The sequence below is a fragment of the Paenibacillus qinlingensis genome, assembly GCF_031455095.1.
GTDB lineage: Bacteria > Bacillota > Bacilli > Paenibacillales > NBRC-103111 > Paenibacillus_E > Paenibacillus_E qinlingensis_A.
The window spans coordinates 345,484-403,154 of the sequence record NZ_JAVDSB010000001.1 but is presented as its reverse complement, the minus strand read 5'-3'; the positions used below and the strand labels follow the sequence as shown (position 1 = coordinate 403,154).

At 44.5% G+C, this 57,671-nt stretch carries 42 protein-coding genes (2 of these 42 only partly in view); 8 read left to right on the top strand and 34 right to left on the bottom strand.

Annotation, left to right across the window (positions count from 1 at the left end):
* Positions 1-55, bottom strand: partial view of a hypothetical protein gene (locus J2736_RS01690; protein WP_310222905.1) — the beginning only. Its footprint begins 194 nt before the window's first position; only the first 55 of its 249 coding nucleotides appear in the window; it begins with the start codon at positions 53-55; the stop codon falls past the left edge of the window.
* 155 nt (positions 56-210) lie between these two features.
* Between J2736_RS01690 and J2736_RS01685 the strand changes: the two genes are divergently transcribed.
* Both J2736_RS01685 and J2736_RS01680 read left to right on the top strand, forming a co-directional pair.
* A complete protein-coding gene (locus J2736_RS01685) occupies positions 211-1,065 on the top strand; it encodes a helix-turn-helix domain-containing protein (RefSeq protein ID WP_310222903.1) in 855 nt (284 codons plus the stop codon).
* 95 nt (positions 1,066-1,160) lie between these two features.
* Complete coding sequence (locus tag J2736_RS01680) at positions 1,161-2,069, top strand: haloalkane dehalogenase (protein WP_310222902.1); 909 nt, start codon at positions 1,161-1,163, stop codon at positions 2,067-2,069.
* Between the two features lie 80 nt (positions 2,070-2,149).
* Here the strand turns inward: J2736_RS01680 and J2736_RS01675 are convergent, their stop codons facing one another.
* From J2736_RS01675 to J2736_RS01665, 3 genes are all read right to left on the bottom strand, one after another.
* Positions 2,150-2,812, bottom strand: a complete 663-nt coding sequence (locus tag J2736_RS01675) for a serine/threonine-protein kinase (protein WP_310222900.1) — start codon at positions 2,810-2,812, stop codon at positions 2,150-2,152.
* A gap of 104 nt (positions 2,813-2,916) precedes the next feature.
* Positions 2,917-4,038 carry an alpha/beta hydrolase gene (locus J2736_RS01670; protein ID WP_310222898.1) on the bottom strand — a complete coding sequence of 374 codons (1,122 nt, stop codon included), beginning with the start codon at positions 4,036-4,038 and terminating at the stop codon, positions 2,917-2,919.
* Positions 4,039-4,213: 175 nt separating this feature from the next.
* The gene (locus J2736_RS01665; protein ID WP_310222896.1) at positions 4,214-4,945 is read right to left on the bottom strand and encodes a hypothetical protein; all 732 of its coding nucleotides are present in this window, start codon (positions 4,943-4,945) and stop codon (positions 4,214-4,216) included.
* Positions 4,946-5,075: 130 nt separating this feature from the next.
* On the opposite strand from J2736_RS01665, the gene J2736_RS01660 reads away from it, so the two are divergent.
* Positions 5,076-6,242 carry an FAD-dependent monooxygenase gene (locus tag J2736_RS01660; protein WP_310222894.1) on the top strand — a complete coding sequence of 389 codons (1,167 nt, stop codon included), beginning with the start codon at positions 5,076-5,078 and terminating at the stop codon, positions 6,240-6,242.
* 10 nt (positions 6,243-6,252) lie between these two features.
* Here J2736_RS01660 and J2736_RS01655 read toward each other — a convergent pair whose 3' ends face one another.
* From J2736_RS01655 to J2736_RS01640, 4 genes are all read right to left on the bottom strand, one after another.
* Positions 6,253-6,582, bottom strand: coding sequence for a hypothetical protein (locus J2736_RS01655; protein WP_310222893.1), 330 nt, complete (start codon positions 6,580-6,582; stop codon positions 6,253-6,255).
* 137 nt (positions 6,583-6,719) lie between these two features.
* Complete coding sequence (locus tag J2736_RS01650) at positions 6,720-8,864, bottom strand: pectate lyase family protein (RefSeq protein ID WP_310222891.1); 2,145 nt, start codon at positions 8,862-8,864, stop codon at positions 6,720-6,722.
* 329 nt (positions 8,865-9,193) lie between these two features.
* Positions 9,194-9,712: a hypothetical protein gene (locus J2736_RS01645; protein ID WP_310222889.1), complete on the bottom strand. Its 519-nt coding sequence runs from the start codon at positions 9,710-9,712 to the stop codon at positions 9,194-9,196.
* 450 nt (positions 9,713-10,162) lie between these two features.
* Entirely contained in the window at positions 10,163-11,788 is a 1,626-nt protein-coding gene (locus tag J2736_RS01640) for a WD40/YVTN/BNR-like repeat-containing protein (RefSeq protein ID WP_310222887.1), read from the bottom strand.
* A gap of 217 nt (positions 11,789-12,005) precedes the next feature.
* Here J2736_RS01640 and J2736_RS01635 point away from each other — a divergent pair, with 217 nt between their 5' ends.
* Positions 12,006-12,455, top strand: a complete 450-nt coding sequence (locus J2736_RS01635; protein WP_310222886.1) for a VOC family protein — start codon at positions 12,006-12,008, stop codon at positions 12,453-12,455.
* Positions 12,456-12,522: 67 nt separating this feature from the next.
* Here the strand turns inward: J2736_RS01635 and J2736_RS01630 are convergent, their stop codons facing one another.
* The 8 genes from J2736_RS01630 to J2736_RS01595 form a co-directional block, all read right to left on the bottom strand.
* A complete protein-coding gene (locus J2736_RS01630) occupies positions 12,523-12,954 on the bottom strand; it encodes a GNAT family N-acetyltransferase (protein ID WP_397340152.1) in 432 nt (143 codons plus the stop codon).
* 34 nt (positions 12,955-12,988) lie between these two features.
* A complete protein-coding gene (locus tag J2736_RS01625; protein ID WP_310222883.1) occupies positions 12,989-13,729 on the bottom strand; it encodes a WecB/TagA/CpsF family glycosyltransferase in 741 nt (246 codons plus the stop codon).
* A 39-nt stretch (positions 13,730-13,768) separates the two neighbouring features.
* On the bottom strand, positions 13,769-14,116 hold the full coding sequence (locus tag J2736_RS01620) for a VOC family protein (protein ID WP_310222881.1): 348 nt from the start codon (positions 14,114-14,116) through the stop codon (positions 13,769-13,771).
* A 159-nt stretch (positions 14,117-14,275) separates the two neighbouring features.
* Positions 14,276-16,534 (bottom strand): helix-turn-helix domain-containing protein, encoded by a 2,259-nt coding sequence (locus J2736_RS01615; RefSeq protein WP_310222879.1) that lies wholly within the window; start codon positions 16,532-16,534, stop codon positions 14,276-14,278.
* A gap of 148 nt (positions 16,535-16,682) precedes the next feature.
* Entirely contained in the window at positions 16,683-18,236 is a 1,554-nt protein-coding gene (locus J2736_RS01610) for an extracellular solute-binding protein (protein ID WP_310222877.1), read from the bottom strand.
* Positions 18,237-18,300: 64 nt separating this feature from the next.
* Entirely contained in the window at positions 18,301-19,173 is an 873-nt protein-coding gene (locus J2736_RS01605; protein ID WP_310222875.1) for a carbohydrate ABC transporter permease, read from the bottom strand.
* 1 nt (position 19,174) lies between these two features.
* Positions 19,175-20,032, bottom strand: a complete 858-nt coding sequence (locus tag J2736_RS01600; protein WP_397340207.1) for an ABC transporter permease — start codon at positions 20,030-20,032, stop codon at positions 19,175-19,177.
* 246 nt (positions 20,033-20,278) lie between these two features.
* A complete protein-coding gene (locus J2736_RS01595) occupies positions 20,279-22,306 on the bottom strand; it encodes an MGH1-like glycoside hydrolase domain-containing protein (RefSeq protein ID WP_310222871.1) in 2,028 nt (675 codons plus the stop codon).
* A gap of 340 nt (positions 22,307-22,646) precedes the next feature.
* Between J2736_RS01595 and J2736_RS01590 the strand changes: the two genes are divergently transcribed.
* Together J2736_RS01590 and J2736_RS01585 are read left to right on the top strand one after the other, a co-directional pair.
* The gene (locus tag J2736_RS01590; RefSeq protein ID WP_310222869.1) at positions 22,647-22,976 is read left to right on the top strand and encodes a hypothetical protein; all 330 of its coding nucleotides are present in this window, start codon (positions 22,647-22,649) and stop codon (positions 22,974-22,976) included.
* On the top strand, positions 22,919-25,084 hold the full coding sequence (locus J2736_RS01585) for a WG repeat-containing protein (protein WP_310222867.1): 2,166 nt from the start codon (positions 22,919-22,921) through the stop codon (positions 25,082-25,084). The genes J2736_RS01590 and J2736_RS01585 overlap by 58 nt, the downstream gene beginning before the upstream one ends.
* 64 nt (positions 25,085-25,148) lie before the next feature.
* Here the strand turns inward: J2736_RS01585 and J2736_RS01580 are convergent, their stop codons facing one another.
* Together J2736_RS01580 and J2736_RS01575 are read right to left on the bottom strand one after the other, a co-directional pair.
* Positions 25,149-26,045, bottom strand: coding sequence for a DMT family transporter (locus J2736_RS01580; RefSeq protein WP_310222865.1), 897 nt, complete (start codon positions 26,043-26,045; stop codon positions 25,149-25,151).
* 29 nt (positions 26,046-26,074) lie between these two features.
* A complete protein-coding gene (locus tag J2736_RS01575; protein WP_310222864.1) occupies positions 26,075-28,315 on the bottom strand; it encodes a hypothetical protein in 2,241 nt (746 codons plus the stop codon).
* 115 nt (positions 28,316-28,430) lie between these two features.
* Between J2736_RS01575 and J2736_RS01570 the strand changes: the two genes are divergently transcribed.
* Positions 28,431-29,810 (top strand): extracellular solute-binding protein, encoded by a 1,380-nt coding sequence (locus tag J2736_RS01570; protein ID WP_310222862.1) that lies wholly within the window; start codon positions 28,431-28,433, stop codon positions 29,808-29,810.
* 80 nt (positions 29,811-29,890) lie between these two features.
* Positions 29,891-30,700, top strand: coding sequence for an HAD family hydrolase (locus J2736_RS01565; protein ID WP_310222860.1), 810 nt, complete (start codon positions 29,891-29,893; stop codon positions 30,698-30,700).
* A gap of 68 nt (positions 30,701-30,768) precedes the next feature.
* Here J2736_RS01565 and J2736_RS01560 read toward each other — a convergent pair whose 3' ends face one another.
* From J2736_RS01560 to J2736_RS01485, 16 genes are all read right to left on the bottom strand, one after another.
* Positions 30,769-31,635 carry a protein phosphatase 2C domain-containing protein gene (locus J2736_RS01560; protein WP_310222858.1) on the bottom strand — a complete coding sequence of 289 codons (867 nt, stop codon included), beginning with the start codon at positions 31,633-31,635 and terminating at the stop codon, positions 30,769-30,771.
* Positions 31,636-31,648: 13 nt separating this feature from the next.
* Positions 31,649-32,710 (bottom strand): glycoside hydrolase family 130 protein, encoded by a 1,062-nt coding sequence (locus J2736_RS01555; protein ID WP_310222856.1) that lies wholly within the window; start codon positions 32,708-32,710, stop codon positions 31,649-31,651.
* A gap of 70 nt (positions 32,711-32,780) precedes the next feature.
* Positions 32,781-34,328, bottom strand: a complete 1,548-nt coding sequence (locus J2736_RS01550) for an extracellular solute-binding protein (protein ID WP_310222855.1) — start codon at positions 34,326-34,328, stop codon at positions 32,781-32,783.
* A gap of 52 nt (positions 34,329-34,380) precedes the next feature.
* Positions 34,381-35,259, bottom strand: coding sequence for a carbohydrate ABC transporter permease (locus J2736_RS01545; RefSeq protein WP_310222854.1), 879 nt, complete (start codon positions 35,257-35,259; stop codon positions 34,381-34,383).
* Position 35,260: 1 nt separating this feature from the next.
* The gene (locus J2736_RS01540) at positions 35,261-36,226 is read right to left on the bottom strand and encodes an ABC transporter permease (RefSeq protein WP_310222853.1); all 966 of its coding nucleotides are present in this window, start codon (positions 36,224-36,226) and stop codon (positions 35,261-35,263) included.
* A 170-nt stretch (positions 36,227-36,396) separates the two neighbouring features.
* Positions 36,397-38,691 carry a helix-turn-helix domain-containing protein gene (locus J2736_RS01535; protein ID WP_310222851.1) on the bottom strand — a complete coding sequence of 765 codons (2,295 nt, stop codon included), beginning with the start codon at positions 38,689-38,691 and terminating at the stop codon, positions 36,397-36,399.
* Positions 38,692-38,811: 120 nt separating this feature from the next.
* A complete protein-coding gene (locus J2736_RS01530) occupies positions 38,812-39,756 on the bottom strand; it encodes a DUF1861 family protein (protein ID WP_310222849.1) in 945 nt (314 codons plus the stop codon).
* Between the two features lie 109 nt (positions 39,757-39,865).
* A complete protein-coding gene (locus J2736_RS01525) occupies positions 39,866-40,681 on the bottom strand; it encodes a helix-turn-helix transcriptional regulator (RefSeq protein ID WP_310222847.1) in 816 nt (271 codons plus the stop codon).
* 183 nt (positions 40,682-40,864) lie between these two features.
* Positions 40,865-43,927 carry an S-layer homology domain-containing protein gene (locus J2736_RS01520; RefSeq protein ID WP_310222845.1) on the bottom strand — a complete coding sequence of 1,021 codons (3,063 nt, stop codon included), beginning with the start codon at positions 43,925-43,927 and terminating at the stop codon, positions 40,865-40,867.
* 679 nt (positions 43,928-44,606) lie between these two features.
* On the bottom strand, positions 44,607-50,009 hold the full coding sequence (locus tag J2736_RS01515; protein WP_310222842.1) for an Ig-like domain-containing protein: 5,403 nt from the start codon (positions 50,007-50,009) through the stop codon (positions 44,607-44,609).
* A 139-nt stretch (positions 50,010-50,148) separates the two neighbouring features.
* Positions 50,149-52,731: a glycoside hydrolase family 2 protein gene (locus J2736_RS01510; protein WP_310222840.1), complete on the bottom strand. Its 2,583-nt coding sequence runs from the start codon at positions 52,729-52,731 to the stop codon at positions 50,149-50,151.
* A 211-nt stretch (positions 52,732-52,942) separates the two neighbouring features.
* A complete protein-coding gene (locus J2736_RS01505; protein ID WP_310222838.1) occupies positions 52,943-53,977 on the bottom strand; it encodes a LacI family DNA-binding transcriptional regulator in 1,035 nt (344 codons plus the stop codon).
* Between the two features lie 89 nt (positions 53,978-54,066).
* Positions 54,067-55,431, bottom strand: coding sequence for an ABC transporter substrate-binding protein (locus J2736_RS01500; RefSeq protein ID WP_310222836.1), 1,365 nt, complete (start codon positions 55,429-55,431; stop codon positions 54,067-54,069).
* Positions 55,432-55,571: 140 nt separating this feature from the next.
* The gene (locus tag J2736_RS01495; RefSeq protein WP_310222834.1) at positions 55,572-56,549 is read right to left on the bottom strand and encodes a carbohydrate ABC transporter permease; all 978 of its coding nucleotides are present in this window, start codon (positions 56,547-56,549) and stop codon (positions 55,572-55,574) included.
* Positions 56,546-57,478, bottom strand: coding sequence for a carbohydrate ABC transporter permease (locus J2736_RS01490; protein ID WP_310225151.1), 933 nt, complete (start codon positions 57,476-57,478; stop codon positions 56,546-56,548). Before J2736_RS01490 ends, J2736_RS01495 begins: the two co-directional genes overlap by 4 nt.
* A gap of 5 nt (positions 57,479-57,483) precedes the next feature.
* On the bottom strand, positions 57,484-57,671 hold the end of the coding sequence (locus tag J2736_RS01485) for a DUF5696 domain-containing protein (protein ID WP_310222832.1). 2,008 nt of this gene lie beyond the right edge of the window; 188 of the gene's 2,196 nt are visible here — the last part of the coding sequence; its start codon lies off the right edge, out of view; the stop codon is at positions 57,484-57,486.

The following is a 57,671-nucleotide window of genomic DNA, read 5'->3' as shown; positions in this document are numbered from 1 at the left end:
TAGCTATAGTGAGTAAACTGAATATAATTCCTACTATTTTTATAAATTTATTCATTACAAATCACCTTCCATTCCGCCGCCACTTCCCCTTGACAATTTTACCATATATATACACTTCATGGTTTGATTCGTTTGGTTTTCATTTCATAAAATGAAGATCATACGTATAATATAGATGAACTACCAAAGCTAGAAAGGATTACATTGCTTATGTTGTTTGAACAATTCCGCCCACTTCCACAGCTTAGTGAATATGTTGACAGCATTTTGGTACAGGAGGACTTTAACCCCATCAATTTCGCTAATCGGAATCCCGTTAAGGTTCTGCCTTCGACACTTGCTGTTATTGGGATACAATATGGCAATCGAATGAAAGTCATTGTGGACCGTAAAGCGGATTTGTTAGGTACTAGCGGGTTAACCGGTCTGCAGACCACGTTTAGAGAATACCTAAGCACGGGGAGCGTCGGAACGATCATTATTCGCTTCAAACCAGGTGGTTTGAAAGCATTTACCCCCTATCCGATTCACGAATTTCAGGATGCCAACATAGATCTACATCTCATCTTCAAGCTGCATCTGGTTTCCGAGATGGAACAGCGACTTAGTGAAGCAACGACTATTGCCGATCGGGTAGCTATTGTACAAGCATTCTTACTTTTGACTTTGGAGCATCAGTCCGAGGAGCAGTTGATTGTACAAGCTGCAAGGCAGATCCAACAGCAAAAAGGGGCCGTCTCCATTAAACAATTAGCCGATGACTTTTGGGTTGGCAAACGAACGTTGGAACGAAAGTTTAAAGCAATTATTGGTATCACACCCAAAAAGTTTGCTAATATCGTCAGGTTTCAGCATACCCTTCAACTTAAAAAATCCGGTCACGATTACCTGGATATCGTACATGCTTGTCATTTTAATGATCACGCCCATTTCGCGCATGACTTTAAAGCGTTCACTGGGTGTACACCCGAACAATTTTTCCGAAATGAAGTGCAACCGGAACTCACCAAACATTTTAGCGAAAGCCGCGATCAATCACTCACGACAGATATCATGTATCAATAGTTATTTCAAACATTGACGCTTTTTTACAATGGGATGGGTTCAACAAAGGATATAATAGAAACGTTGAAACAAACATGTGAAGGAGTTGCAACTGTATGTCTAACCTGGAGTCTCTCCCCATCGGAAAAGAGTATCCATTTGAGTCCCATTTTCTTGAAATAGATGGTCAGCAATTGCATTATATCGAAAAAGGAGCAGGGGATCCCATCCTATACTTGCACGGAAACCCTACTTGGTCTTATATGTGGAGAAATATTATCCCTTATCTGGAGGGTTCTGCTCGCTGCATCGCTGTGGATTTAATGGGCATGGGCCGCTCCGATAAATCGGAAGTCGGTTACACCTTTTTGGAGCATGTCGACTACATTAGCCAGTTTATTGAGAAACTGGGTCTTACCAATATCACTATCGTCGGACATGATTGGGGAATGGCTATTGGCTTACAGTATGCGATGAAACACCCTGATCAAGTGAAGGCCGTTGCGATGATTGAACCACAGGCGTTGTATCCTTGTCCAACTTGGTCTGAATTTACGCCTGCTGAATCGAAGGAGCTCTTCCAGACACTTCGCGATCCCGAGTTGGGATGGGCATTCATGCGAGATAACAACGTATTTGTCGAAGGCATGCCGCATATCATTATCAATCGAGCTTTTACAGCGGATGAGCATGAACATTATCGTGAACCCTTCAGGGACAAAGAGAAGCGAAAACCCATGTGGGTGTTTCCAAACCAGATTCCGGTCGAAGGTAAACCAACCGAAGTCGTACAAGCCGTGGAGGAAAGGAACACATGGTTCACTGCATCCACAATGCCAAAGATTCTGTTTTACGCTGCACCTGGATGTACGATTCGTGAACCGCAACTTAGCTGGTGCCATGCCCATCTACAGAACTTGGAGATGAAGGATATTGGCAAGGGCTTTCATCATTTAGTCGAGGAAAACCCACATTTCATTGGGCAAGAGTTGCAAAAGTGGTACCATCAGATCACACGGGGATAGTCAACTAACGAAAAAGGCTGCCGATTCAAGTTTGATTTCGGCAGCCTTCTTTTTAATTTTATAGAAAGATAAATAATTGCCTACGTCCCCTTCTTGGATAGACCACTCGAAGTTCGTGTCCAACTGCGGTATTTCCGATAACCTCGGCGCACAAGCAGCAGCAGAAGTTCCGGGAATGGCAGTCTGCGTACCCATGGAAAATAAAAGCGATCATAGGCGCGCTTCAAATCATCCCACATCGAGCAATGATCCTCTTTCAAAAAATCCGATACGTCGACGACCAAGCCTCGACCATTGTTTTGCATCACATTTTTGCCATGCACATCATGTGGTTTCAATCCCCGGCTTACCGCATACTTGAGCGCCTCATCGATATCATGCAGGACTTGACGCGGAATTGGAATGCCGCGCAACACGGATTGATATAAGGTAACACCCGTTAAACGACGCAGCACCAGATACGTATCCCCCGCATACAAACATTCGGAATACCCTGGGTGCTTGCCCAACCGTCGATATATTTCTTTTTCATCCTCTAAGCCTGGCCGCCCTGGCGCATACACCTTCACTACCAAATCCGGAAAGCTTGGATGCATCAGCACAGCCGCATAATTACCCGCTCCGACAAGCTGCCATGGTTCAGGGACACGATAAACGACGATTGGGTCATAAGCTCGCTCACTGGCAATCTGCAAATTCGGAAGCAATTGCGTTTCAATTACTTCGATCCAGCGCTTCTGCACGCGCCTGTCACCCCCATCTATTGTTGGAGGTATTATACAAAAATATGAAGTAATATGCTAGAAGAAAATTAGTATGCACGTTCGTGCTATATTTCACAATGTAATTACAAGGAAATTGTCTTTAAAAAGCTCTTTATTTCCTTCCAAGCCTCCCCGCTCGAAAATAACAAAGAATGATCCCCGCGATATATCGTCTTCATTATCTTCTCGCCTCCCCATTTATCTACTAGTTTTTTACTATAAGCAATTGGAATATTTCGATCTAAATCACCTGCTAGACATAGTAAAGGAGTATGAATCGAAGGCGCTTTTTTTATGGAGTTAAAGGTTTCTTCTATAAAAAGGGAAAGCGGAAACATATGATGCAGCTGTAATGTATTTGAGAGATTTGTACCCAATAACTTAGCATAATTATCATAGGGAGACACCAGAATTGTACCACTTGTAGGGCGTTCCTTTGATAAATTCACGGCGACCCCAGTTCCACGACTATATCCCATAGATACTATTTTCGTCTTATCTATATCGCTTCTTTTTGAGAAATAATCATAAATGGCATTCGCATCAAGGTATAAGTTTTGCTCACTTGGCTCTCCCTCGCTCCGTCCAAACGATCTATAATTAATTAGCGCAATCGACCAACCATCCAGTATCTCAGCGATTGACAGCATATCTGATACTTCTTCTGAAGAACCACCGAAGTATATAATAAGCGGAGTTTGTTTATCATTGTCCGTATTCCTCAAAAGCCAGCCCTGTAATTGGATATTGTCGGTTGTATTTATTTTGATTTCCTCCGCATGACTGTAAAGTAAGCTTATCTGATCTGAACTAGCTTGATCCAATTTTTTGGGTTGGTAAACAAGGTGATTTATATGTATCATTCCATTTAGATTGTGATAAATAAAGAGGCAAAGGCATAAATACGTGCCAACTAGGATTGAAAAAGTTAAAGTCACCACTATTTTTAATTTTCTTCCCTGTTTTTGATTCATTTTTATAAATATGATCGTTGAAAGTATAAGTAAAATGATGGAACTTATCGCGAAAATTTGTATCTCAAATGCATATTTTTTTAAAAATTCTAGATCGCCTAACTTCCATTGATCTAATTTCTTCGACCACATAATTACTTTGTATGAAATAAGATAACTTGCTACTCCTACAACACTCAAACATGCAAAAAACACGGTAATCATCAGAAAACCTTTTTTACGAAATTCCAATCAAGATCCTCCGTTCTTATTAACATTGGTGTGTATTCAACTAAAATTGTAGCTGTTATATATTGGAATTTATATATACATATTTTACCTTTCTATTAAAAATATTGATCTTTCAAAAACAATAAAAAAACCTTCAGGTAAGTTTCATCCTGACGGTCATTTTTAGGTCAACAACTTACGCCTCCCCACTTACTAAATCATTTGGCTTCACTTGCTCAGTCTTATTCAAAATCATGGCATGTTTATTCCTATCATAATTAAAATGATACACAGGAATGAAATCCTGACCAGCTCCATAGCCGCCAGTTAGGATGAGTTCACCATTTGATACCTGAAAAGGATGCTGTGGAAGCTGACTTATCTCCGCTAAAATCTGATCCGGTTTCATTACAAATGGGATTGGAAATGCCTTCCCTTCCTCGATCCCAAACAAATACGTTTCGAGGCCGTGACAATCCGTATAACGTGGAACGTATGCGAATATGGTTGTTTTTTCTAAGGTAAACTGCTGCAATAGGATGGGTGTCTCGCTTGGTTGCACGATATCGAAATCTACCGGAAAAGAGAATACCTTGCTCGAAGCCCCACCCGATGCTGGTTCCCATACGACTTCATAATCTCCTGACCATCTGAAGAACGTTTCTAATCCGAGACAACTAGGAGCTCCTAAGGGTGCTTTGTTAGCTTGACTATCAGGTTTTACGAGTAAGTGTCCGTCTTGAACTGTTCCAACTGCTCTAATCGAGTTATCTACTGTACTTGCATCTCCAGCAATTGAAGTTACATTTGGTGTAGCAGTCGTTGTATCATTATTCACGTGCATGGAATCAGTTTCTTTATTCATGGCTGTCGTACAGGCGGTGAGCAAGGCGAATAGGGTAAGCATCAGAGCCATCTTGTACCTCATATCATACTCCTTTCATTATTCATTATTTTCTTGAAAATACGCCATATTTTGGGGTGGTCATCCACGACCTCATTGATTATGATGAGACTAACTAGTCAAGCACGGTTTAACGAGGAGGGAGGATTTACTTATGGCTACAGCAATACAACGTAAGGCGATCGTGATTGGAGCAGGAATTGGTGGATTATGTACAGCATTGTCACTTCATTTGAAAGGATGGCACGTATCCGTTTTCGAAAGGGCAGCATCCTTAAGAGAATCTGGCGCTGGAATTGTGTTGGCTGCCAATGCGATGAAAGCCCTTGATCTGCTTGGCGTTGGCGATACTGTCCGGAAAGTGGGAGCTTCGGTCACGCATGGTGACATTCGAACTTGGGACGGCCAAATCATTACGAGCCTCCCCGTTGCGAAACAAGCTGCTCTATACGGCACCCAAAGCTATGTCATTCTTAGAGCTGATCTTCAATCCATTCTGGTAAAAGCAGTCACTGCAACGACAAACATTCATACTAACAAATCATGGATGGATTCAAAACAGAGTGATCAAGGAATAATCGCTGTTTTCGAAGATGGAACCGAGGAGAATGGAGATGTCATTATTGGCGCTGATGGCATTCACTCTGCCGTACGTGAACGACTTTTTGGTCATAGCATGGAACGTTACTCGGGATATATCGCGCTAAGAGGCGTTTGTCAGTACGAAGCGTCACAAGCTGCTGATGATGGAGTAGGCTTCGAGGCACTAGGTCCTGGCAAACGTTTTGGTCTCTCGAGTCTCGGTAATGGGCGAGCATTCTGGTTTGCCGCCATCAATGCACGTCAAGGAAATTTACCTCAAGTAGGAGAAAGAAAATCGGAACTACTGCGTCAATTTCACGGCTGGCATAGTCCGATCCTGACTGCTATTGAAGCAACAGAGGCCTCTACCATTTTAGCCCATAACATTGTAGACCGACCGCCAATTCCAACATGGAGTTCCGGTAGAATAACACTTCTCGGCGATGCGGCACACCCCATGCTGCCCAATTTAGGACAGGGAGGTGCGCAAGCCATTGAAGATGCCATCGTCCTAGCCAGATGCCTGCAGCATTCGGATATTCCGGCTGCACTTACAGCCTATGAGAAGGAACGTATGCCACGTGTAAACCGTATCACTAAAATGTCTCGATCGATGGGACGAATCGTACAACTTGAGAACCCGCTACTTATCTATAGCCGCAATAAGCTTCTAGCTTCTTTGTCAGATGCCCTATATATTAGACGCTTTGATCCTATCATTGGCTATGAAGTACAATAAACAGCTTGATCTAAGATTGTGATTTTAACAATTTAGATCGGAGCCATGGATAGGTCATTAACAATGAGGCAAGCAAAATAACCATTGGAATTATTGCAAGAAGTCCCATACTTCCCATGTTCGGTTTCCAAAAAGAAACAAGAGGCAAGCTCAAAAGCAAACTCACATTTAGGAATAAGGCCTTTCGCGTAATGGATGCGATGATTAACACTAAGCTGAGCGGGATCATTATGGCTGGAAGACCTCCTAAGTCTGAGCCATTCTCAATCTTAATCTTGATAAAAAGAAATATCGTAACTGCAAAAGCGAGAAATCCTATATAGGAAGCGATATTCTTCATTTTGCCTTCACTCATCATTTTCACTCCATCAAATGGAATTAATATCCATTACACTATACCATATTGTGTTACTGAAGTAGTTGATAAAAAATTGCCAACCATATGCGACGTTCGCAATACAGTTGGCAACAGTACTTTTATTCTACTTTCATGTAATAAAGATTTGCAACATCATCCTTGGTAATGGTATGTGCCCCAGCTACAATGGGTACACTGACAACACCATTTGTTGCCGCATAGCTTGTTCCATCAACCTTTATTTTGGTTCCAGTTGCTGTATTTAACACTAAGGTTAATGTTTTCGCAGCGGTTGTGGTAAAGGCAATATTGGTTGCACTTTCGATTTTCAAACATTGGGTTAACGTTAAACCATTATATACGACTGTTCCCTTGGTTGTTGAGAGGGAGCCCGTAATTGTAAAGAAACTGCTTGTTTTTCCATCAGTCGTAAAGTTGTGAACAAGGGTCGATGCAGGCGGAGGTGTTGGTGTTGCCGTCGGTGCTGGTGTTGTCGTTGGGGCAGGCGTAGTCGTCGGTGCTGGTGTTGTCGTTGGGGCAGGCGTAGTCGTCGGTGCTGGTGTAGAGCTTGGTGGGGTTGAATTACCGCCAACAGCTACAAGTTGCGTTGTATAATTTAGTATTTTAGTCATCAACGGTGTATTAAGGCTAGAGGATAGGTCATCAACGGAATCTACGAAATCCCATGTGAAGTCTCCCTTACTTAGACGCCCTGCTTCTGCCGTAACGACTTGCTCAACATTGCTCACGCTATCGATATCAGCAGCATTTACACCCGTATCGATACTTGTATCAAAGTTATTATACGAAGTTCCACCAACTAATGTTTTGTATGAACTAGGTACTGTTTCATTTCTTGATGAGGCTAAGTAGGCATCAAATGAGGTTGCACTAGCAGGCGCAGTTCCTATGTTGGAATTGGCATAAATCATGCTTTCAGCATCAACAATCGTGTTATTATAGGCTTTAATCATACCGCCATCTTCACCTGAGAAAGTACCTTCTGCTTCTAAAGCATCCGTACCTTGCAAGGAAATCATCATTGGTTTCTTCGTGTGTCTAAAATAATTGGATTCTACAAATGCATTACTTCCCGTTGTAGCACCAATCGCATATTTGGATATGCCATCAAAGAAGTTATTATAAATATGAATAGATCCTGTCCGAATACGTGGATGACGAGAGTCCGAATGATCGAACCAGTTATGGTGGAACGTTACAAAGAACTCTGCTGAATCATCAAAACCGACTAGCGCAGCTTTTCCGGAATCCCAATAGTGGTTGTATGAAATTGTAATATAGGTTGAACCTTTTTTGAGGTCAGTTGAGCCATCGCCTTTGGCTTGGTCCGCATCTCCTCCTGCTTTTCCATAGACAATATCATTATTATGCAGCCAAATATTCGCATTACCTGTATCAAGTGAAATCCCATCGTCAGGGAATAACGCTATCCCTAAATTCCTTACTTCTACATTACCAACAGCTCTAAGAAGTATCCCCCATCCATAGGCATAGGCGTCTTTCCCGATACCCTCTAATGTTATATTCATTTCCGCATAATTAGCTTTACCTTTTACTTGCAAAAACCCACTGCTGTTAAGCTGCCCACTCATGTTGGCATCTGTTACTTTTCCAATAAATCGGATAGCAAGTGGTGTTGTATCGTATCCTTTTTGTCTAAGTGCCAGAATTGCACCCAGTCCAACACCTGTCTGTTTGCCACCGGAGCTATTGACTTTCACATCAAGCGTTACCGTCTGTGCAGTGGCAGATGTAATATAGATCACTTGAGCGCCACTCTTGAGTGTGCCATCCTCATTATAAGCACCTGAACCTGTGCCAAAAGGTGACTGATCTGCAAAGGCAAATCCAGATCTGTCATGTGCCGCAACAGATAGCGTATTAGAAACCGTGCTTTCTTTCGTACCATCAGCCAATACCACTTCAACCTTCATGACATAACTTCCAGCTGTAAGCCCTACAGCATCAGCTCTCCAGTAGGAAGCGTATTTTCGAATTAATTGGGTATCGATTTGTTTATATTGTGAATCTGCTGCACTTGCAGGTTTAACATAGACATTATATCCTTGCGCATTACTGACAGGTGACCATTCTACATAGGCCGTCTCATTCCATCCTCCACTACTCGTGATCGAAACACCTAAAGCATGTACGACCGTATTCCCCACTCCGCTTACGATGATTGAAAACACTAGAGCAAACAATAAAACGTAACTCGTAACTTTCGCTGCACGATTGTTCAATTTAATTCCTCCCGCGATCAATTGGTCTAGCATACATGGAATCGCTTACAAGTTTGTCTTATCCGCTCCCTTCTCTCAACCAAACTCTTCTTAATCTCAAATATTTCCAACAACCACAGCTTATCAGTTTAAAAAGAGGTTCCGAAACAATCATTTGATCATATCTCCGTATTTTCTGAGATAATGATTATCAGCCGTGTGAATGATACTCTTCCTGCCGAATCTCAAAAAACGGACAATGATATTACAGTTAAAAGGCTGCCGATTATTTCTTATCGGTAGCCTTCAGGTTGTATCTTATGTATGGCGTGTTAATCACATGCTTCTTATCATTTTAATGGCTGCGTACTTGGCCTTGCAGTTCCAACTTTTCCTTTCCGAACATCTTCCTGAACTTGATAAATGACTGCTTGACTTGGATGATGAAGCAATTGATCCTCTGTGGAAGAACTCACTTCTCGGATAACTTTCCAAACGCCGGTTGTCTTAAGTAATTCATTTACACTTCTCTGTTCACCTTGATTTAAAAAATGAAGGGTAACAGAGGCGCTAGCATGTGTGTCATCGTCATTAAAAAACTTATCGATCTTGTACGATAATAATTGATCCGACTTCATGGCAAGTTCGAATTCTTGCCTCATATCTATTTCATTTTTTCCAGTGAAGGTCACATAGGTGAAAGCTTTATTCGTATCTTCGGCTATAAGGCTATCCAAATATGCCTCTAGCACTCGTTGAGGATCAGAAGCTACAGCTGATGTTCTTCCGAATGTTAAAAATAAACCACTTATTCCAATAACAAGCGCCAATCCAAATAAAGACCATCGAACTACCTTGTTCTTAAACATGTTCATCACCATAAACCCTTATAAAATTATATCCTTGAGAATTAGTTCAATGACTAAACCAATATCTGGGATATTATAACATATAAAGGAAAATATAAGGTATGCTTTATTTTAGAAGCTATGAGCTGTGTTCCCCGAATTCAACTGTCTCACCAATTGGTCGATAGTAAAAACCAGTACCTTTTTTGGAAATACGACTTCTTCACTTATTTTTACGCAAGAGGGAACGTAGATGCCTTATTTGACTGAAATCAGCCGAAATTGATTGCTAGGGGGAACGTAGATGCACTAATTGGCCGATTTTCATTTTTCATCACGATTTTCCGCAACTTAGCGCATTGTCGTTCCCATTCGATGATGAATTCTCCATTGTATGCGCAAATAGGACATCCTCGTTCCCTCGAGAGAGGCTCACCGTTACTTTAATGAACAGCGACTGCCTATTTTAAACTAATGTTGTTCCTTCCATGTTGCTCCGCCATCTTTGGTATACAGGTTGATAAACCGGGAATATGCCCTGCCTTCAGTCGGACTTGAAAAAATAAGACTAGTGACATTCTGAAACGATGGAGATGAACCAACATTCTGCCAACTCTCACCGCCATCTTGCGAACGATACAATTCGCCTAAATTATTTTCAAGGATCCATAGATTATTGATATCATAGGCGTATACCGAAAAACTCCCGTTATTTCGCCCCGCTGATGTAGGCTTGGCTGTTATACTTTCATAAGTCGAAACCCGACTTGTCCAGCTCATTCCTCCATCCGTGGTTTTGTACCAAATAACCCCATTCAGATTATTGTCTTTGTAAAATGAAAAGGGCATGAGCCCACTTGTATCATGAGGTCCCCAGAACATCGGCTTAGTTAACGGATACGTGGTTGTGTCTACTGCCTGCATGGGTACTTCCATTTTCACTTGTTCCCAAGAATGACCATTCGTAGTGGACTTGAAAATGATAGGATTTCCTTTTCCCGTATTGTTGTAAGTAATCCACGGTTCATTATGATTCCGAATCACCAATCCGTTAGGACTAGCATACCCGAGATCTCTTTGGTTTGTAATATCTTCACTGAGTACAGTCCAATGTCGCCCACCATCTATGGTTTTCAAAAACAAATTTCGACGTTCCTTTGCCATTCCAGGCTCAGCATAAGCATAATAGTATCCAACATGTTCATCTACAAATTGTGCCTCGCCCATTGTAACCATAGGATGAATACCCCAGTGTCCCTTTAGTGGATGCTCCAATTGCTCCCAGTTATCCCCACCATCCGTAGTGCGATACACAGGTTCTTCACTCAAAGACAAATCTGTATTCCTTGTCATCTCTTCAGTAAACTCTTTCGGACGAAAGAAGGCCATTAACGTGTTTGGATCTGCGAATCTAAGTAATTCGTAGGATCCGTCTTCCTTAGGAGGTGTACGATCGACCCATGTTATCCCTCCATCGCTTGTTTTCCACACTTTTCTGCCAGCTGCCCAACCATTGTTGAAGTCATTCATATCGCTATAACCAAAGATATCCGCATGGAATACGGCAGGTGGTTCTTTTGGAGCCATTTCCCATGTTATCCCTTGAAATTCCCCTGTTACTTCCTCAAATTTGCTTTCGTTATCAGCCCCTCGGTAGGCCAACCAGAAACTTTCTGACTTACCGTCTATCCATCGGATCAAGAACTGAGCGTATACGCTCCCTTTTTTTATCCCTGTTTCATCGGCCCAGTCGTGAAATTCTCGTGTTTCTGTGGGATTAAATCCTTCTTTAACTCCGATATCGTATCTCCATAAAGTCTCGGTGTTATTTCCAGAATGAATTTGAAATTCTTTATACTTATTCCCAAATAGTCTTACTAGATCTTCCTGAATCATGCTAGGTCTCATTACGGAACGGATATATTTCACAGCAATTGGGGGTGTCATCGTTTCAAACTCTGTTTGTACAATGGATGAATTCGATGTTAACAAGGATACTTCTATCGTCTTTGTTTCATCAGACGCACAACCTGTCATACCAAGGATCACTAGGCAGCTTAGCAGGATGGAGGCTCTTTTTATTAGCAATGGTATCAAAGCGATGACCCCCCTTTCATTTCATGAGTAGATAAAAGAAATTTCCTTTCAAATTATACCATTTATTCAAATGAGATACTTTAATCTCTTTTTCAATGACTAGGTTAAAAGCTATCCGTGATAAGAAGTTAATCTTTTGGAAGGAATCCGTCATTCTTGGAAGAATAACTAGGAGGATATTCCGATAATCCATATGTACTCATAAGGAGATAAAACAATGGAGAATAACAAATTACTAAGAATGGACAATGTTGGCATCGTGGTTGAATCCCTTGATCATGCCATCGCGTTCTTCGAGGAGATTGGCTTGAAGCTCGAAGGGCGAGCTACGATTGAAGGAGAATGGGCTGGTCGCGTAACCGGGCTGGGTTCACAGCATGTAGAGATTGCTATGATGGCTACCCCAGATGGCCACAGTCGAATTGAACTTTCGCGCTTCATCAACCCACCCATTGTAGCAGATCACCGAACAGCTCCTGTCAATGCCCTCGGTTATCTACGCGTCATGTTCGCCGTTGAAAATATTGACGAAATGGTATCCCGACTCATTAAGATTGGTGCTGAGCTCGTTGGCGAAGTCGTTACGTACCAGGATTCGTATCGTCTCTGCTACATTCGCGGAACGGAAGGAATTCTCGTCGGTTTGGCGGAACAAATTCGCAAATAGATAGAAAAAAAGGATGTTCCGCGACAAAATTTTGCCGATGTACATCCTTTTTTCAAATCACAACGCTTCAATCTGAGTTCAACTTTTTTTGGAAAATCATTTCATCTTTCAGCACATAACTTGACCGTTCATATGTTTTATGAGCAGCCCTATTATTCGGGCCTGTTAGAATCTTTATGCTTGTAACACCTCGTGAGGAAAGTTCTTGTTCCAGGAATGAGATAAGCATAGTAGCTAACCCTAATTGTCGAGCAGCATCCTGCACATACATTTCCGTTATTTCACCTTGTGAACTGCGATAGCAAAAGGATTGAAACCATTGGGCACAAGCAAATCCAACCGGAATATGATCCAATATGGCAAGTGCCACTAATTCATTGTTCTTCGTAAGGCTTTCTTTAACTTCACTAGCCGTCATCCCTACCCCATTAAATTCCTCGTTCAAGGCGACAAGAATCTCGGCATCATTTCCATTGGCCAACCTTACAAATTTACCCACGATTGTCATCCCCCAAAACTATCGTTTGGCTCACCTACTTACTCCCCCTAAAAAACAATGCACGAATAGCGAACCGCGGCAAGATCAACTGTCGCTTCCATCTAGAAGGTTGTTGTTTCAACCTGAACAGCCACTCCAAGTTTAGTCTTTTCCAAATCTCAGGAGTTTCCTTTACTTTTCCAGCTATGACATCGAGACTCCCACCAACACCTATCGCAATCTTCGCATGAAGTTGTGTGTTAAATTGATGAATCCATCTCTCCGCATAGGGTGCTCCAAGTGCAACGACCAATATATCAGGCTTTAACATGCCAATTTCTTCAACGATTTGCTCTTCTTCAGATGAATTAAAAAAGCCGTGATGCCTGCCCGCTATTATAAGGTTAGGATACTTTTCACGAATAACTTCACAAGCTTTTTCACTCGTAAGCGGATCTGCACCCAAAAAATAAAAGGACCACTTCTTTTGATTCCCTGAATCCAGTAGCTTTAACAACGTATCATACCCAGTAACCCTTTCAGGGAGGTTTCCGCCCCTTAGTCGAGACACCATCACGATGCCAATACCGTCCGCAGTAATGAGACCTGCTTGATCGATGATAGAACGCAACGACATGTCCTTTTGGCAAGCCATCGTAATCTCTGGATTAACCGTTATGACATGAAACAGTTCGGCTCTATTCTCTTGAATGACATCACTGAGAATCTCAATGGTTCGTTCTAATGTAATTTTGGGAAAGTCAACTCCCATTACTTTGGCGTATTTCTCTGTCATGGTATGTCCACCTTTATCTCAGGTTACACTTATTTTAGTTTATCTCTCCCAAAGCTCGACCAGTCGGCCTTCAGGATCCTCAATCCAGACAAACTGTCCAAAGTCACTACTCTCTTTGTTCTTAGCAAGAGGTACACCAATCTGGGCAAGATGCTGAATCGTCTCGTCAAGATTATGTACTTCAAAATTTAACATGACCTGTTGTTCTTTTGGAAAATAACGATCATCCTCGGAAAAGAAAGAAAAAATCGTTTCGTTTCCTGATTGAGGTTTTATCACAGTTCCATTCCAGTTTTCTATATCAATCTGCAACACGTCACTGTACCATTTTTTTGTAACTTCAAGATGCTTAGTTCTCCAAAATATGCCTCCGAAACCTTTTATCATCGTATCTAACTCCTGTCTGGCATCAAATTTCTAACTGTCTGATTCCTTTAGATATTCGAGATGTACATGTAAGTTCCTTTTCAACTATACCATCTGGAACTTGCATGAACAAAAAAGAGCCGCCGCAAGGCAAGCTCCATCACTCTCACTTACTATCCCCTATTTGTTCAAAATGTTATCACGATATTGGCCAGGCGTCGTTCCCTCCAATTTACGAAAATAACGGATGAAATTAGCTGGCGTATTATACTTCAGCTTCTCCGCGATCTCGGATATTTTCATATCCGTTTCTAACAGCCATTGTTTGGCCATTTTCATACGATAATCCGACAAGTAATCACTGAAATTAACGCCCGTTTCCTTGCGGAATACTTTGGTCAAATAATTCGGGCTGTAATTCATTCGGCGTGCGCACACTTCCAGTGAAAGATCGGTATCGAAACCAGTCTCTATCATATGAATAATTTGACTGGAAATGCTTTGGTACTGCGCATCCAGCTTATTTTCCAAGTGAATTAAGAACGGAAGCATCACCATATCTAGAAACCACCGTTCCACCTCGCTCACTGTTTTCAATTGAAATAATTGAATAAATAAGGTCTGTTCATCGGGGTATAGACGTTTAGGCAACACGCCTGCATCTTTGACAGCCTGAAGCATTTGCACGAGTAGGCGGACGAAAGACATGAAATATTCTTCATGCGTGCGCTCCTCGACAGCAAGTGTCGTGATGAATTGATGAAGACAGCGCGTTGCCTGCTCCCGGTCTGCAAGCTTCAAGGCATCAAGCAGCTGCCGCTCTAGGGCATCCGGATAACTCAACTGCATGCTCTTCTCCGGCTGTACATCCTCAATGAATAGGATCGACTCTTCTCCCAGGTTCATCCGATACTTCAATGCTTGCAACGATTCGCCATAGGCATGACGGATTTGCTTCATGTCCGTAATCATATGGCTGAAGCCAATGCTCACTTTCAGCTCCAAATAAAGATTAATCATTTGCATAATGTGATGTGCCGCCGTGTCGAGCTGATTCTTGAACAGCTTAGGATCCGTTTCAGCCCCTCCTAGCAAAGTAACCTGCGAGTCCCCCATGACGACGGGTGGCAGCCTCTGCTCAGGCAGGAAAAGCTCGGAAACGATATTATTGATAGCGAACAGCAATAGATCTTGATCCTGTTCTTCAAAACGTGTATTGGCTAACGTATCGATTTGGATGGTCATGACACACATGGTGTTCCATGCGGTCGGATGCCCGAAAGCTTCCAGCTTATCCTGAGCTTCCGTCCTTGCCATGTCGCTCTGGAAGAGTTTGAAAACGAAATATTCCCTCATTTGCCGGGACTGCCCCAGAACCTCCTCTAGAAGACTTGTCTCCCTTTGCATGAGTCCTCGGAAACGTTCATTGATAAATTCAAATTCATCGATGGCTGCATCCGCGCCTACGGTTTCTGGTGAGTTGCGCACGACTTCATATAACTTACGAATTGGTTTATACATCTTCCTTGATCCCAAATAAGCAATGAGGAAGGCGATGAGTAAAATACCTAGACAAATATATAAGGTGAACCATCCTATGCCCTGGGACTCCTTGTTTAGCTCATCGATGGACACCACCGACAAATAAATCCAACCATTATAATCGGATTTACGATAACTGATCCCAACGCGCTCCCGTTCCGAACGGGCCGTGTAGAAGCCCTGCTCAGCTGCAGGTATATTCTTGTCTTTGCTGATCGCTAATTCTTGAAACTGCTTGCCCAGCAGTTTAGCGGCATTGCCTGCGAAGACGACTTGCTCATCGTCCAGAAGCAGTACGTTCCCCATAGCCGTATCCCTGCTTATTAAGTTATTGACTTCATAGATCGGAATTGTCATGATTAGCAACCCCGACGGGTTGGGGGAATAGGCTGGAATTTTCTTAATGAGTTTCATTCCGGTAAAGCTCGTCGACCAAAATGAGGTTCTAGGATCTTTCACCCATCCCTCATAATGTTCTATAGATTTCGTATCCAACATGGACAAACCGGTTTCATTAATGGACCATTGGTTGGTTATGCTTATAAGTTCCATGCCCATTGTACCGAGCTCATTGCTTTGCAGCTTGCTCATCGATTCGAGAAGACTTTTCACCTTCTGAACGTATCCATCCGTACCGGCTAATTCTCCCTTAAGAGCGTCGATAACGACCGGTTGATTCATATATTGAATAGCCGAGTAATCAATTAGCCTCAGAAGCTGTTCAATTTGTGATTCGGTCTGTTTCAGCATGTGCTGATTGCTCTCATTGACCTTGGCTTGCACGGCATCGGAGGCCTGATAATAGGAAAAAGCACCTAGAACCATTACTGGAATCGTCCCTAGCAGCAGTGTAAACCATATGAGCTTGGATAAAAAGGTAGATGCACGTAATTTCATAAACAAGCCCCCGCTGTCCTAGTACTCACCATAACTTCATTGGTTTCAATCTGTTCTTTACTTCTATCAGCAAAAGCGCGGAAATGTCAATAAGATCAGCGCTTGATTCCCGAATTCATGCGGGAACAAGCGCTGCTTTTCAGCATCCTTATTTTTGCTGAGCCTTTTTCTGTTCCGCTGTAAATTCCTCGATGATTTTATCGCCGCCTTTTTTAAGCCACTCTTCCGTGACCTTGTTAAAGCCAGCCTCATCGATCTCGCCCATAATAAAACGAACACGAGCATCGTTAATCAGTTTATCCAACTCTGCGCCAAGCTGCGTTTTGGTCGGGGACAGAAACGGCTCAATGACACTTGGCACCGCGTTAGGCATCCCTTCTTCATACAGCTTCTTCACTTTTTTCCCCATATCGGGTTCTGTGGGCCAAGCCAACGTTGAAGGTGCAATACGAAGCTGTCCTAGATCACCAACCTGATCTTTATACAATTGCTCATTGGTGAACAAGGGATTGCCGTTCTCTGTTTTGTAATGAACGCCTTCTACGCCCCAAGCAAACGTTTTCAACACATCGTCTTTCAGATTATTCTCAAAATAAGTTAAAATGTCCTTCAGTTCGGCTTCTGTCTTCACACTGGATTTAGGGAACATGAATACGCCGGAGTAGCCTGAATTCGCTGGTAGTTTGACTCCCTTCGGCCCTTGCAGACCGATGACGAAATCCATCTTAGCTTTCGGATTTAATTTGTACAGATCCGCATGCTTATTCGGAGCGTCATCAATACTCGCTAGATAAATACCGGCTTTTCCTGAGTTGATATTTTCATGCAATTTCGTTCCTTTGATGGCGCCGAAGTCCTGATTAATCAACTTCTCATCATACATTTTTTTGAGCAGTTTGAGCGAATCCATGTATTCTTTGGTCATAAAGTCAGGAATCACCTTACCGTCCTGCACGCCCCACTGATTAAAACCACCTAGCGCTGTGACAAGGACAAGACTCGCATCGGTAATCAAATTATCATCCGTCAAAGTCAGACCGTAAGTATCATTCTTACCGTTCTTATCGGGGTCGTTCAATGTAAATGCTTTGGCCACATTATAGAGGTCATCTACCGTTTTCGGCTGCTGCAGACCGAGGTTATCGAGCCAATCCTGGCGGAAAATAATCCCCTTTCTAGCAAACGGACGGTCACGGTAAAGCCCGTATATTTTACCATCTACAGAGATATTGTTGGCGATCTTGTCATTCCAATATTTCTTGATATTCGGAAAATCCTTGAGGTAGGGTCCGACTTCCCAGAAAGCACCGGAACGGACGGCATTAATAATCGCCGAATTCTTGGTGTCTAATACGACCATCACTTGTGGAAGTTTACCTGAGGCAATGGTCACATTCAGCTTATCATTGTAGGACGCGCCAGGGACGAACGTGATATCCAGCTTGCTATTGGTCTGCTCCTGAATGGCTTTAAAAGCAGCGTTCGTATCATCTGTAGCCGGTGGCTGCTGGCCATAGAAGGGAGACATCATGCTGAATTTGATCTGCTTTTGAGCCTGAGCGGTGCTAGTACTCCCTGGTGTCGTCTTCGCACTTTCACTTACGGGATCTCCGCCTCCGCAAGCCGCTAATACGGATGCCATCATGACTGTCGTGCAAGTAACCGCTAACCCTGTTTTCAATTGACCCTTTGTTTTTCGCATACAAACCCTCCGCTATTTCATTTTATTGTATAGAAAGAAAGACGACCTTACCAGACTTGACCGTCTAACCTTTAACCGAACCTAGCAAAACACCCTTGGCGAAATGTTTCTGTAAGAATGGATACAAGAGCAAGATGGGCACAGCCGCTACGACGATAACGGCATACTTGATGCTCTGAGGCGGAGCTGCAATTTCCGAAGCTGCGCTGGCATCCGTAAAACCGCCTGCCGATAGCAGCACAATTTGGCGCAGCCATACTTGAATGGGCCACATTTTCGCATCATTGATGTACATAATGGCCGTAAAATACGAGTTCCAATGCCCCACCGCATAAAATAGCGCAAACGTAGCCATCGCCGGTAAGGATAACGGGACAACGATTTTGTACAGTATCTGTAAATCATTGCAGCCGTCCATTTTTGCTGATTCTTCCAAACCCTCGGGCAGCTGCTGGAAAAAGTTTTTCAGAAGGATCAGATTGAACGCGCTGATCGCCGATGGGATCCACAGAGACCAATATGTGTCTAGTAATCCAAAGGTTTTGACAACGAGGAAAGTGGGAATCATACCTCCGCTGAAAAGCATGGTAATGACAATCAATAGCATGAATTTCCCCCGACCGCGCAAAGTTTTGCGTGCTAACGGATAGGCCATCAGCGTTGTAAGCAGCAAATTAATTAGTGTTCCTACAACGGTAATGAATATAGTGATGAATAAGCTGGTGTAAATGATTTTGGTTGAAAAGATAAATTTGTAGGCATCTAATGATATCTTCGTAGGAAATAGTACAACCTTCTTGATAAGCAGTTCTTCCGACGCCACAAGCGAACCGGATATAACATAAATGAACGGCAGCACCGTAATGACCGCAACGATACCAAGCATCAAATAATTGACGGCATCGAACGCTTTACTGCTTAAGGTACGATCTCTCATGCTAATAAACCCCTTCCTCACCATATTTCTTAGCCATTGCATTTGCAGAAACGACCAGAATGAGGCTTACGAGAGATTTAAACAATCCCACCGCCGTACTGTAACTGAATTGCGCGTTAACCAGACCAGACGTGTACACGTACGTATCAAACACTTCAGCTACTTCCCGGTTTCCTGAATTCAACACGAGGAATATTTGCTCGAACCCCGTATCCAAGAAACTGCCTAATCTCAAAATAAGCAACAAGACAATTGTCGTTTGGATGGCAGGTAACGTAATATGCCAGAGTTGGTGCCATCGGTTAGCCCCATCCATGCGCGCTGCTTCATACAGCTGCTGATCCACGCCTGAGAGTGCCGCTAAGAAAATGATCGTTCCCCATCCAGTTTCCTTCCAAATGACTTGCGAAGTAATCATCGAGCGAAACCAATCCTTACTTAACAGGAAATTAATCTTGTCCCCGCCGAAGTAAGCAAGAGCTTCATTCACAATACCCCCTTCAGTTGTAAAAAGGGTATACGTCAGCCCTGCAACGACGACCCACGAAATAAAATGCGGGATATAGATGATGGTTTGCACGAATCTTTTGAAAAACTCCTTCCGCACCTCATTTAGCATCAGTGCTAAAATAATCGGCAGCGGAAAGAAAAAGAGCAGATTGTAGACAGCCAGCACAAGCGTGTTTCTGAACAGTTTCCAAAAATCTGGATTCGTGAAAAACCGCTGAAAATGCTGCAAGCCCACCCAATGACTTTTTAAGATCCCCGCAAACGGTTGATAATCTTGAAAGGCAATGACCACACCTAGCATCGGCAAATACTTAAATAAGATGAAAAATAATAAGCCTGGAATCAGCATGCAATAGAGCAGCTTTTCTTTATTGATATCCAGCAATAGCTGCTTCAGATATCCTGGTTTGTGTGATGTGCCCACTGAGGTCGCATGCGACAGCACGCGCTTTCTCTGGGCTGTTGTTCTATTCATCAGTCAGTCACATCCTCCAACAATCGTTCACTGCCTTCATGTTAGTTGCCTCATGTTGTTTCCGTCGATATTCATTTCGTTGCTAGTTCCAAGCGATATTCATTTTCTTCCGTGTCGTTGTCATCTGCTATCCTTTGGGAAGATATAGATGGAAGGAGCTCCACTATATACGGGTTCACCATTACAAACGATCGTGCAATGGTTCGGCTTCATAAGGACGTCAATCTGTTGGTCACGATAGCGATATCCGGTAATCGAGACACTTCCTTCATGCGGTGGCTGCGGGAATATTTCCAGCGAGCCGTCCAACTTCGGTTTGATGCCCGCCATGCCAAACACCAGGGCTTCCGTGCCTGTGAGACCCGCTATGATATTCCCCCGCTTATGGCTCGGAACAGTAGGTCGGTCGCTATAGTGCTCCTGTGGGAAATACGGCAGATGCTTGCCCATCCAGAACAAACGCTTTAGAACATCCCACGCTAACTCGGGCTGACCTTGCTCCCACAACGTAAGCGCGAGCGTCGGACTCTCACCGGTATAGCTGCCCCCACCAGACCAATCGGGGTCATTCAATTCATAGTGCAACGTATCTTCGGCAGATATACTGCTTACACCATAGGGCCCAAGAAAAGTACCTTCATTCAGATGAGTTAATAAAGCCTTGGCCATATCCGCTGTACAAACGCCCATTCGTAATGTATCGAATGCCTGAATCGTGTACACCCGCTCTACGTGCCCATTCGGGTACCTGCACAGAAACCAACCATTCTCTGGATCCCACAAGTGTTCCCGAATCGCTGCACGAATACGGCTCGCTTTGTCTCGCCATGTCCCTGATTCTTCGTGTCCAAGACGGTCTGCCATGTCGGCCAAACGATCATAACACCACGCTCTTTCGGCGTTCGGGCTGGATACGACATGCTCATGGGCAGCACTCCTCATTTCGAGCAGATTGTGCTGCTTGCCGTAATCCAACAATTCGCCCCAGGCCGGTAACCTTTCTTCGTCGTGAAGCAGTAGATTTTTCAGCAAATCATATAGTTCTAATCCTTCGCCATACTGAGTCACATTGCACCAAACTAAATTGTAGAAGGACCAGAGACTGTAGGAATATGGAACATCCTTCCCCAGCCCACTAGGGGCAAATCTCGAGTGCCGCTCAATGCCGCTACGCGCCATCATGTGCGCCAGCTCGATCACTTTGTCACTTCCCAGCATCAGTCCTAGTATCCGAGCTGCATAACCTCCTGTATCCCACGGATAACAGCATATTCCGGCGCCTTCTATCCCTGCCACGACGGGAAAGGGCTGCATAGCAAAGTCAGGATGCTCCCATAGACAGATCAAACCGCTGACAAGCGAGCGCCGATAGTAATCTTCAAGCCCGGGAATGTCACTACTTAATTGGGGGATAGCCTCACAGTACCGCTGAATCCGATTCTCCCAGACCTCATGCGTTCGCTGTTCCCATGTCGCTAGACTTTCATCCCTACTTACAGATTCTCCAGCCTTCGTCAGCAGGATAGCTGCACGATAGACCGCCTCTTCCCCAGACCCTACAAGATCAGGTCCAATTTCTTCCTGCAAAAGCGTAACCCTAACTTGATCGTTCTCCCATGTACCCGCTCCAATTTCGTGCACTTGTGCCCCCATCGAAGGATGGCCGAAATCCCAATCGTTCAGGGATTGGAGGCTTGGATGGCCTGGCGTAACGTGCGGAAACATGTTCAACTTCATACTGCGGTCCGTCCGATTTACGACCCGAACTGATAACACAAATCCAGCACGATCCGCAAGCGGAATAAGTGAGCTTCGCACGGAGAGTGAAATCAGACGATCTTCCACGTAGTAATGGTACGTGCCTGTCCGTTCGATTCGATCCGGTCGCCACTTGGCTCCTGCGTACAACAGACCACAGTCCCCTTTTCCGCGGTTTCCTGTATCACTCACGCGATGTCCGTCCGCCGTTAAATCAAGCAGCATCTCCATATCTTTGGCGGCAAACGGTGGTGAGAATAACCCGCTGACACCAGCAACCGTACCCGCAATTGGCGCAACTGTACTAAATCCACTGCCTACCCAAATGTGATTAGTTGGAGCCACACTAGCACGCAAATCGAATGCAAAGTCGTTCAAATGATAAGTCATGTTTCACCTTTCCTTTTCCTCTTACAGTCAGTCGTTCATAGTCGTATTCGATGTATCCAATTCTCTAACACTCGTCGACCTCCTCATCTTAAAGAGCGAACTCTGTTTCCGTCGATATTCATTCTGTTCGTTCTTATGCTTTAGACCCGTAGCCGGTAGTTAGATATGCAAAAAGTAATCATCAACTGTTGTTACATTGTCATTTTCTGCTGGGATCGTTTAACTAACCTTCGAAACAGAATGTTCCTTTCCCTAAAATATGGAACATTCTACGACAATTAATGGTATAGTTAGGTAGAATTACATCCAAAATTCTACATTTTTTAGGGAGAGATGTCTTTTGAGTAAGAGATTACTATGTTTACTAGCTTTGTGTTTATTTATGCTCTCGTTTGGTACTGCCGCTTATGCGGAATCAAGTATCGAAGTCAAACATGGCAGTATTATCTTAGATTCGCCGATGGTAACAGGAGAAATAGATCATAATGACACATCTTCTGTCATCCTCACTAAAGACGGTATTACGATGATTCCTACTTTCGTGCTGAATAAGTTACAAAGCCAAAGTCTGGAGACTCCTTTATTGTTCACCGAAAAAATAACGCTGTCAGTATGTGGGATCTCCGAGATGAGATTGAATATACGTTGCAAGTTGGTTCGAACAAGGTAACGAAGTTAGACAAGAAGCATGTAAAACTTGGTGAATTCACGTTATCAACCACCGTGTCCGTTCATTTAGAAGGCGACATTATTTTTATTCCTATTGATTTCTTCCAACTTCTCGGCTTCTCCACAAGCTATGACAATGGAAAAATAGTGAAAATCGACTTTACTCGGAAGTCTTCATCCGGCAGCGGAAGCTCATTGGACGAGGCAGCTTCTCTATTTCCTGTCAAGATAGGACGCAAATATGGCTTCATGGATAAGAGTGGGTATCTGAAAATACAACCGAACTTCGATGGCGCAAGCCCTTTTTCTGAAGGATTGGCTGCCGTGAAGGTAGACGACAAGTGGGGATATGCAGACACAACAGGAAAAATCGTGATAACTCCCCAGTATCACACGGCATCTGCGTTCTCAGAGAGTAAAGCCATTGTGAGTTTGGAAGATCAAAACGGCGTCAAATTCGGCTACATTAATAATAAAGGTAATAAAGTGGGCAACATCATGTACGAGTTTGCGCTGCCTTACAAGGAAAATTTCGCACCAGTCGTAACAGGGAAATACTTTGCCTTTCTCAACCGCGATGGCTACATTCAAATTTATAAAAGTTTTGAGGACGCTTCGTCCTTCTCAGAAGGATTAGCTCGAGTAGCCGTCGCTAACAAATACGGATTTATTGATAAAAGTGGCTCCCCTGCTATTCCTTATCAATATGACAAAGCATCAGATTTCTCCGAAGGACTGGCTGCTGTGAGTTTGGATGCCAAGTGGGGCTATATCAACATAGAGAATACAACAATAATTCCCCTGCAATTCGAGGATGCTTCTCCCTTCTCAGAAGGATTGGCTGCTGTTAAAAAAGGTGGCAAATACGGCTTCGTCGATCCGACCGGGAAGATTATTATTTCCCCTCAGTTTGAAAAGGCTGGATCTTTTGAGTCGGGCTTCGCTCCTGTGCAGCAATCCGGGAAGTGGGGATTTATTAACAAACAAGGAAATGTGGTCGTACAGCCTCAATATGACTTCGCGTACATAGAACGTGGAGGAATGTTTCACGTACAGAACAACGGAAACAACCTGTATATAGACCATCAAGGACGTTTCATTCAACCATTGAACGAAAAAGGCGAAGAAATTAACCTTGTTAACGTGCAAGGTAAGGTGATAGAAGTGAACGGAAACCTATTAAATCTGGAAGTACCGCCCGCACTTGTTGATGGGAGTACACTTGTACCTCTGCGTCCTATTCTAGAGAGTTTGAATCTCAAACTGGATTGGAATGCAGCCAAACAAACCATTACAGCATCCAAAGATGGTTTGACGATCTTGCTGCAAATCAATCAATCTACCGCTACTGTAAATGGTCAACAGGTCGCTCTGCCCGTGCCGCCACAAATCATTAATGGCTCTACCATGGTACCTGTCCGTTTCATTTCTCAATCCGTTGGCGCACAAGTCGACTACACTCCCTATTCGCCGGTAGAATTCGATGTTGACTTATTTACTAGCCTTAATATTACGAATAATAAAGAGATCCAGGCATTTTTTCTTGCTAAAGAGAATTATGAAGAAGCTCAACTGCACGGAGCTGCCGCCACGGCTGCAGCGGAGGAAACCTTGTATAGTACGGGAGAAGCACTATTGGATGTACAAGATAATCTGCTCAAAGAAGTCGATTATAAATTCGGTAAATTGATAGATGCAGCTCCTCAAAATGCAGGAGTATACATTCAATATGCCATTCTTTTGAACGAGCTGGGTCATTTATTCGAGGACAATTCGATTTATGGTGCAGCCAACATGATTGCTACGGAAGCTGGAAAAATTGATCTCAAAGCATTCCATTTTTATCAGCTATATGAGGCAGATCTCTATGGGGATGACGCAGAAATTGATAAGAAATATCAAGTTGCTGCTGCAGCCGACCCTTACATCGTTTTGAATCATGTACTTAAAAGCGATCATTACTATGAGGCAGGGCTAGCTTTTAGCAAAATGGATAGTACGAAAGATTACGCCATCTATTGCTTGAAGAAAGCAGCAATGCTTGAAGAAGCAACTATTGCGAATAAAGCTAAGCAACTGCTAGCTAGTAAATATAAAATTCAACAATGAGGAATTTTCCATATTTAAATCGAAAACGGAGCTCGCACATTGGCGAACTCCGTTTTTATCCTTTTTAAGACACTAAATCCCGCTCCCGCTTCACTTTCTTCCCTCTTTTATGCGAAGTCACCAAAGTCACACCAACAACCAGAACAACAGAACCAACCATCTGGGCTAGGTTAACGCTAGTTCCTAACAAAAGAAAGCCAACAAGCATAGCGATGAAAGGTTCTAAATTGATATACGTGGCTGCTCGACTTGCCCCAACCGCCTTCACTTGGTAAGCCCAAATCAGTGAACATATCGCCTGTATGACAACTGCGGAGAGCAGAAGTAATCCCCATGCCCATAATTGTTCACTAGCATGAATGACAGGTTCAACCAGAATAACGACGGGATATAGCATGCTAGTGCCGACCGCTGTGCTATACACGGTTATGACAAATGGATTTATCCTGTTCGCTATTTTCTTCGTCTGAATAATCGAGACGCTAAATGCAACCATGGAGATGAAAATCATTCCGATCTCCCTGTTTAATTGAATCCCTTTTCCAAAACCAATGACCAAATAGACACCAAACAACGCCAAAATGGATCCTAGGGCTATTCGCACGGTAATGGGTTCTTTCAGAAAAAATGCGGCTAGAATAGCAGTTGTCATAGGAACCAATGCGATGATTAATGCAGCTGTTGTCGCATCTGTTTCTTTTAAACCAATAAAGAAGGTGCCATGATGAATGAGTACAGCGGTGATTCCGAGTGGCACTAGTTGCTTCCAATCCTTCAGGCTCACGCGGACTAACTTTCTTGTAAAGAGACCGTAAATCAGTAAGACGATAATAGATAAGGTTAATCGTAACGCGGCCAGCAACAAAGGGGAAAACTCCTTTGAAAGCATGGAAGCAAACACAAAATTGCTTCCCCAAAGAGTTACACAAAGCAAGAGCAATCCGTCTGCCCGTTTCAACACTTCCACCGTCTTTCCTACAGGTAACTAAACTATTCAATCATTGATTCAGCCGCACGCTCTATACGAATCGCATGGTACAGTCCGATGTAATAGCCAGATGAAGCAGGGTCTTTATCAACTACCTGGAAGGAAAGTGTATGTTTGCCTTTAGCGAGCAACGTTTGACCTAAGGAAATTCGCTTGACCGGGATGGAGTCGTCTGTATCACAAAATTGGTTAATCGGATCACCAAAGGAAGCACCGTCTACATAGGCATGTACGATTCCCCGATCCCGTCCCATGGTATAATCCACAAACAGTTCCACCTTACACGTGTCATTAGGCCACTGGAATTCCATTTCAACATGCTGTCCCAACTCAAAAGCTTTACAAACCCTACCTTTGCCAATATGCTGTTCCGGCTCAAACGACAGTCCACCTGTGTGCCAAGGGAACAAGCTTTGAACCTCGTACACATAAACTTGAGATTCGATAGGGTTCATTTCTTGCTGCACATAGGCTTCCGGCTCAGGCCATGGACTATCCAGCACTTGCGCTTCTACTTCTTCTGAAAATGGAAACAGCAGTCTTGCTCCAAAAGAAAGAAAGTTTGCGCTAGTCATCGGCGATTGTAAAGATAAGGGCAGCGTATAACTGTGGAGTCGATCGCCATAGCTTCCTGTTGTTGATCGCACACAATAGAATTCGCCTTTGACATCCAACCAGCATGCCAATTCGCTATCGGGATTCTCTGCCTCACTCCGGTTAAAATTCTGCTCGCAATGAGCCCAATAACAAATGCGATAGGTTTCCCCCGTCTGCAACTCAAATGGTAATTCAATGCCTTCCTTCAGCTGTTTACTCGTAATTAGAAGCGTTCGGTCTGCATCTGGATTAGACCTCCAGTCGGACGTATGGACATCTGGCGGCAGCAATCGGCTTACTCGAATAGCTACGGTGTCTGGCACAGAAATACCAGCTGCAAGGTTATCCTTAAATTGAACCTTATGTAACGATGGGCCACTTACATGGAAAAAAGTGCTGAACATCAGCGGATTTCCCGGTGCTGGCTCACCATCGTAAACTTTTGCCATTTTCAAATACGCTTTGCGCTGAAAAACCCCGGACATAGCGGCGTATTTGGCCTCCATATCAGACAGACTTCGCACGAAAGGAGCGATATCCGCACCAGCTTTGTAGAGATACACCAACGCAATCATGGCACATACGATACAGACAATATCATGAGATTTGTATTTCCGTTCGTTCATCGGATTCTCGGCTCCATCATAGAACCATCTGCCGTCAGTCTCCCACTCTCGGATTAAATACCATACTAACCCCCGAGCGTATTCCAACAGTCGTCCCTTCGTTAAGGGATCCGATTCGTAGTATCCGATTTTTGCAACGGCCATCGCAACTAACGCGACGACATTATCCGTCGCATCAACGACTGGATTGCCCACAGATTCCCCTGTCGGATTATACTCGGTCCAATAATAAACGCGGCCATTCCAAACACCTTTATGGAATCCGTACCGGGGCATCTGCTTCATAACAAACGTTCTCGCGTCCTCCAAATAATGCTGGGTTCCGGTTCGCTCATACATGTTGATGTGAAGAGAAGCTATCGCTGAGCATACGTGATGATCGGGCTCGTGAAGGCTCCACTGATAGCCGTATCCATCCAACCATGCCCAATCGAATACATAATCCCAACCTCCAGCCCAGTCGGGACGCGGGGATGACGCCTCAGGATAGAACTGTTCAACAAAATCGTTCGTTCCGTCATCTTTCCAGCGTGTAAATCGAAGAAAGGCAAGAAGTTCTTCTGCACGATGCCAGAACCGTTGATCTTCCGTTAAGACGAAAGCAGGCAAATAATCCTGCAAAACATAGTCATGCATGCGTCTCGGATAATAATGAGAGCTGTAGGTGAGGGTTTCCTTGTCATGCCCCGTCATGAACGGTCGAAATGGCATGGTATCATCCATAACCAGTCGTTCCTGTACGGGTTTTCCTAGCGCATTCGAGACAACTGGCGTATCCATATCCCTTTTCACCGTATCATTCGCTACTTGGAACGTCACATGTTTTTCTTCCATTTCCGTTAATCCCCAAAAAAACGAGCGAAATAAAGGAACCTTCCATATGTTTGTAGGGGGTGATTGCAATGGGAGAACAGGCAGCTTGCTCCAAAATTCCTCTGAAGAAAGAACCTCATTCATATCTTCCACATCGTACACCAAATAGGGTTCGCCATGCGCGTTCTTTCGTAATGAACTCTTCATTTTCATCCCTCCACTTCACATTCCATTCAATAACATGTATCATACTTGTATTGTAATTGAAAAATGAATAAAATACGACTGCAAATACCAAAAAAGAATGGAAGAATGATACACAATGAAGAGAGATAGCCAATTTCGGTACTCCCAGCTAGCCAACATACTACGCGAACAGATTCTTTCCGGGTATCTAAGACCGGGTCAATATCTGATGTCTGAACATGAACTGTGCAAACACTACGATATGAGTAGAACGTCCGTCCGTAAGTCCTTAGAACAATTATTAAAAGACAACTTCATTGTCAAAAAGGCAGGACAAGGCACAATTGTCTCTCCCGATCTCGTTATTCCCGCGACACAACGAAAAACGCTGCGGATCGTTGCCATCTCCCCTTCCCATTTTGCTGATATCGCTATGCCGATAATCATTGATAGATTTCAACAAAGTCACCCGAACGTAGATGTCAAATTACTAAGCTTACCTGCTCATGATTTTTGGGCATCCATACGGAAAAGCAGTGAAATGGGACTGCAGCCCGACATCATCTTGGTGAGCGATCGGCAGATTATGGAGACAGAGGGGGAAGCGGAAACCTTTTATGATTTGCGAGAGCCGTTAAAAGATTATTTGCCTGCCATGTATCCCCGTTTGGTAACTGCCTTTCGCCGAGACGATACTATGATTGCTGCGCCGGTTACTTTCTCAACCGTTTATCTGGCGTATAATCCGAATTTATTTGATACATACAACGTCGCTCATCCAGGTCCACATTGGACCCAAGAAGATTTCATCCATGCTGCGCAGAAGCTTACAGTAGACACAGATGGCGATGGTATCGTCGATCAATACGGTTTGTCTCTCCATTCCTCTTCAAATCGCTGGCCCGTATTGGCCTTGCAGAACGGTTTCAATTTCAAAGGTACATCGCAAAAAGAACCCCTTATGGCTACGTTAACCTTTATTCATGATCTGCTTTATCGTTTGCGGATTGCTACATTAACATCGCAATATCATGCAACATCAGAGGCTTTCATTCATGAGAAAGCAGGCATGGTGCTGACTACATCCATCGAGCTTGCTGGCTGGAGAAACGAAAATCTTGGCTTTGAACCACAAGTTGCTCCACTCCCCTTTGGCAATGTGAAAGCTACCCTGCTATTGGCTAATGCTTTTATGGTGCCAGCCGCCTGCAACGAGTTGGAGCTAGCCGGCCAATTTCTTCAAACTGCGTTCAACCCTGACGTACAGGACTTAATCGGTAGGACCTCTCAGTTCCTATCTGTCCTGAAGTCCATCAACGAGAAGCTTTGGGATGCGGATATACTTCAATCTCTTCATATTGTGAACGATGCGATTGTGAACAGCTACTTTCAGCATGAGGTATTTGCGGATTGGAGTAATCTTGAGGAGATGGAGGCTGAGATGGGGCTATATTGGGCTGGACTGGAGTCGGCGTCATCTGTTGCTGAGGCAATACTGAATAAGATACTTGCTTAAATGATAGCCAACTATAATTTATTGACTTCTCCTTCGTAATGAAGCAAATTAGGTATAAAACAACATGGAGGCTGTGGAACATGAAGCCGTTAAAAGCCATCATTTTTGACTTGGATAATACGTTATTGTGGGATGAGAGGAGTATAGACGAAGCCTTTCAGGCGACTTGCAGCCTAGCGACGGATGCCGCCATGGTGGATGCACAAGCACTTGAACGTGCTGTTCGCGAAAATTCCTTAGAGCTATTCACTGCTATGGCTTGTTATGATTTTGCCAAAATGATAGAGGTCACCCATCTTGAGGCACTTTGGGGGCGATTCGATGCAAGCAGACATCCTAGCTTCCAAGCACTAGCTCAGCTCACACCTGACTACCAAAAACGTTCTTGGACGCAAGGACTGCTCCAACTCGGCATCGATAACGAACAATTAGGTGAAACACTTGCTGCGCGATTTGCTCAGGAACGCAGAGAACGCCCCTATGTCTACGCGTCTACCTTCGAGGTTTTGAATGCGTTGCAGAATAAATACGAACTGCTGTTGATAACGAATGGCGCACCCGATCTGCAGCAAGAGAAGATCGACAGTATTCCGGACTTAGCGGCCTACTTTGATCATATTGTGATCTCAGGCTCCTTCGGTCGAGGAAAGCCTGATCCCACCATATTCAAGCATGCGTTGCAACTGCTTAATCGGACGGCGGAAGAAACGATCATGGTAGGTGATAATATTGAAACGGATATTCGTGGGGCCATTGGGGTAGGTATGAGGAATGTGTGGATTAACCATGACCAGCGGCCAGCACCGCATGAACTTAAGCCTAGTTATGAGGTCGGAGCCCTCGAGGAATTACTGCTTCTGCCACCAATAGTCCGAACAGAGTCGGACTAATCATTCGGCAAAAATAGGCTGTCTCCAAAAAGTCTAGATCGACTTTTGAGTCAGCCTCCGCCATTCTCTTAAAACTCTAAATAAATCGCTGTTTTATCATCAGATTTCTTTACTCTCGGGAATTGCAGACAATCCGGATCTGCTTCCTCCACTTGAATGAGCCACTCGATATAATTGTCTAGTCCCATGGATGTAACTCTTGAAACGATTTGTTTGAACTCCTCCTCCAAGGAAAGCTCTCTTTGAGGAGCAACAAGGCCATCAGAGAAAAGTAACAATGATTTTAATTGTGTTCGGCTAATACGTCCAAATTCCATGTAATCGGCCAATTCTGGTTCACCATTCAAGACGGAATACCCATTCGGTGTATTCATTAATGCCCTTCCTGCATGGATCTGCGGCTTAACTAGTTCCCATAAATCGTCGCGGGACGTGAGTCCTGAGGCAACTCCTTGTGCCCATAGCTGACGAGTCGGGCGGTCCACAACTTCCAATTGATCACGGGTAATGATCCGAATGGTATCATCTTCATACACCGCGATCAGCATACAATCACCTGAATGTGCGTATTCAACGAAGGTCTTATGTACGCGAACAATGACAGCACAAGCGCCCCATAGTTGTTCTTTACGCGTTACATCCACACCTGCAGCCAGCATCTCTGTTCGTAACTGCTGATTGGCTTGCAGCAGCAGATCTTGTGGAGAATGTTGGTGCTCCACGTTATCCTGGGACATCTCGCGTATCGATTTGGCTATCGACTGGGCAGCCAGATACCCCCCTGTCTCACCGCCTACACCTCGGTAAGGTTCCAACGAAGTAGCTCCATCGATGACACCATAAAGGTGAAGATTGTCGTTAACAAGGAGGGAATCCTCGTTCCAAGCACTGTTCCCCTGTCTTGAGACGGCCTGCATCTTGATATTGGTTTTCATGTTTGTGCTCATACTAACCCTCACAACGTGCCACAGCGATTTTGGAATCGGCTGTTCCATAATAGAGAAGCCACGCGCCATTGTGATAGACGAGTCCTTCAACAAAGCAAACATGATTGATTTGCCCAATAATTTCGTATTCTTTGTCAGGTATTAAGAAAGGTTGAGTCGACCGCGCTATCACAATGCTAGGATCTTTCAGGTCGAAAAGTACTTGTGCAGCACAATATGCCCCTGTCGTATAGTTGGGATCACCATGTTGACCATGATTTTTACTGTTATAGATCAGCAAAATTCCACGTTCCGTAATGATCGCCTGTGGACCAGGCTCAATAAGATCACTATCAAAATGGTGCTTTCTTACAGATAAAAGCGGAAGCAAAAACGGCTCCGAATGGTACCCGCGCGGATCCTCCGCTTCAACTGGCGTCCAGTGAATTAAGTCCAGGGAAGTCGCCGCGTAGATATTGGATTCCCCCCAATACATCCAAAACACACCGTCAATTCGCTCCGCAATGAACTTCTCTCCTACACGTTTGGTGACAATGGCCCCTGATTTACTCCAAATGTCCGCATATTTGCCGTCCAACGCTTGGCCAAAGGCCAATCCATGTTTCGTCCATGATGTTAAATTAATGGAAGTTGCCACACAAAGTCTAGCTTTGATGCCATCATAAGCCGTATACATCATATAATACGTGCCATTTGCATCCTCAACGATACGCGGATCTTCACATCCGCCTTCCCATTCGAGCGCGTTATAGGCATCTTTTTCAGGGAACAATACGGGTTGCGGTTCCTTCTTAAACTGCAGTCCGTCTCTGCTCACAGCATGTCCAATCCGAGAAGTACCCTCGTACTTCCCTACTTTGTCTTCCGCTCGATACAAAAGATGCACTTCGCCATCTCTTACCACTGCAGCTGGATTGAACAAATCCTTCTCTTCCCAGTTTATCTCATTCTCACGAACCGGACAGATAAAGGCTGCCTCAGCTTCCGGAAGCAAAATGGGATTCACCTCATCTGCTTTCATAAATGGGCCTAGTTGCCAGTCCAACTTGTCTTGTCCATACATCGTAACTATTCTCCTCACGTAGAGATGAGGCTACTCCAATTAAGCTTCTGGAGTAGCCCATCATTGTTCATTATTTTTGGGATGCTTTGTATGCGTCTAACTGTTTTTGATATTCAGCAATCACTTTATCGATACCCGCTGCTTTTAGCTTATCAATGGCTGCCTTGCTCTTCGCGTCATAATCCAGCACACCATCGTAGATTGGCATAACATCGGATGTGTAAACTGCCTGAATATTAGACATCTCCGCTTTAACTGAGGTTGGATCGAAGAAGAAGTCAGCAGCAAAGAATGTTTTTGCATTCGGATCTGCGACGAATAAAGCTTTGTTAGCACTTAACGTATTGGGATCAATACGAATGTACTTCAAGTTGCCGATCATCCAGTCATCTTGCTTGTACAAATCTGTCTTGCCATCTGTATCTTTCAAGTATTCAATGCCACGATCGCCGACTTTCTTATACGTCTTGCCTTCGATTCCGTACATGAACAAGTCATAATTCTCCTGTGAGCTATACAACCAATTCAATAGTTTTACAGCTGCTTCTGGATGCTTGCTGTTCACAGCTACAGCGTTCACATTTTTTGCGTTAAACATTCGGTAATGCGGTTTATCCGGATTTAATCGTTGCAAGGTAAAATCTTCGTCTTTCATATTCGGATATGTCTTTTTCATTTCGTTAACGTCATTCGGTGTACCGAACAGGAACGGATACACAGCACTTTTAATTTGCTTGTCGATTTGCTCTTGCTTCACGACCAGAATATCAGGATTCGTCAGTTTTTTCTGGTAAGCGGTACGGAAGAATGCAGCATCCTTCTTGAATTCCTCGGTTTCAGCCCAACTTTTGACTTTGCCGTCTTTATCAATGAAAGCAATCTTATCTTTTACAGCAAAAGGATACGAATCATAGGCACGGTGCAGGACATCCGATGCATCGCGCAAACCTCCACGAATTGGCAGATACGGCTTCGTGGCACTTTTATCTGTTGCCATGACTTTTTCCATAGCAGCCAGCATTTCTTCTTGTGTCTTAGGAACGTCTTTAACGCCTGCTTCATTCAGCATAATACGATTCGCCGTGAAGGAACCGTCTACAGCAGGTTCATACCAGTATGATGGGATCCCGAAAGTCTTCCCGTCCTTTTGCACGCCGCTCCATACCGAATCAGGGATCGCTTTCTTTAATTCAGGTCCGTATTTGGCAATCTCTGGCCCAATATCTTTCACCGCTCCGCGACCAATATAATTGGCTAAGGAAATCATATCGTTCATGACGTGGAACAAATCAAACTCTTCACCCGTGGAAAGCTTAAGGTTCAGTTTTTGCTCCCAAGCTCCCCAATCAATATATTCTTTGACGATTTTCACGTTCACACCGTCTGCTTGCAGCTTCTTATCAATCGCTTCTTTTACTGCCGGCCAATCCTTCGGTTCATTCCCAGGTAAAACATATTTCAATGTGACGACTTCGTTTGCTTTCGCCGTTTCTTTAACGCCCTTCGCATCTGTCGTAGATGTTGCAGACGCTTCAGGTTTATCATTCGTTGAACTGCAGCCTGCAAGAACGGATACTGCCAATAGACCGGATAATGATATCATAGATAATTTCTTCAATTTGACCTCTCCTTTTAATGTAATCTTATATAAACCTCTATGGAGGAAAATATCAACCCTTAACAGAACCTACAACAAGACCTTTCACAAAATATCGCTGAAGAAAAGGATATAAGAACACGATCGGCCCCAGTGTTATTATGACGGTCGCCATCTTGGTTGATTCCGCTGGAGCGGTATATTGGCTGCTTGCACCTGCAGGAATCATGCTGAGCATTTCTATATTGGATCGTATTTTGAATAAAACGTACTGCAGAGGATATAAGCCTTTATCATCGACTAACATGATGGCATTGAACCAGTCATTCCAATAGGCCAACGCATAGAAAAGAAGAATAGTAGCTAACACAGGAACACATAAGGGCAGGTAGATTTGAAAGGCGATTCGCACATCATTGGCGCCATCCATATAGGCTGATTCCCTAAGTGCATGGGGCAGTGCCTCCATAAAATTGCGTACCAAAAACATGTTGAAGGCATTGAAAAGCAGCATGGGTACAATAAGGGCGAACAAATTGTCGACCAGACCTAACTTTTTGCACATGATATACCATGGAACTAGACCACCATTAAATAGCAGCGTAATAAAAAAGTATAAATTAAGACCCCCACGGTATTTTACATTCGGATTGGCGAGTGTATAGGCTGCCATGGCCGTAATCATCACAGCTACCAGACTGCCGACTACTGTGACTGTTATCGTCACCAGATAACTTTTGAGCAAAACCGTCTTATTATTGAATAACGTGCGATAAGCTTCTAATGAAAATTGCTCTGGAATGAGCTGATACCCATGCCGTATAATACTGCTTTCATCTGAAATGGAGACCATCACGGTTAGATACATAGGCAGAATACAAAGGAGAGCATAAATAGTAAGTATGATATAGATCATCATACCCGCTGTGTCGAATCGTCTCAGTGTCTGCATCTTAATAAAGCGCCCCTTCCTTGAAATATCTGCGTGTAAACCAATTGGCGATGAAAACAAGCAGTAAACCTACCGTTGATTGGAATAAACCTACAGCCGCTGCATTGGAGGGATCTCCGATTTGACGAAGCGATCTGAACACATACGTATCAATGACATCCGTTGTAGGGTATAACACACCATTATCACCAATGATGGCGTAGATCATGCCGAAATCCCCATAGAAGATTTTGCCTAAGTTTAGTAACGTCAGAATAGCAATTGTCGGTGCCAAAAGGGGCATTGTAATACGCCAAATTTTGTCCCACCTTGTCGCTCCATCTATTTCTGCTGATTCATAGAGCGAATGATCGATGCCCGTTATCGCTGCCAAGTAAATAATCGAGCCCATTCCCGCTTCTTTCCAGATTTTCATCATGACGAGAATCCAAGGCCATGCCTCCGCTTTGGTGTACCAATTTACAGTTGCCATTCCGAAGAAAGTCAGCATCTGATTGATCATCCCAAAATCAGTGGAAAAGAGGCCATACATCATGTAACTCACAATGATCCATGAAAGAAAATTAGGGAATATCATTGTGGTCTGGGCAAATCGTTGAAACAGCCGGCTTCTAATTTCGTTAAATAAAATGGCGATGAATACAGCGGTAGTCGTGCCTGCGATCAGAAACATCACATTTAACTTCACCGTATTTAGGGTGATGAGCAGCGCATCGTTTGTCTTAAAGAAAAACTCGAAATTTTGGAAACCGATCCACTCACTGCCGAATACTCCCTTCTGGTAATTAAAATGTTGAAAGGCGATCAACAGATAAGGATAGGTGGCATAGGAGAAAATAAAGACATAGACGAGCGCAGGGACAATTAGCAAATATGAAAAACGGTTTTTGAAAAGCTCTTGCCATATTCCCGCTTTTTTCTTTATTTTTGGAACGTTGTCTTTGGTTAACAATGATCTTGTCTGCATCGTAGCACCTCTCGCTTTCGGGTTGCCCTAATCATAGGAGATTACTGAGGTACTGTAAATTTCGAGTATTCGGTTTGCTTTCAATAATTCGTTTTATGGCCTGTTAAAAATAAGGGATGCTATCAAAAAAAGACGATTGCCTGCCGTTAAAGGCACCAATCGTCCTAATTTTACGTTTGTTGTTCGTTTTGCTCTCGAAAGCGTGTAGGAGTTATCCCGTATTTCTTCTTAAATAGTGTTGAAAAATACGACACATTGAAAATCCCGACTTGTTCGCCAATCTGAGCAACGGTATCGTTCGTTCCTGCCAAGCGTGCTTTTGCTTGCTCCATGCGAATATGAGTGACATAATCGTTGAAAGATGTACCCACCATACTTTTAAACATTTTACCAATGTAACCTGAAGTAAGTCCCACTTGATCGGAAACGCTCTCCAGGGAGAGACTTGGGTTATGGTAATGCTGTTGTAAATAGAGCTTAACCTCTTCAATGACCTTTGAGTTCTTGAGAGCTGCCAAGTTTGTTTTATTCTCTTCAATCATATCCACAATTCGAAAGCAGAATTGCTTCATCATGGTTTGAATTTCATCCAGTGTTTCCGCATGCGGAAGCTCATTCATAGCCAAATATAGCTCCTCGGGGTCTGCGTCCCACCATTCCAGAATGCTCTCAAATTCTCGCGTGATCGCCAGATGTAAGAAGCTCACATATTGTAACGTTAGTGAAGGCGAACCACAGCGGGCTAATAGGGTAATCCACTCCGCCAATTCTTTTTGAATCGATTTGGGCTGACAGAGCTTAATCGCATCGATGATTTTGCGCTCTATCGCTGCTGGATAACGTGTATGTTCATCAGGAACCAATAATTTCGTCGCATTTAGGAAACTGCCATGCCCCCAAAACAACTTCATGCCCATATACCTTTGAGCTGATCGATAAGAACTCTCAATATCTCCAATAACCGCAACGACATCGCCGATACTTACCGATATGGATGTCTTGTAATAACCTTTAACAGCTGCCTGAATCTCATTTAGAATAAAATACAACTGTTCATCTGGTTCTTTTTGCTCCCATTGAATAATCAAAGTGATTTCATTTTCTTCAATAATAACCTCATCATTCCGATATATCCTGCCGAGCAGTTCCTGTGCAATATTACTTATGGCAAAGCGAATAAGCTCCCTATCAAGGATACTGAATGTGTTCTTAAACTGATGGTATTGATCAATTTGAAATTGAATAACGGCATAATAGGGACCTTGCATGCGAGAAAGCAACTGCTGTTCAATGTCCTCTGTATAGCCAGACGACTGCGGACGTCCTTTCAGCATGTTGGCGATATATCCATTCTTCAGCAAGTCAGAGGAACGAGAGAGCGTCATCTCCATCGTCTTGGTCACCTGCATTGAATGGGAGAATGCCTCCGATAACAACTTGTACTCGTCCAAACGGAGAAGAGATTTCTGATCTGAATTCTCACTCTCAGTTACTTTGTCTACGAGTGCTTTAATCGGATTATACAAGTTACCCGTTACAATTAATGAGATGCATGCGCCCATAATGAAAAGAAATAATGCGATGAGAAGCATCCAATTCCGAAGCTCATAAATGTTTGAAAGCAATTGATCATAAGGACGAACACTAACAAACACCCAATCAAGGGTTGCTGATTTCACATAAGTAATGAGAAATTTTTCCTGTTCAAGGGATTGAACAAAGCTTCCCTGACTTCCCTCATCCGCTAAAATCCGTTGAACATACTGGCTTTCCGAGAAGTTCTTCATAAATTGTTCTGAATCCGAATGAGAAATCACAGTACCTTTTGAATCGATCACAAAGGTACTCGTATCACGGGACGAACGGCTAATGCTGCTCATCGTATTTTGAATATACGTCTCTTTTAAATCAAGCACGATTGCGGACTTATTTGGCCCCGAAAAAACAGGCTCAGGAATCATTTTGAATGTTAATAATTGAAGTGAAGATCCGTTTCCATCCACGACCTTACGAGGGTAAAAACCAAGATAACCGGTTTGTGTTCTTTCCCCCATTTGCGGGTCTGGTGGCAGAGAAATCACATCTATATACGCCTTATTAATAAAATTATAAATGCTGATATTGGCTAAGAAAGGATATACGCTCTGCATCTTCGTTAAGAGAAGATTAGCGTTGTAATCGGCAATTTTATCATCCACATTCGCATACATAAACGTATTAATCTGATTATCGCTTACAAGCTGATTAGTAATGTTCTGAACTTGTTCGAACACGACATTCGCTGTATAACTGACTTGCGCTAGCATTTCACGAGAAGAGAGATCGATTTCTTTAACGGCTCTTGCCGAAAACATCGAATACAAAATGGTGCACAATAACGTAATCGTCACCATAATTAAGAACAAGTAAGATAAGATTAACCTTCGATAAACGCGATAATGTTGAATACGCTTTAAAAACCCCATGATGCTGTCACCCCTGCGTCCATCATAACTCATTCACCCCCCTGAAGCATCTTTGAAAAAGAGGAATCCATGTCAAAAATCAGTAAAAAACCCCTCCTATTACAAGGAGGAGCCATGTTCTTACCTATTTTCATATTCCTCAAAGGGGTCATCCATCAGCATTTTGTGAGCTTCGGTATCACTGACCCCAGCATACAGCATCGCCTTACCATCCCTCAAGCGATGAAGTCCACCACTGAAAATCACATCCATTAGATCATTCCGCTTGGCAGGCCCATCAGGAAATTGATTGCGTGTAGCGATTATCTTCATTGGACTTCGTTCTAACGTTGTCGGATCGATAGCAAACGTCATCGCATGATAATGGCGAATGTCGCCTTCCTCCATGTAAGCGATATGACCAAGAACACCGACAAGCCCGTTCTTAAGTACATGCGCTTCATTGACGCCTCCCCATTCGTCCTTCCGAAACTGATCAGTAAATAACGTGGCTGCATCGATGACGGATTCATTCAGCTGCTCCAGCCCTTCAATCTCGGTATATCCAATTAAGCCCCTAGCATCACCTACACCCAGCGGACGCGTAAATACACCAATTCTGCCGCTTGCAAGCTCAACAAGACGGATGTCTTTCATATGATCTGGACCGCAGGCAAAATAAGTTAACGATTGTATATCTGCCCCTCTATAGAACAAGGTACGCCATGTTAAGACCTTCTTCGGATTCTCCGTATCAAAGGCGACCTCAACACCACCGAAAACTAACTCCCCGGAGATGAATGTGAAAAAAGGATCCTGTAACGCAAAGGAAACACATCCTTCCCTTGGTATCCATGTGCCACCGCGATTAACGAAAAACATAACCTCTGAACGCTCTGAATCACGAGCCTCCACACGACCCGCAAGAACCATCTCGCTTTCGTCTATAAAAGGAGCCGCAATATTATAGACATCCCTATTGCCAACGTTTGCGAATACAAGCTTTTCCGCATGGTAAGGCTGACTATTAAATGTCTCCAGCAGCTGCTTGGAAGACTTTACTTCATTACCTATAGAATGTGCCACTTTACCTTCTCCATTCCTAACTGAGATGATTTTGATCATAAAGTAGGAGTAGTGAAAAGTAAATTTCGAATATTAGGAATGACTTTGAAAATAAGTACTCGCCTAACACTCACTTTCTTGCCGTCCTCCGAAACTCCCCTGGTGAAACGCGATACAACTTCTGAAACAGCCGGTAGAACGATCGTGGCTCCATGCCGACTTTCTCCGCTACTTGCTCAATGGTCATTTCTTCATTTTCAAGTAAATGTGCGGCCTGGTCCAATTGAACTTTCAAGATGTACTGATAAATCGAATCGCCTAATTCATTCTTGAAAAGCTTGTTTAAATGCTGAGCCGTGTAGCCGAATCTCCGGGATATCCCGTCTAACGTAAGCTTTGTGGAGTGATGAACGTAAATGTAGTTGATGATTTTCTGAATCGTCAACTTCGGCGCTGCCGGTTGGGCAGCCGCGCTTGTCGTTTGCAGCTTCAGCTCCGCCAATAGGGCATAAATCGTCTCCGACGCTAGCAGTGCACGTTCATGCTCATGCTCGTATTTGTGCAGTGTATGGACTAAAGCTTGGATCCGTTGCGTGGAATATGCGGAGAGGGACTTATTCAGCGACAAACGAAATTGCAGCAGCATCGACAGATGGCAGTCAAATCGAATGACAGCAAGCTCCGTTTGATTCTCCAATACGGCAGCTTCAACTTTTGTGTAGGGCATAATAATCATGACCTGATCCGCCTGCAAGATACATGCTTGATCTTGCAACCGAACCTGACTCTTTCCCTTACAGCATAAGATCAGCTGACTGTAACTAACGCCTTCTGCCACATATCCAGTATTGAGATGGTGAAGATATATCACCGAGTTAAGACGGAAAGGCAGCGATAAATGGGCAGGAACGAGATGTGAACTCCTATCGTAAGATAACAATGGCATGACCCCTCTCTTCTTTGAATCAACCAATAGATAGCGCTTCCATTTGTATTATACTATAACAATATATAATTTTAGTTTAAAATACAACATAATTTTAATTTAATTTTAGATATTTTTAATTTAATTTTAATGAAAAAATGCAGTTCGTCTCATCTCGAGACAAACTGCATTTCAAACTTGCGATTAATTGCTGATAATCACTCTTGTCGTAGTTGATTTCCCGTTGGCAGTAACAGCCGTCATCGTAAAGCTTCCACCGCTTACACCGCCATCGTAGATGACGTCCACTTGGTTATTCACGCCTTCTGTGCTGTTGGAAAGCGTAACGGTTAAGCCTGGTGATACGTCATTTACCATATAGATCACTGGCGCCACGTTTCTGAACAGCGCAAGATTGGCATTTTTAAACTCGTCGCCATATTGATCTTTCACGGCAACATCCCCCATGATAAACCACGCGAGTTGCCCATTGGCATCAGACTGCTTAAATGTCTTACTGGAGCTGCTTGAAATGGATTGAATCGCAATGGCATCGCTTTTCACAGTAACCGTCGAGCGAACGAAGTCCGTTTCTCCTTTCGGCGTCGTATAGATGGCCGTTATGTTGGCTGTGCCTGCTTTATTCCCTAGCACGTACACTTTACCACCGGAAACCTGGAGATTAGCCGTGCTGTAGGTGTCAGAGACAACCGAGACGATCGTGTTAGGGACTTTGACCTCATTAGCCCCAGCATCTTTCGCGGAGAGTGACAGCGAAATGCCCAAAATAGAGGAGTCTACTACCGTAGCAGCCGGAATATTTTTGGTCAAATCATTGTCGAGCGTACTAAACAAATCTCTCGCACCGTTGAGGCTGTACGTTAATTTCTCAGTCACAGGATCGAGTACCTGGAACTTCATTGATTTGGTACTAACCGCCTCATCCAACACATTGCCGAGGATAGCGCCGCTAAAATCGCGTTTACGTAGCTGAAACTTGGCTGTTACGGTAGCATTCTTCGCTGCGCCAACAGGTGTAAATTTAAACTCCTTATCGCTGAAGGCGCCAATCGCAAGCTCTTGTGAGCCAGGAGCCAGCGTCAAATCACCTGAATAGGTACCGATATAGTCCGAGGAAGGCATTACCGTTGCATACACGTCGTACGTCACGGAGCGCCCGTTCTCAATCAGATCAATGCGATTGCCGGATTGCGTCGTAGCAAAGCCAGTAATCGTGCTGCCATATTGATCAACAATTTGAAGTTTCCCGTTGTTATCCGCCGTATTAACGGCTTTTGAAGCTAGATTCGTTGCAACTCGCAGCCCTACAGGATAACGAGCATCCGAAACTGGAAGTGTCAATTGCGCCTGACTGTTCAAACCGATGCCGATCAGAGCTATGAAAATATTCGCAATCCCTTTGCCCTCTAGCTTCTTAATGTAGATCTTCCCTTTATTCGGACCATCAATTACGATTAGTCGTTTGGCATCGAGCATCACGGCTGGGACATCTCCGGATTCACCAGTCACCACATTACCACCCACAGATACGGTAAATCGGCCATCCTTCGCATTTTGAGCAATATCGTCTGCTGTTAATTTATTGCCTTCAGCATCATAAGCGACAATTTCGATATATTTGTTGCTGTCACCAGCCGCCCATGTGTCTCCTGGCTGCACGAGCTCCACCTTGTTCGCCATCGCCGTTGCCTTCGTCGTAAGCTTGGCTGTTGCGGTTGTATTGCCGCCGAAGACTTGAACCGTATAATCGCCGCCAATCTCCACCTTGGCATCCGCTTTAACGACGACATCGTCCACACCATCCAGATTATCATCTGTAATTTCCGCTTTTAACTTCGATTCGTATGGAGCAATGGATACCATCGGTGGAACAACCGAACCTGAATCTTTCGTAATGATGGTGCCATATTGGTCATACTGGGTTAGTGCAATAACGGCTGTATCTCCCGCGACCGACAGGGCCGTTTTGTTATTTTTATACGTTACCGTACCTAACTCAACCTTCGATAGGAGCGGTTGTACGCCTACTGTAAATGTTTTCGTTGCCGAAAGATGTTCCATGTTATCATAAATGTTAACGGAGATCTGACTCGCATTAGAAATCAAGCCTGCATCCGAGGTGTTCAGCTGCACATATAGCTTGCCGTCATCCGTTTTGGCAACTGTTGCTGCCTGGGTCGTTGTCGCATACACCGTGTAATTCGCACTGGAGAACGTTGCTGTCTCCCCAAATTGATTGGTTGGCTTTACTTCCACCCTGACCTTCGGTGATTTCGCAATCGTATCCCCACTGTTCACAAACTCAAGCTTGACTACCTTCTCTGCTGCCCCTTTGAGCGTCCCTGTTGCTTTGTCAATCGCCGTCGCATCTAACCCGCCTAGTGTAACGGTATAATCACCGTCCATCATCTTGACATCGTTCAGCACGAGCGTAGCTGTTTTTTTATCATCTGCCCACGTCGCTGTCGTTGCGACGCTGGTCGTCCCTCTCGTCAGGGCAAGAGTTGCCTTCGCCGTATCCACATCGCGATTCAGAACGACTGAAATCGTTTTGGCACCGGTTTGCTTCACTTCTTTAATCGAAGCCTTAGCTGGCTTGCTCGCTTGCTCTACGACCTTAGCTGCCAGATAGGCAGCCGCCACAAGATCACCTCGCGTCGCTTTCTTAGCCCCGTCTAGACCGAGATCAACACCGTTTCCTTTGGCCACTTCTAAGTAGCCGTTAAACCAAGGATCCGTTTCTTTGACCTCGCTCGCTTTGCCGAAACCACGAACAAGAATAGCCGCCAGTTGGCCAATGGTTACAGGCTCATTCGGTGCAAAGGCACCGTCCGCTACGCCGTCAACGAGGCCTTTTGCTTTTGCCGCTTCAATGAAAGGAATCGCCCAAGCTGCCGCTCCGTCTTCCGCACTCACATCGGTGAAAGTAGATACCGCTTTCTCATCAACGGCAAGCTTAAACACTTTTGCAGCCAGCTTTGCAGCCTCCGCACGTGTCATTTGCCCCACAATGTCAAAAGTATCCCCTTTTCCATCCATGTAACCCAGTGCAAGAAGGGCATCAATTTGCGTTTTCAGCCCCGCCTCCAAACTTGCCAGATCTTTAAAATCCGCTGTCGTTTTCGAAGCCGCCACGGATACTGCAGGCGCTGTCGTACCTTGTACGGGTTCAGCAGCAAAAGCCGTCGAAGTTAATAAGGTAAATGCGAGCACAGCTGATGTCAACACAGTTAAATGTCTTTTCATAAGTTCAAAATTCCTCCCCAATTCTAGCTAAACGTGCGATAGCGATATCTGGATATCATCATTCGTCCTCTTCAGTGTAGCGGAAGCCTAAAGAAGATGTGATGTACGGAATGAACATGATTCTGGTGAATTTGAAGATATATATCTTCAAAATAAACAGGTGAAAACTTCCTTTTCGACATCCTATTTTGCCTAGAAACTGCCTATAATAGAAATATACCCTTCTTCCATACAACCAAGGATTTCAAATCATGTTTCGGTAGTTCAGCGCCTTCTCCTCCGAATTGAATGCGCTTTCTTATAACTCCCTTTTAGGGAGTTTTTTTTGCATGCAGGATTTCCTCTATCGCCGAGGCTGTCCTTTACATCTTCCCTCGCAACGCAAAAAGCTGTCCCAAAAGACCTTAAATGACGCAACTATTTTAACGTTACGGGACAACGCTAATCCGCGCTATTGGACGACTAGCTGAACAATAACGTTATGCGATAACGCTAAAAGCTCCAAAATCGAAGTTTCCTGCGTATTTCAACGCTTTAGCGTTATACCATCACTTTATTTCCAGTAAAAATGAGAAAACACGCAAGATAAGATGATGCCATCACCTTAACTTGCGTGCTTTTCCGAGAAGCAAAGGAGCTTAGCAGGTACCATGTATCCAACCTCTAAGCTCCTTTTTCCTTATTTGGTTACGGTGACTTTGAGCTTCTCGCTCGACGTAATCCCCGCGCTATTCACTAGTTCCGCTCGGTACTCGTACAAGCCGATACCTCGGCCTGCTATTAAGCTGGTCACCGTTTGAGCATTAGGCGTCGCTGCTGATAACGATTTTGAATCCACCAACACCCCATTTTCATAAAGCCGATACTCCGTGGCATTAGTTCCCCACCACAGGTTCATCGTCACTTGATAAGTCCCGTCTCCATCCCAATTATTGTGCGAAATCACCGGTTTACCTGGCGCTGCATCAGTTACGGAAACGACAAGCGGTGCACTTGTTGTCTTACCAAATGTATTCGTCAACTCCGCCGTATACGTATACGTCCCGTTGACTTTGCCTTTCACGTCAAACTTAGCCAGCTGCGCTGCAGGAGCTCCATCCGTCAAAGTCTGCGTTTGGATCAAGACACCATTCTCAAACAATTTATACTCGGTACCGTTATTGCCCCACCACATGTTCATGGTGACGGTGTAGTTACCGTCCTTCAATCCCGCTGCGTATCCGCTCGTGTCAGAGAGGACAGGCTGCCCAGGCTTTGCTGTCGAAGGAGGTACTACAACATGAACGGTAACTTTATTCGATGATACGGTTACCCCGTTCCACGTCACCGCAGCAAAAATTTGCGCTGAACCTTTTGCAACCGCAGTAATTTTACCCTGTGCATCTACAACGGCTACCAAAGCATTGCTTGTGCTGTAGGCAATTTTGGCGCCAATTAATGACGTAGAGACGCCACTGCTTAACATGCCCTTGACGCGAGCGATTGTCCCATCCCCCGGTTGCAGCGAGACAGCGTCAACAGCAAGCACCGCTTGACTGAGTTTATTCAGCGCTGCGGAATTGACGATGCTGACACCGTTGTCTGCACCCGTGATACCGCTGGTGTCAGGCCGTACGTTCACCGCCATGGAAGAAAAAACGCCCATCCGGTCAATTTCATTACCGACAAATGTCACATCCTCCGCGTTGTTCACCCAGATGACAGAAGAAGGATCAATGCCTTTGTCTGCGCCGTTATTGCCTGGCTCTTGCAGATGCGTACGAAGAAACTGGTTATTTTTCACCGTCACATTTTTAACATTGCTTAGGTTTAAATTAAGGCCGTTGACACCATCGAACGTGTTATTTTCAATCGTGATATGAGAGAACGCTTTCTCGCTCTTCACATTACCGGCAGCAAATCCAATTGCGCCCGCCTGATCGGACCAAGGCATATAATGATGATAACCAGTCTCAAGAATGGTATTATTGCGAATAATTAGATTGTTCCCCGCTCCCGCATGCGAATCAGTCACAACTTCCGGGGAAATAATGATGGCTTTGTCACCGCCATGGAAAATGTTATTTTCAATGAGGCCATCACCGGCTTTCAGCAACATGCCCCGTCCTGGGCTGTAAATATCGTTATTGCGGAAAACAAAGCCATTGCCCATACGATCCGGGCTAAAAATAAAGTCCTCTGTCTGGAAGGGTGACGGACGATCCAGCTTAATTTTGTAGTACGTTTCTTCCGCAAAGCGCCATGGGGTCCAATCCGCTGCCTCATTAATTTTTTGCAGCAGTGCTGGATCCATGCTCACAGAAGCTTTCATCACTTTTTCTACGGAGGTCACAATCGCTTCTGGGGAAGAATTAAATTGTCGTAGTCTATCCCCCGTTTTCACTCCTTGACTGCCATCTCGCATAACGATGACAATTTCATCGCCTTGCACCTTCACGACACCATAATCGCCAGATTGGATACTAAAGCTGTCGTCACCAGCGTTGCGAACGACCGAGTTTTCCACGATCGGTCCTTTGTAGGACGTTTTGAACTGAATTCCGTCCCATACTGCCGTTAATAAAGGTGTTTCTGTCGCTCCTACTGGCGCAGGGCCTGGAATGAGCTTGAAACCGTCTAACACGGTGCCGCCCTCACTTCCTGCTTCTAGGAAGCCGAAACCAGGGGCTGTATGTTCCGTTACATTGCGGAACACAATACCGCTGCTGCCGCCAACCGTAATACCGTGGGGCGCTCCGCCCGGAGCTTGACCGCCAGCCATTGAGACCGGATCGCCAACGTTCACATTGGTTCCCACACCGTTCAGGGAAATGCGCATCGTGCCGTCTTCATTCCATGCGGCCGTCGTGCCCCATAAATGATTAATGCCGTGCTTTTGAAACTTCGTCACAGGATCATAGATCGACAATCTGGAGAATAGCTGTCTCGGATAACCCGCAGAAAGCTCAATATCTAAATAGGAGAGGTTCGGTGCAATCGCCTTGACATGCCCTTGGGTAAATGGCAGTGGGTCGTAATTAAATGTAAGGCCACTGATCGTCACATTCGTGCTGTTCGATACTTCGAGCATACGCGTTAACGTTGTTCCGATCACCGTCACACCGTCACCGATAATTTCCAAGTTATGTGCATTGGAGATTGGAATGATGGTCGAACCGGATTTCGGTGAGATGCGGTACGTATTTGGCGGAATAACAAGCTGACTCTTCCCTTCCGCAACCGCAGATGCAATTATCGCTTGAATATCCATGACAGCGACCAATCGCTGCATCATGTCCAGCGCTTCAAAACGTGTCACAGCGCCTTGCGGATTAAACTGTGTCGGATACGTATCCTGCGGATAGACGATGCCAAGCTTGCGATCTGCCTGTACATAAGCTGCAGCCCATGCTTGAATTTGGTCCTTATCCGAAAGTGTGCTGATGTCGCCAAGCACGGCATCTTGCGGCATGGCACGATTATAACCATTGATTAGCATCGATGCTGCTTCTTCACGCGTAATAGGAGCAATCGGATGCAGGCTGCCGTTCTCAATCAGATGACTATCGATAAGTGCGTTATCGTGTGCACTTTGCAAATCATCGGCATATCCCGTCCCAGAAGCCACATCATTAAATATACCTTGATAGGGTACACTCGGTAGTTTCAACGTTTGTGTCAACATGAATAACAACTCGGAACGATTGACAGCTCCGGAACCGTCCACCGTAATCTGACATTGATCCGTTAATCCACCGTCTGCGGTCGTGGCAGTTATCGTCGCCGTACCAGGTCCGATAACCGTGACGAGCCCGTTACGTACAGTCGCTACCTTAGGATTGCTCGATGCCCAATAGAGTGCCGAGTTGGTTACATTCGCAGGTGTAATAACAGCATGCAGCGTAAGCTTTTCACCTATGCCAGGCTGCAGCTGATGTTTATCTAAAGTAATTTGTGTTGGTGATATCGTTTCCGTCACCTCCGTGTATTTCAGCACAGGCTCCCACTGAATATCATCAAAGCCGTTCGCATGATCCCCACCGCTATTCGCAATAAAATATAAACGATCTCCCTTTACGACAGAGACGGTAAAATCTGGGAATGTGATGCTTTCTTTTGCAGCAAGTGAGACCCATTCTCCCTCTACTGGCCAAATCTGCGTATCATTCTTCATCAACTTTAATCTTGCGCCGCCATACGTATTCGGATGAATTGTGATCGGCTGAGCCGCTGTCACCGTTAAGCTTCCGGAGTCTGGTGCAACAAACGTACGGGACGTATCTGCCTGCGAACCCGGTGTCACTTCATTGCCAGATATTTTTCCCCAGTCCCAATTGTTGCCTGTCTTCCACCAATTGCCACCACTGAATACTGGCAAATCTGTGAAAAACTCGTCACCGAACGCACGATACTGATAACGCCAATGGTTCTCGCCTTGTACACCAGCGAAGCCCCAAGTAGCTCGGTACGACGGAGAACCCACTACAACGATTGTACAGCTGTCGCTTAGTCCGCCATCCATTGTCGACACCGTAATCGTAACTGTTCCTTGAGCCAACGCTTTGACCTGACCATTCTCGACTACCGCAACCTGCGGATTGCTGGAGGTCCAGGTCACATTGGCATTGGTCACATCACTAGGTGCTACAACCGCATGGAGGGTAAGTGTGTCATCCATATTCATTTGTATATCATGCTGATCCAGCGTCACTTGTGTCGGTGAAACCGAATTTACAACTTCCGTGTAGACGAGAACTGGATCCCATACCATATCATCAAACCCATTCAAATGGTCACTGCCGCTGTTGGCAATGAAATACAGGCGATCCCCCTTGGAGACAGTCACAGACAACGGTGAGAACGTAATAACTTGCTTAGCAACAAGGGACTGCCACTCACCGCTCGCTGGCCAAATTTGCGTATCATTTTTCATAATTTTCAACCTTGCACCACCGTACGTATCCGGATGAATCGTAATCGGCTGAGCCGCTGTAATCGTTAACGTGCCGCTCTCCGGCGCCATAAAGGTACGCGAAGTATCCGACTGCGATCCTGGTGTTACACTCGTTTTAGTCAGCAAACCCCAATCCCAGTTACCTGATGCTTTCCACCATTGATTGCCGGCGAAAGATGGCAAATCGGAAAAAACAGAAGCATTGAACGTACGATATTGATAGCGCCAATTATTACTCCCCTGTACGCCGGAATATCCACTCGAAGCTTTGAACGAAGGGAGAAATCCTGTAACAGTTACTGTACAGGTATCCGTCAGGCTGCCGTCCATCGTCGTTACAGTAATGGTTGCTGTACCATTGGCTAATGCTGTCACTTGACCATTCACAACCGTCGCAACTTGCGAATTGCTAGAGCTCCAGAACAAGCTTTGGTTCGACGCATTGCTAGGCAACACGGCAGCTTGCAGAGATGCAGACTGACCTACTGTAAGCTGTAAAGCATGCTGATCCAGCGTCACTCCCGTTGGAGAAACCGCTTCCAAGATGTCCGTATACGAAATCACAGGATCCCACTGTATATCATCGTGACCATTCGCATGATCTTGCCCACTGTTTGCCACAAAATACAACCGATCTCCTTTATACACGGAAGCGGTCACACTTGGGAAGTCGAGTGGTTGATTAGCAGCAATGGGCTGCCAGTCTCCCGTAGAAGGCCAGAGCTGTGTGTTGTTCTTCATGATTTTCAGTCTTGCACCGCCATAAGTTTCCGGATTAATGGTAATCGACTGTGCAGCTGCAATGGTAACATTCCCCGTTTCGGGTACAAGGAACGTACGAGCTGTATCTGCCAGGGATCCAGGCGTCACAATGGTATTCGTTAATTTCCCCCAATCCCAGTTATTCGTCCCTTTCCACCAGTTATTTCCAGAAAATGATGGCAAATCTTGATATTCCGTCCTATCGAAGGGGAGGTATTGATAGCGCCACTGCTGATTCCCTTGCACGCCAGAGTAACCGGTTGAAGCTTGGTAAACCGGCAGTGCAGGCTCATTGGCATTCGTGTTCATATGGAAAGGCAAGCTGCTTACTACCATCATGATGGCCAACATAATGACAAACATTTTGCTTGTTCTGTTAGACTTCATACGTAATATTCCCTCACTTTTAGGCAAATGACGCCCGGACCTCCGAACGGCCATTGCCTTAGATTAGTTGCTTTTACCCTCACTTAAAAAGAAAGAGGCTGCCCATCACGCGTTTCTGCATGCAGCCTCCTCCATTTCGCTATCTGCGAGTTCCCCGCAGCTCCATAATATCTTGCTCTTTGCTTATCAGCTCCAGCTGCAGACGTTTGACCTCTGCCTCAAGTTTGCTAATTTCCTCTGGCTTCACAGGAGCAATTGGCTGATCCGCAGCCTTAATCTTTTGCACACCTGAAGACGTTGCTTGCTCACTTTCCGCGTACCCTGGATCGAACAAGATCGGCAGCTCTGACTTCACTGAGTGAATCACGATCTGTGCGGGTTCTAGCCCATAACTTGATGCGGTCACACGGATTTCACCCGCTTCCGTCGTCGCGCGAATAAAGGCTGTGGCAACACCGAATTGCGTCTTCATTGGGTTTGCGCCAGGCGTATCACCACTAATAATTTCACCGCAGCCTTCTACTTCAAATTGAATATACTCGCTGTTTAGTACCTTAGTTACACCTTTATTGTCAATCAGTACGGCACGCACAGCTACAAAATCCGAACCATCTGCTTGCAAATCAATCCCTTGATCGTCCAACTCCAACCGGATTCCCGTCAGACGCTCGGCGTAAGATTTGATTTGGCGGCACACAACTTGACCGTTAATAAGTCCCTCAGCGACCATTTCAATTTCTTTTGTCCGATTTCGCCATTTCGAGGAAATTTCGTGATAATCAAACACGTTGCGGAAAATGACTGGGGGATGTGGAACTTGATCGTAACCTTGCTTCGGCTTTTGCGTACCGATTACTTGACCTAGCCAGGTCAGACGGACTTCCTCACAGTTGGTGAACAGGACAACATCGCTGCCTGACACTTGGGAAATTTCATGGGTAATATACACCATTGGACCTGTAGAGATACCGTTTAACTTGAAATTCGCATCGTACTGACTTTTGAACAAAAAGTAGGAATAGCGTGGAAGACGGTATACATCCAGCACTCCGCCTAAGAACGGGTCCGGATGATACCCCCTCTGATGATCGATACCACACCATACGGTTGCTCCAATGCGTTTGGGAGGTGTACCATAAATCTCATTTAAGTCCCTAGCTCTCACCATCGCTTGGTTCAGCATAGCTTGCTCGCCCCACTCGCGTTTTACACGCGTCATTGCATTCTGCGAGTAGAAATTGTCAACTTCTCCACCGTCGCCATATTCACGTGTAAGGGAGCACTTCTCATCTTCCATGCTGCCATGGTAATAAAAATCAAATCCAGCTAATTTCGCATGATCCACGTCTGCACAAGTAAACGCGCCTGGGAAAGGGAACTCTTCATGTACAACGCGATGCATCTCTTGAAGCATGGAGATCGGTTGGTCATCCGTTTCGTTCAATGCGGTTTCCCAAAGCAGAACAGCAGGACGGTTGCGATCACGACGAACCATGTCACGCGTATCTTCGATTACACGTTGTTCAAAAATCGCATCCACATGATTATGGAATTGCCATCCTGGATTCGCAACGGTTACCAGCAGCCCCAATTCGTCACAAGCATCCATAAAAGATGGTGCCAGCGGGTAATGAGCCGCTCGCACAACGTTGGATCCGCCTTCCCTAAGCAGAACGGCATCGCGCCATTGCCCTGAATTTGGCAGTGCATTCCCCACATAGGCGTAATCCTGGTGCCGGTTTACTCCGCTTAGTTTGTATCCGATGTATTGTTTATTAACGAAGAATCCTTCGTCGCCACGCATTTCAAACAAACGAATCCCAAATCGGGTTCTAAAGCTGTCGACAACGCGACCGTCCGTAACAACTTCCGTTCGAATAAAGTGAAGATAAGGATCATTCGGCTCCCAGAGATGAACATCATTGGCCAATAACTGCTGAGTAAATTGACGAACTTCCCCTGGTTGCAACTCAGCTGCTTCCTCTTGAATGAGCAACTCTGCCCCTTCCATGGTCTCGAGCACCGTGCGAAGCGTAAACGTATGAAGGCGATCGCTTTCATTCAACACTTCCGTACGCACTTCAATATTGGCATTCTTGTCTACGACATCTTGAACCCCAACGAAAACGCCTCCGCCAGCTGTCGTCTGACTAAGCAAACTATGTGTCACATGCAACGACTCTGTTTCAATTAAATAAACGTTGCGATAAATACCGCCAAGATAGCTAAAATCTAGGTGATCCTGTTCTTTGCCTGGCGCATAAGTCGGATCATTCGCATTATCAGCACGCACTGCGATTAAATTATCGCGCCCATCAAGATGAATAAGTTCTGTGATATCCGCTGCAAACGGTAAGTATCCGCCAAAATGCTGTGCAATACGTTTGCCGTTCAGCCAGACTTCCGATTTCCCCATAACCGCTTCAAAGTAGACCACAACGCGCTTGTTCTTCATCGACTCAGGAAGAGTAAAACGCTTTCGATACCATGCAGCCCCCTGATAGTTTCGCATTCCGCTAGCATTTTCTCCAGTAATTTCTAACCCATGCGGGAGCGCTGCCGCTTCCCACTCACGATCATCATAGTACTCATATTGCGCGCCTTGACTATCACCTTTTGTAAATCGCCAACCTGGGTTAAAATTAAATACCTGTCTTGGACTTCCCTCAATCCCATAAAAATCAGCTGTAGAATAGTGTGGATTTCGTTTCTCGTTGCCCATGTTTCAATCTCTCCCATCTTGTAAGCGCTTAAAATAGTGGTACGTTTTGATACCTTCATCTTATATAATTTTAGTTAAAAAATCAACATATTCTTAATTTAATTATAGATTAATTTAAAATAATAAACTAAAATTTATTTGCTATTTATAAAAAATAATGGCATCCTCAATGTGCAAAACGCGCCCTCTCAAGAATGCCATCTAATGCGGATTAAAGAGACTCTCTTTCTACATAACGCGTCGGTAAAATGAAGCGAACAGGGAAGTCTCTCTCCTCATTTAAACGGGAGATCGATGCCTGAACAGCTACAACCCCGATCTCATAGGTCGGCACGCCGATCGTTGTTAGGCCAGGTGACACATAGCCTGCCATTTCATTGTTGTCAAAGCCCAGTATCTTCACCTGATCAGGTACAAGGACCCCCTTTTCCTTAAACGTTGTCATGGAACCGATCGCGATCAAGTCGCTTGCTGCAAAGAAAGCTTCAGGAAGGCGCTCTGTCCGCTCCAGAAATTCTGCCATGGCCGCTTTAGCAGAAGAGACCTCCCAGCCTTCATGTTCTATGACAAAGGAAGGATCGATAGGCTTCCCAAGAATTTTATGGGCATCGATGAACGCTTCGTACCTTGAACTAAACAACGGCCCTATATATCCCATCTGTTCGAACCTATTCACAAACTTCGTCTTGAGCCATTTCAGTGTCTCCGGATAGAAGTCAACCCCTACATAGTCTACGTGTTCAGGCAGAAAGCTTGGTTCAATGCCCACTACCGTCACTCGAAAGTTTTTACTCTTCAGCATGTTGAGATACGCTTCATCTGTCCCTGCGATCCAAATGACAGCATGCACTCCTGCCTCTTCAAACCGCTCACAGAGCTCAGCAGGTTTATAGAGATCCAAGTTCAGGCAGCTGAATGTTATTGATGAGCCTCGATTAATCGCCTCCGACTCTATCCCCTTAATAATGTGATAGCCATAGGAGCCTTGGGCAGCATATGACGATTGCCCCAATACATAACCCAATTTATATGCGCGTTGGGGGTCTGCCTCTTTACTTACCTTGGCTCTTTTATTCTTCACTTTATAATTCATGCTTTCGACCAATGACCAAATTAATCTCTGCGTGTCTTCACTACAGATGGTGGTATCATTAAAATTCACAACTCGGGAAACTGTCGTCACCGACAAATTCGTCTTCGCAGCGATATCTTTCAGCGTAACCATGGCAGCCTCCTTTTTCGACATGTCAAACCTCGAAATTAATTTCCTTTATTTTACCTACATATAAAAAACGACTGCTATCCGCTAAAACCGGATAGCAGCCACTTATGCTTTTATTCCAGTCCAAGTTCCTTACGCAGCTTCAATGTGACTTCATTAAAATGTTGAGTTTGATCAAAGAACGGTTTATTCAGATCCGCACCTTCTTTGAATGCTTTTTGAACATCATCGCTCCACCATTGGACGTATTCTTCTTTCCCGACAATCGCACCAACAGGTTCTGCTCTCATCTCCACACCGATCGTTGCAAGAATGTTCGTACCTTTCCAAATCGGCGTTTCTACCAAGGCTTGCTTCATTTCTTGATCTTCAGTCAGCGGGAAATCGCCGTTCTGCATCATGAGCTTCTGCGCTTCTGCCGTGTGCATAAAGGACAAGAATTTCACAGCTTCAGCCGGATGCTTAGATGCGCTCAATACACCTATCCCCGTTCCTACGTTATAACCGATTTGTTTTTCTTTTCCTTTTGGTAAAGGCAGTACATCCCAGTTAAACTTCGCTTTTTCTCTGCGGTTTTTACCTTCCCAAACCCCGTGAATTTCAAATGCTGTTTTCCCTTTCAACCAACCATCGTCCGAACCCACTTTCGTAAGTTCTTCCCATGTCCCGATAGAGTGGTCGACACGCTGCAGATCAGCAATCCATTCAATGTCGCTTCTTCCAGACGGGGTATTTAACAAGCTTTGCTTCCAATCCTTATCCATAAAGTACAAGTTAGGTGTCGTGCCATTCGCTACCGGAAGGACCCCTGCCGTAATAATGGAGTTAAAATGTCCGTAAGCAATACCGTATTCCCCAGCTTTCGGATCCGTTATTTTCTTCGCAATCTCACGGTATTGATCCCATGTCCAATCATTCTTTGGCATCTCAATTCCTTTTTTAGCAAGCAAATCTTTGTTGACGAACATAATGATTGGATTCTCTGCTCTCGGCAGTGCAACTTGCTTGTTTTTGAATTGCAGCGCTTTCAAAGAATCCACTGGTATTTTGGCTTTGCTCAGCACAGGGTCGGATTTCATATAAGGAGCTAGGTCAAGCAGCAATTCACCTTTGCCCCAAGGGAGAACATCTTGCACCCAAGTGATATCGCCTGGTGTACCAGCTGCTTGCAGTGCTGCCGCTTTTTCCATAATATCCCCAAGTCCACCTTTACCTTCCGGTGTTTGCTCCACTTGGATCTTGATGTTCGGGTTTTTTTGCTGAAACATGTCCAGATATTTCTTCTCAGCATCCGAAAGCCCAGAGCCTCGAATATATTTCAATGTGACAGGTTCTGTCTTGGCCGTAGCCTTCGGCGCATCTGTAGCACCTGGCTGTGTAGAACTCGCAGCCGGCTCATTCGAACTTGAACATCCACTTAGCATAATCGAAGACATCATGAGTGCGGAAAACAGCATAACCGGTAATTTTCTTTTCATGTGAACCCTCCATTTGTTTGTTATCAGCCATCTTGGATGTTCAAACTAAGAAGTATCTCTACAACCATCATATAAAATTATAGTTTAAAATACAATACATTTTTTAATTCAATTTTTATTATTTTAGTTTAATTTTATATTCAGTCAATAAGTCCTGTCCGCTCAATACCTTCGACAAACCACCTTTGCGCAATCATATAGAGGAGCAATGGTGGAAATACAATGAGAAAGGCCCCCGCCATCTTCGTTCCTTCAGTAACTGGATTGTTCATTTGTGCTTCAGGAACAGGATTAGGACCGAAAATCACCGTCTCCAGAGATCCTAAACGCAGGGATAGTGGTGTAAAGTCCGTGGATAGAAAAAAGGATGTCATGTAAAACTCGTTCCAGTACCAGACAAATGAGAATAAGAACACCACCAAGCAAGCGGGCAGCGACAACGGGAAAATAATGCGGAAAAACAAGCGGAATACGGACGCACCGTCAATCATAGCCGCCTCTTCCAACGCTTTTGGCAGTGAATTGAAAAACTGACGGAAAATAATAATAAACAATGCGCTTTTCAACCCTTGCCCGAACAACGCTGGAACCAAGAAAACAAATGGCGTATTTAACCACCCTAATTTACTAAAAATAACGTAAAGCGGGATGATGATAATTTGTGGCGGAATGAGAAAGGTCAAAAAGACGAGACCGAAGATCAGTTTCTTTCCCGGAAATTTTAGACGTGCCAATGCATAGCCAGTCATGCCGCAAATCAACACCTGGATGAGTGATCCAAACAGAGCAATTGTCGACGTGTTCAGAACCGCTTCGGGGTATTTCAGCCCCTTAAAGGCCCGTTCTAGATTGCTCCAGTCAAGAGTACGTGGAATCCATTGTACCGTTGGGTCCAGTAAATCCCCTAGACTTTTGAGCATGGTAGTCACCATATAGAAAAAAGGCTGCAAGTACAAAAACGCTACGATAGACAGTAAGTAATAAATGACTATTTTGGCCAACCAGCCATCATTCGTGTTTTGTCCGAGAATTAACAGCTTTATTTTCTGAGCCTTTTTCCCTTCCACAAACGATTGAACCGATTGGGCTATTTCTCTGAGTGGAGTATCCGCCTTCATGCTCTAACCCTCCTTGACCGATTGGCGCTGTTCAGAAACCACAAGATCAATGCAATGACAATCATGATCAGTAAGAAATAGAACCAAGCTAACGCACTCGCGTATCCGTACCCTGTCGACATATTGAACATATGTTTACGGATTTGCTCCATAACAGGGTTCAACGGAAAGGTAAACAGATCTACCGTTGTATAGAGCAGATTCAGTGCAATGAACGGTACGATACTCGGCAATGTAATCTTCCAGAAACTTTCCCAAGGTGAAGCGCCATCGATTCGCACGGCCTCATAGATCGAGCGTGAAACCGTTTGGAAACCGGCAATAAAGATCAGAATCTGCACGCCGGACGACCACAGAATAATGATCATCATGCCTAAGAAGCTAATGATCGGATCTGCCAAGGATGGGCTGAAATTTTCAGCTACAAAGGTATCAATGCCATATTGTGAAATAAACGGTACATCGCCGGCTCCTTGTTTGAATAACTCTGTCAAGACCTGCCCTGTGGAGAAAATAACGGGAAGGAAGAAAATGGCCCGGAAAAGGAATCGACCCGGAAAATTTTGATTTAACAGAATGGCTACCAACAAGGAAAAAATAATGATGACAGGTAAGATGACGATCATTTGCTGGAAGAAGGCAATAATCTGCACACTGTATTCGTTATCCTTGAACAGCGCGTCCTTGAAATTCTGCAAGCCAACCCATTGGTATTTGAACCCGCTGCCGGTCAAGCTCACTTTATTGAAGCATAGGTACAATGACCACCCGATCGGAAACGCCATAAAGACGCTGAAACCGATGATCCAGGGGAGCATGAAGAGATAACCTACCCCATATTCTTTCCACCTAAAATGGAATCTGGCTCTCTTTTTACTGCGAGGGGAGATCTCTCTTTTCTCTGTTGTTTTCACGTTGTCTTGGATCATTGTATTCACCAACTCCCCCCCTTTTCCACTCGAAACGACAAGCTGTTATAGTCTACGATCACACTTATGCCATTCCCATATTGCGTTTCGAACACGCCATCACTTACTTGCCGATGATTCGTAATCGGTTGATCATAGACTGCGGCAAGGCGATCAAAATCTTTGTATTCCTTCAGTAGTTTATCTTTCCATG

Excerpts from the sequence above, each read along its gene's own strand:
- J2736_RS01685 (WP_310222903.1), top strand. The coding sequence starts at position 211 with ATGTTGTTTGAACAATTCCGCCCACTTCCACAGCTTAGTGAATATGTT.
- J2736_RS01680 (WP_310222902.1), top strand. The coding sequence starts at position 1,161 with ATGTCTAACCTGGAGTCTCTCCCCATCGGAAAAGAGTATCCATTTGAG.
- J2736_RS01665 (WP_310222896.1), bottom strand. The coding sequence starts at position 4,945 with ATGAGGTACAAGATGGCTCTGATGCTTACCCTATTCGCCTTGCTCACC.
- J2736_RS01660 (WP_310222894.1), top strand. The coding sequence starts at position 5,076 with ATGGCTACAGCAATACAACGTAAGGCGATCGTGATTGGAGCAGGAATT.
- J2736_RS01655 (WP_310222893.1), bottom strand. The coding sequence starts at position 6,582 with ATGAAGAATATCGCTTCCTATATAGGATTTCTCGCTTTTGCAGTTACG.
- J2736_RS01645 (WP_310222889.1), bottom strand. The coding sequence starts at position 9,712 with ATGTTTAAGAACAAGGTAGTTCGATGGTCTTTATTTGGATTGGCGCTT.
- J2736_RS01635 (WP_310222886.1), top strand. The coding sequence starts at position 12,006 with ATGGAGAATAACAAATTACTAAGAATGGACAATGTTGGCATCGTGGTT.
- J2736_RS01625 (WP_310222883.1), bottom strand. The coding sequence starts at position 13,729 with ATGACAGAGAAATACGCCAAAGTAATGGGAGTTGACTTTCCCAAAATT.
- J2736_RS01620 (WP_310222881.1), bottom strand. The coding sequence starts at position 14,116 with ATGATAAAAGGTTTCGGAGGCATATTTTGGAGAACTAAGCATCTTGAA.
- J2736_RS01615 (WP_310222879.1), bottom strand. The coding sequence starts at position 16,534 with ATGAAATTACGTGCATCTACCTTTTTATCCAAGCTCATATGGTTTACA.
- J2736_RS01610 (WP_310222877.1), bottom strand. The coding sequence starts at position 18,236 with ATGCGAAAAACAAAGGGTCAATTGAAAACAGGGTTAGCGGTTACTTGC.
- J2736_RS01605 (WP_310222875.1), bottom strand. The coding sequence starts at position 19,173 with ATGAGAGATCGTACCTTAAGCAGTAAAGCGTTCGATGCCGTCAATTAT.
- J2736_RS01600 (WP_397340207.1), bottom strand. The coding sequence starts at position 20,032 with ATGCTGATTCCAGGCTTATTATTTTTCATCTTATTTAAGTATTTGCCG.
- J2736_RS01595 (WP_310222871.1), bottom strand. The coding sequence starts at position 22,306 with ATGACTTATCATTTGAACGACTTTGCATTCGATTTGCGTGCTAGTGTG.
- J2736_RS01585 (WP_310222867.1), top strand. The coding sequence starts at position 22,919 with ATGTGGGATCTCCGAGATGAGATTGAATATACGTTGCAAGTTGGTTCG.
- J2736_RS01575 (WP_310222864.1), bottom strand. The coding sequence starts at position 28,315 with ATGAAGAGTTCATTACGAAAGAACGCGCATGGCGAACCCTATTTGGTG.
- J2736_RS01570 (WP_310222862.1), top strand. The coding sequence starts at position 28,431 with ATGAAGAGAGATAGCCAATTTCGGTACTCCCAGCTAGCCAACATACTA.
- J2736_RS01565 (WP_310222860.1), top strand. The coding sequence starts at position 29,891 with ATGAAGCCGTTAAAAGCCATCATTTTTGACTTGGATAATACGTTATTG.
- J2736_RS01560 (WP_310222858.1), bottom strand. The coding sequence starts at position 31,635 with ATGAAAACCAATATCAAGATGCAGGCCGTCTCAAGACAGGGGAACAGT.
- J2736_RS01555 (WP_310222856.1), bottom strand. The coding sequence starts at position 32,710 with ATGTATGGACAAGACAAGTTGGACTGGCAACTAGGCCCATTTATGAAA.
- J2736_RS01545 (WP_310222854.1), bottom strand. The coding sequence starts at position 35,259 with ATGCAGACACTGAGACGATTCGACACAGCGGGTATGATGATCTATATC.
- J2736_RS01540 (WP_310222853.1), bottom strand. The coding sequence starts at position 36,226 with ATGCAGACAAGATCATTGTTAACCAAAGACAACGTTCCAAAAATAAAG.
- J2736_RS01535 (WP_310222851.1), bottom strand. The coding sequence starts at position 38,691 with ATGGGGTTTTTAAAGCGTATTCAACATTATCGCGTTTATCGAAGGTTA.
- J2736_RS01525 (WP_310222847.1), bottom strand. The coding sequence starts at position 40,681 with ATGCCATTGTTATCTTACGATAGGAGTTCACATCTCGTTCCTGCCCAT.
- J2736_RS01520 (WP_310222845.1), bottom strand. The coding sequence starts at position 43,927 with ATGAAAAGACATTTAACTGTGTTGACATCAGCTGTGCTCGCATTTACC.
- J2736_RS01515 (WP_310222842.1), bottom strand. The coding sequence starts at position 50,009 with ATGAAGTCTAACAGAACAAGCAAAATGTTTGTCATTATGTTGGCCATC.
- J2736_RS01510 (WP_310222840.1), bottom strand. The coding sequence starts at position 52,731 with ATGGGCAACGAGAAACGAAATCCACACTATTCTACAGCTGATTTTTAT.
- J2736_RS01505 (WP_310222838.1), bottom strand. The coding sequence starts at position 53,977 with ATGTCGAAAAAGGAGGCTGCCATGGTTACGCTGAAAGATATCGCTGCG.
- J2736_RS01500 (WP_310222836.1), bottom strand. The coding sequence starts at position 55,431 with ATGAAAAGAAAATTACCGGTTATGCTGTTTTCCGCACTCATGATGTCT.
- J2736_RS01495 (WP_310222834.1), bottom strand. The coding sequence starts at position 56,549 with ATGAAGGCGGATACTCCACTCAGAGAAATAGCCCAATCGGTTCAATCG.
- J2736_RS01490 (WP_310225151.1), bottom strand. The coding sequence starts at position 57,478 with ATGATCCAAGACAACGTGAAAACAACAGAGAAAAGAGAGATCTCCCCT.